Genomic DNA, 56470 nt, shown 5'->3' on the forward strand with positions numbered 1-56470 from the left:
CAGGCGAGCGGGTTGCCGCCGAGGCCGCCGGCCCCGGCGCCCGCCATCGCCGGCGCGCCCGGCATCGGACCCGGCATCGGACCGGGCCGGGCCGGCATCGGGCGCGGCTGCGGCTGCGCCGAGCGGCGCGGCAGGCTCCACACCTGCCGCTTCTCCAGCGGCTGCTGCAGGGCGAAGGGGTGCAGCCCGAGCCGGCCGATGCGCTGCCGGTCGTTGCGCGCCCGGATCATCGAGAAGATGACCACGGCGAACACGCACGTCCAGATGACGTTCAGCGGCGTCAGGTACCGCTGGACCTTCATCCACAGCGACGCGGTGTCGTGCCAGCCGTCGTCGTTGTTGTCCTCCTTGGTCACCTTCCCGTGCGAGCGGGAGGTGCTGACCGCGCTGGTGCCGGACCCGCTGAGGGTGTTGTCGCGGATCTCCGAGCCGCCCGCCGGCCCGAGCAGCGAGATGCCGTGCGCGGTCGCGCCCTTGACCGTGTTGCCGAGCAGGGTGGCGGACGAGCCGCGCAGGTAGATGCCGGTGCGGGCGCCGTCCACGGTGTTGCCGGCGAGGTTCGCGCCCTTCACCCCGTCGCGCAGCGAGATGCCCTGCCGGACCTGCCCGGTCAGCTGGTTCCCGGAGATCTGCACGTTGGTCGCGGCGTCCCGGACGACGATGCCCATGTCGCCGCCGATGACCTTGCTGTTCTGCACCGACAGCTTGTCGCCGCCGAGCAGCTCGATGCCGTAGTGGCCGTTGTCCTTGGCCAGGCTGTTGTTGATCGAGCTGTCGCCGAAGCTCTCCAGCGACTCGCCGGACGCGGACGGGCCCTCCGCGAGCGCCTTGCCGTTCAGGGTGAAGCCGTCGTGGCCGTTCTTCTCGGCCGTGCAGTTGGAGACGCGGATCTTCTCGGTGGCCCGCGACAGCACGAACCCGTCGCCCCTGCTGCCGCGCACCGTCGTGTTGGAGATCGTGGCGTTCTTGGCGAACCGGTGCATGACCAGCCCGTTCACCAGGCTGTTCTGGATCGCGTTGCCGGTGATCTGGGTCTGGTTGGAGCCGGACACGAACAGCCCGAACGCGTCGCCGGCGATCGTGGAGTTGCTGATCGAGCCGGTGACCAGGTCGGCGGCCGGGACGTGCGTCGCGGTGCCGCCGGGAGCCTCGGTCTCGATGTCGCCGGGGCCGCCGCCGGTGTTGCCGCCGTTCTGCTGCTGCTGTTGGCGCTTCTTCTTCGCCGCGTGCCGCTGGTCCTTGTTCAGGTGCTTGGTGGCGCTGGACGGCCGGTCGGTGCCGGTCAGCGCGATGCCGCCCGTCCGGCCGCTCCAGAAGCCGAGGTCGCTGACCTTGGCGTAGTCCATCTTGAACTCGCCGCCGACGGCGCGGATGTAGGCGCGGCCGTCCGCGACCTGCCGGTCCGGGGCGTTGAGGCGCGGGTTCCAGCTGGTGATCTGCACCGGGGCGCGCTGGGTGCCCTTGATCTGGATGGTGCCGCCGAAGCTGACGATGGAGCTGAACGCCCCCGGCAGGCTGCCCATCCGGAGGACCAGCGGGCTGGATCCGCCCGACAGCAGGAGCTTGGCGCCGTCGGCCACGAACACGTGGATGCCGAGCAGGTAGGAGCCGTCGCCCTGGCGCTTGAAGTACTGCCCGCCGAACTTGGCCAGGTCGGCCACCGTGTAGGCGCGTCCCGTGGTCGTCGCCGGCAGGACCAGCGTCTTGCCCTGCGCGGAGCCGAAGATCTGCGGGCGCTTCCACTGCGCGGTCGCCTGCCCGCCGATCATCAGGGTCGCCGCGAGCACGGACCGCGTCTGCATGATCCGCTGGTCCTCCCGGTCGACCAGCGCGGCCTGCCTGTTGGCGTCGGCGACGGGGTCGGCGTGCGCGCGCGCCGCCGGCGTCCCGGGCAGCAGCCCCAGCGGCACGAGCCCGAGGCCGAGCGCGGCCACGGCCGTGACGAGGCCCCGCCCCGAGGCGCCGGGAAGGCGCGGGCGGAGGTTGGGGTGCGGCACCTCAGCCCACTCCCTGGAGCGAGCTCGCGCTCTGCCCGGCGCCGCCGACCTGGTCGGAGGTGCGGGTCAGCCAGCCCTGCTTGTTCATCGTGATGAACGCGTACAGCTTGATCGGCAGCGAGATGCCGATGACGACGAAGACGGTCAGGGGCAGCAGCAGGATCTCTCCGGGGTGCCGCTTGAGGTGCGACCAGCCGCGGACGCCGCGGCCGAGCAGGACCCAGCCGAGCGCCAGCGTGATGCCGATCGGGTTGAAGTTGTCGGCGATCCGGCTGAAGATCAGGTAGCCGAGGGTGACCGCCATCGTGACCGGGGTCAGCAGGATCTGCAGCACGGTGACCTTGGTGACGAACGGCGTCTTCCAGAGCCAGCCCTTCCACAGGGCGGTGAGGTAGCAGCGGTAGGAGTTGCGGCTCCACCGGATGCGCTGCTTGAAGAAGGCCCGGAACGAGTCGGGGAACATCGAGATCGCGCGCGCCGACGACTGGTGCACGGTCTTGTAGCCCTGCGACAGGGTGAGCCAGGTGAGCCGGCCGTCGTCGCCGGCGATGCAGCGGCGGCCGAGGAAGAACTCGTTCTCCAGGTTCTCCACCACCGGCAGGATCACCGAGCGGCGGTAGGCCGCGGTGCGGCCGGACAGGCAGGCGACGCCGCCCTTGGAGCCCATCGCCGGGACGTAGTCGTAGTAGCGCAGGTTGACCAGCCAGTCGGCGACGCGGCGCCAGACGCTGGTGGTGCGCTGGTAGACGTTCTGCTGGGTGCCGACGCCGCCGACCTGCGGGTCCTCGAAGGGCATCTGCACGGCGTCCAGCAGGCCGGGCTGCCACCAGGTGTCGGAGTCGGCGAACACGATGACCTCGCCGCGGGCGGCGCGGATGCCGACGCCGAGCGCGGAGCGCTTGCCGGAGTGCTCGTAGACGAGCACGTGCAGCCGCGGGTCGGTGACCTGCGCGAGCCGCCGGTGCCCCTCGGTGTCGGCGACGTCGATCACGATGATGATCTCGCTGGGGTTCTGGGCGAGCCAGCTCTCCAGGCAGCGGACGAGGATCTCGGGGTCCTCGCGGTAGGAGGGGACCACGACCGAGACGGTCGTCCGGAAGTTGTTGACCACCGGCTTGTCCATGCGGGACAGGATCACCCGGTAGAGCCAGAGCCCCCAGACGAGCAAGCCGGCGAAGCCCAGCGGAACGAACTTCCGCCAGTCGCCCCCGGCCGTCGCCCCCGCGACCGAACTCCAGGCGTCACTCAGCCACCCCGTGACAGACGACAAAACAGGTCCTCTCTCTCCCGTGGCGACGGGAGCTTGCCGACCCTTGCGACCCCGTGCCACCTCAAGTAAGAGTGAGCAGACCAGCAAATGGTTCACCTTTGCCAGATTCGGCCACACACGCCCCATTGGCGGGGCTCTTTATCGGTCGGCCGGATTCTCGTCAAGGGATGTCCGGGAATCGTGCGCCAACCGATGTGTTCGTAAGGTCCCGGACGCACGGACGCCGTGATTCGGAAACACCCAACTGGGAGTTAGTGGCCGTGTATAGGGCTAGAAGTCCGAAAGATGGCTGTTTGTCCGGATTTCTCTACGTCTCGGTAACCGGCGTGTGATTCGCATCACGTTTAGCGACCGTCCGGGGCGCGGATGTGGCCTGCGTCCCGTGAAGCGTCCGGTTTTGGGTGGTTGCCACTGGTTACCAGCGGGTAGCATGATGTCGAGTTACTGACCAGTAGACGTGTGCGGGGCCGTCCTGGCGCCGCCGGACCGGACGGAGTCTCGAATGGGGCACTACAAGAGCAACCTCCGGGACCTGGAGTTCAACCTCTTCGAGGTGTTCAAGCGCCAGGACCTGCTCGGCAGCGGACCGTACGCGGACCTGGACGAGGACACGGTGCGCAGCATCCTCGACGAGGTGAACCGGCTCGCCGAGGGCCCGCTGGCCGACTCCTTCGAGGACGCGGACCGCAACCCGCCGAAGTTCGACCCCGCCACCGGCGACGTCGCCATGCCGGAGAGCTTCAAGAAGTCGTTCAAGGCGTGGATGGACGCCGAGTGGTACCGCCTGGACCTCGCCCCCGAGTTCGGCGGCAGCGGCGCCCCCCGCTCGCTGACCTGGGCCGTCGCCGAGCAGGTGCTGGGCGCCAACCCGGCGGTCTACATGTTCGCCTCGGGCCCCGGCTTCGCCCAGATCCTCTGGCACATCGGCACCGAGGAGCAGAAGAAGTTCGCCGAGCTCGCCCTCGAGCGGCAGTGGGGCGCCACGATGGTGCTGACCGAGCCGGACGCCGGCTCCGACGTCGGCGCGGGCCGCACCAAGGCCGTCCAGCAGGCCGACGGCACCTGGCACATCGAGGGCGTCAAGCGCTTCATCACCTCGGCCGAGCACGACATGTCCGAGAACATCTTCCACCTGGTGCTGGCCCGCCCCGAGGGCGCCGGCCCCGGCACCAAGGGCCTGTCGATGTTCCTCGTCCCCAAGTACCTGGTGGACGTCGAGACCGGTGAGCTGGGCGAGCGCAACGGCGCCTACGTCACCAACGTCGAGAAGAAGATGGGCCTCAAGGTCTCCACGACCTGCGAGCTCACCCTGGGCGAGAAGCAGCCCGCGGTCGGCTACCTCGTCGGCGACGTGCACCAGGGCATCAAGCAGATGTTCCTCGTCATCGAGTACGCCCGGATGATGGTCGGCACCAAGGCGATCGCCACCCTGTCCACCGGCTACCTGAACGCGCTGGAGTACGCCAAGGAGCGCGTCCAGGGCGCCGACATGACGCAGATGACCGACAAGGCCGCCCCGCGCGTCACGATCACCCACCACCCGGACGTCCGCCGCAGCCTGATGACCCAGAAGGCCTACGCCGAGGGCATGCGGGCGCTGGTGCTGCTCACCGCGTCCTACCAGGACGCCGTGCAGGTCGCCGAGCACGAGGGCCGCAAGGACGAGCAGGCCGAGAAGGTCAACGACCTGCTGCTGCCGATCGTCAAGGGCTTCGGCTCCGAGCGGGCGTACGCGCTGCTCGGCGCGGAGTCGCTGCAGACCTTCGGCGGCTCCGGCTTCCTGCAGGAGTACCCGGTCGAGCAGTACATCCGCGACTCCAAGATCGACACCCTGTACGAGGGCACCACCGCGATCCAGGGCCAGGACCTGTTCTTCCGCAAGATCCTGCGGGACAACGGCGAGGCGCTGAAGGTGCTCGCCGGCGAGATCAAGGCGTTCGCCGAGTCCGAGGCCGGCAACGGCCGGCTCAAGAACGAGCGGGCGCTGCTCGGCCGGGCCCTCGACGACGTGCAGGGCATCCTGAACCCGATGATCGGGTGGGCGCTCGGCTCGATGGAGAACCCGAAGGAGCTGTACCGGGTCGGGCTCAACACCTCCCGGCTGCTGCTCGCCCTCGGCGACCTGATCGTCGCGTGGCTGCTGTGCCGGCAGGCCGAGGTCGCCCTCACCGCCCTCGGCGGCGACGTCTCGGACTCCGACCAGGCCTTCTACACCGGCAAGGTCGCCGCCGCGCAGTTCTTCTGCCAGACCGTGCTGCCCCGCCTCGCGTCCGACCGCGCCGTCACCGAGGCCACCACCCTGGACGTGATGGAGCTGCCCGAAGAGGCGTTCTGATCCGTCCCGTCCACTGACGGACCGGAATCAGCGGCCCCCGCCACCCTCGGTGTGGCGGGGGCCGCTGCCGTTCCCGCGCCCCGGTCACTACTCTGGGCGCGTCCCCCCCGCCTCCCCCCACCGAACCGGAGAAGCCGATGCCGGACATCCGACACCGCGTCTCTATGCGCCTCCCCTTGGCCGTGTCCCTCGCCGGGGTGCTGGTCGCCGCAGGCTGCTCCGACTCCGGCAAGGCGGGCAAGAGCGACCCGCCGACGGCCAAGGCCGGCGGCTCCACCACGCCCACGGCGACCGCCGCGGCGGCCGGGTTCACCAGGGAGGGCTGGTTCGGCGGCGCGGACGGCCTGCACGCCCGGCTGCAGATCACCGGCGTCGAGCGGCAGGGCGCCAAGTCCGTCCTCAAGTACAGCGTGACCTCGCTCGACCAGGCCCCGAAGTCGGTGCCGCTCGAGATCGCCCTGGTCGACCCCGTGGGCGGGAAGCTGTACAAGCCGACCGCCACCACCAGCGGCGAGCAGTTCGCGCCCGGCGCCACCCGGCAGATGGAGGCCGAGTACCCGGCCGTCCCGCAGACCGTCCAGAAGCTCACCGCGATCACGCCCGGGACGGCCGGCGAGTACACCGGCATCCCCGTGACGGGCACCGGCGACGCCCCCGCCGCCGGCTCCGGGACGTCCGGCGGGAACCCGGTCGAGCTGTACGACATCACCGAGGGCGAGATCAAGGACGTCACGTCCAGCGGCACCGACGTGACGATGAACCTGCGCACCGACGTGCTGTTCGCGTTCAACTCCGCCAAGCTCTCCGGCCGCGCCAAGTCCGTCCTCGACGAGGCGGCGCAGGAGATCAAGGCCAAGGCCGACCCGGACAAGCGCCCGCTGACCTTCGACGGCCACACCGACAGCAAGGGCAGCGACTCCTACAACCTCAAGCTGTCCCGCCAGCGCGCCGAAGCCGTCATGAACGAGATGAAGAAGCGGCTCGGCAACGCGTTCAAGTACTCCGCGCACGGCAAGGGCGAATCCGAACTGATCGCCAAGGAGGGCGGCAAGGACGACGCGCAGGCCCGCGCCCGCAACCGCCGCGTCGAGATCTCCTACGTCGTCCGGCAGCAGGCCGACGGCACCACCGGCTCCTCCACCGCCGCCGCCAACGGGCGCGGCGGCACCGTGGCGCCCGCCGCCTTCCACGCCCAGGACGGCAACACCGTCGCCAGCCGCTACGGCCGCTTCGGCGCCGACAAGCGCCGCCTCGACGTCAAGCCGTTCTACCGCGACGGCGCCTACCTCGTCTGCGTCTTCACCATCACCGACGAAGGCCCCGGAACCACCCCGCCCAACGCGAACTACGCGCACAAGGACTACCCGGGCGGCGCGTTCACCTCGTTCTCCGTCCTCGCACAGGGCGGCAAGGACGTCTACCGGGCCGTCCGCGTCGGCCCCGGCGACCCCGGCAAGCCCGCCGCCTACGTCGACCCGGGCCGCGCCACCTTCCTCACCGCCGCGAACCAGCCGCAGCGCGGCTTCGTCTACGTCCCGGCCCCGCCCGGCAACATCACGTCGGTCGTCTTCGACGGCGGCCCGTTCGGCAAGGTCCTCAACGTCCCGGTCCAGTAGCCCCGCGCCCTCTGACGAGGGGCAGGAACACCTCGTCCACGATCTCGGTCAGCACCGCGCCGGGGACGGAGGGCAGCCCGCGCACCGCGTACTCGCCGCGCAGCATCGTCATCGGCAGTGACGCCACGCGGGGATGCACCGCCTCCGGCGGCGCCTCACCCCGCGCCACCGCGCGCCCGAGCAGTGTCAACCACGCGTTGTCCATGGTGGTGTCGCCGGCCTGCTCGCGCAGCAGGCCGAGCAGCTGCGGGTCGTCACCGGCGGCGGCGAGCAGGTCCCGCAGGACGGCCCCCTGCGGCGACGACCACGTCGCGTTCGCCTTGGCGAGCAACTCCAACGCGTCAGCGCGCAGCGTCCCGGTGTCCGGCACGGTCATCTGCGCGCGCGCGAGTTGCCGGTACGCGGCGACGCCCAGCGCCGCCCGGTTCGGCCACCGGCGGTAGATCGCGTTCTTGTTCGTGCCGGCGCGCCGGGCGACCTTGTCCATGGTCATCCCCGCGTAACCGGCCTCGCGCATCTCGTCCGCCGCCGCCCGCAGGATCGCGTCCTCCAGGGCCGCCCCCCGCCGCCTGCCCGTCCCGTCCACACACCCAGGGTACGCACAGTACGCCGAGTCATCTATCTACCCACCCCAGAGCGCGAAACCCTCCAACCCATAGGGTACTTTACGTACCCTAATTGCGATCGGAGGACCATGCGCGCTCTCGGCATCACCTACGACACCGGCTTCACGTCCGCCGGAACCACCACCCACGAACCCTTCGACCCCGACCTCGTGCGCCGCGAGATGCGCGTCATCCACGACGAACTGCACTGCGACGCCGTCCGCGTCACCGGCGGGATCCAGGACCGCCTCGAGACCGCCGCCCGCCACGCCGCCGACGCGGGCCTGGAGGTCTGGTACTCGCCGTTCACCAACGGCCTCACCCAGGACGAGCTGATGGCGTTCCTCCTCGACGGCGCCGAACGCGCCGAGCGCATCCGCCGTTCCGGCGCGTCCGTCGTCTTCCTCACCGGCTCCGAGATCACCCTGTTCACGCACGGTTTCCTACCGGGCGACGACCTCCAGGCACGGACGGCCCTGATGGCAGACCCCGCCCGCTTCCGCGCGCTGCTCCCCGAACTCCACACCCGCATCAACGCCTTCCTCGGCCGGGCCGTCACCGCCGTCCGCGAACGCTTCGCCGGCCCCGTCGGCTACGCGTCCCTGCCCTTCGAGGGCGTCGACTGGACGCCGTTCGACCTGATCGCCACCGACGCCGGATACCGCGACGCGAACACCGCGCCCGACTTCGCCGAGCGCCTCGCCGGGCGGACCGCGCAGGGCAAGCCGTTCGCCGTCACCGAGTTCGGCTGCACCACGCACCGCGGCTCCGCCGACCTCGGCGGCCACGGCGAATCCGTCATCGAGTACGACGACCGCGCCCGACCCGTCCGCATGACCGAGCCCCTCGTCCGCGACGAGCAGGAACAGGCGACCTACATCCGCGAACTCCTCGACGTCTACGACAAGGCCGGCGTCGACGCCGCCTTCGTCAACACCTTCGCCCGCCGAGACCTCCCCACGTCGTCCGACCCGTCGCGCGACTTCGACAAGGCCGGCTACGGCATCGTGAAAATCCTCGCCCCCGGCACCGAACGCCCCCGCCCCGACGTCCCCTGGGCCCCCAAAGCCGCCTTCCAAACCCTCGCCACCCACCCCCGCACCGTCAACCACGATTCCGACGTGATCACGGGGCCCGACCGCGCAGACCCACAGCATCGGTAGGCGGACGGGAAACTCCTGCGCCCGATAGAGCCGGACGGTGCGCCACCCACGCGGTGACAGTGCGGCGGCGAGCAGGTCGAGATGCCTTTCCGCTGTGCTCGGCCGCACTCGCCACCGCGGGCCGGTCAGCATGCGACGAACGACCAGACCCATTTGCCGGACGGCTCTGTCCGGTCGACTCCGCAGCGCGCCGACAAGGCCCGGACGATCGGGAGGCCCCAGCCGCCCGTCCCGTCGTCGTGCCCCGGATCCAGTGCCTGAGCGTCCGGCCTGACGTCGTCCAGCGTCAGTTCGACGACCGGCTTGACAACCGGCATCGCGTCCGAGGCGTCCCACACCCTCAGCAGCACGCCGCCGCGCTCCCGGGTGAAGTGCACCCGGATCTCGGCGCTGGGCGTGCTGCGCATCGCGTTCGTGACCAGTTCGTCCGCGATCAGGAACACGTCCGGCGCGCCGCTGGGAAGGCCCCACTCGGTGAGCCGGAACCCCAGGAGCGTTCGGACCTGCCCCGGAACGGTCGCCGCCGGCATGAACGCCTCGTCCAGGCCCCCGGCGGCCGTCATCTCATTAGCCGGTGGAGGGGATATGGAGATCACCTCGAACGACTCGTCGCGTGGCGAGTGGCGCAAGAGCAGTCGGAGCAGTGGCAACGGTCAGTGCGTCGAGGTCGCCGCGTTGGAGGACGCCGTCGCCGTCCGTGACAGCAAGCTCCCGGCGGGGGCCAGGTTGACCGTCGGCGCGCGGCAATGGGACGCGTTCCTCCAGGACGTCAAAGCGGGCCGGCACGACATGAGTTGAGGTCTGCTGAGCAGCATGACGAGGGCGCGCGCCGGTCGGCGCGCGCCCTCGGTTTGTTGGGGCCTACGGCTGGGACGGCAGGGTCTTGCAGGTGGAGGTGGTCGGCTTGCCGGTGAGGCGGTCGGTCAGCCAGGTGACCGCGTCGCCCTGGTCGAGGAGGAGCGGCGCGAAGTGGTTCAGGAGGGTCTTGTCGCCGAGGTTCGGCAGGTCGACGGGGACGTAGCTGACGTTGCCGCCCTTGCGGCACCAGTCGACGGCGAGTTGGCGTGCCTGCGCGTGGGGGACGATGTCGTCCTTGACGCCGGTCGTCAGCCGGACGGGGCCGGCGGGCTTGAGCGTGCCGATGCGCTGCTTGTCCAGGACGGCCTGCGCATCGGGGAAGGCCGGGAGGATGTCGGCGATGGGCTTGCCGCTGACGCTCCACTTGGTGCTCGAGGTGAAGCCGTACTTGAGGAGCACGTCGCCCACGCACATGGTGGACATGTCCTTGAGCGCGGCCTTGCCCGCCGTGTTGATGTTGGCGTCGACGAGGCGGCGCAGCGCGGGGTCGGACTGGGCGAAGCCGTTGATCGACCAGCCGAGTGCTCCGACGAGCGCGCTGCCGTCGATGCCCTTCATGACGGCGGTCAGGTCGGCGGGCGGCGCGCCGGCGTAGGTGCCGGCCAGGTGGACGTCGGGCGCGTAGGTCGGCTGGAGTTCGGCGGCCGCGGCGCTGGCGCCGCCGCCCTGGCTGTAGCCGTAGAGCCCGACCTTCGAGCGCGCCGTGATGGACGCTCCCGGTACGGCGTGCGCGGCGCGGGCGGCGTCCAGCAGGGCGTGCCCCTCGTCGAGGCGGTTGACGTAGGTGTGGAGTCGGTCGGTGGCGCCGAGGCCGACGTAGTCGGTGACGACGACGGCCGCGCCGGTGGCCAGCACCCGGTAGACCGCCAGGTCCTCGTACGAGACGGACATGGTGTCGCCGGTCAGCGTCAGCGGGTTCTGCAGGGCGTAGGACGGGGCGCACTGGTCGCCCTGGCCCATCGTCCCGGAGGCCAGCGCGACCAGGGGCCGGGGGCCGGTGCCCTTCCAGGCGGCGGACGGTTCGATGTAGGCGCCGGTCACCGCGACGGGCTTGCCGTTGGAGTCGGTGGACTTGTACATCAGCCGCGTCGCCTTGCCGGGCAGCGGACGGCCGTCCAGGCCCGGCAGGCTCAGCCCGAGCGGCAGCGGCTCGGTCCGGACGAGGGTGCCGTTGGACGGTGGCAGCGTGGCGGGCGGGTTGTAGAAGACCGGGATCGTGACTCCCCGGGACACCACGGGCGCCGGGCCCGGGGTCGCCGCCAGGCTCGGTCCGGCCTGAACGGTCGCCGCGAGGACGCCGGCCGTCGACACGGCCAGCGTCCTGCGCACCAGGGATCCGGTTCTCCGCATGCTCGCTCCAGGTAAGGCTGATAAGAACCCACTTACTCTGTCACCTGTTGACGTTCGGTCCTATAAGCGGGGCGAGCATTCGGAGCGCTCCAATCCACCTCCAGATGACATGCCGAAGGCGCGCACCCCGGCCGGGGTGCGCGCCTTCGGGTCGGGATCAGCCCCAGGCGAGCATGCGCAGGGGGTCTTCGAGCATGTCGCCGACGTCGCGCAGGACGCGGGACCCGAGTTCGCCGTCGACGATCCGGTGGTCGAAGGACAGCGCGAGCGTGGTGACCTTGCGGATCGCCAGCTCGCCCTCGTGCACCCAGGGCATGTCGCGGATCTGGCCGAAGGCCAGGATCGCGGCCTCGCCGGGGGTGAGGATCGGCGTCCCGGTGTCCACGCCGAACACGCCGACGTTGGTGATCGTGATGGTGCCGTCGGACAGGTCCGCGGGCGACGCCTTGCCCGCCCGGGCCTTGTCGGTCAGTTCGGTCAGCGCGCGCGCCAGGCCGGGCAGGGACAGGTCCTGCGCGCCCTTGACCTTCGGGACGATCAGGCCGCGGTCAGTGGCGGCCGCGATGCCGAGGTTGACGTAGGGCTTGACGACGATCTCCGCGCCGGACGGTCCGTCCGCCCAGGTGGAGTTCACCATCGGGTGGCGCGCGACGGCGGTGAGCAGCGCGCGCGCGACGAGCAGGAGCGGCGAGACCTTGACCCCGGCGAAGTCGGGGAGTTCGCGGAGCCGGCTCACCGCCTCCATGGTGCGGGTCACGTCGACCTGGAGGAACTCGGTGACGTGCGGCGCGGTGAACGCCGAGCCCGACATCGCGGCGGCGGTCGCCTTGCGGACGCCCTTGACCGGGATCCGCTCCTCGCGCCCGGTCGCGCGGGGAGCCGGGGTGACCGGGCCGGCCTGCGCGGCGCGGACGTCGTCGCGGGTGATCGAGCCGTCCGGGCCCGAGCCGGTGATCGCCGTCAGGTCGACGCCGAGGTCCTTGGCCATCTTGCGGACGGGCGGCTTCGCCAGCGGCCGCCCGTTTTCCACAGGCTGTGGACGAGCGGGCGCCTGTGGTGCCGGTGCCGGCGCCGGCACCGGCGCGGCGCCGTTGGACGCCTTGCGCGGGCGGCGCTTGGTCGTCCCCTCCTTGACCCCGTAACCGACCAGGACCGGCTGCCGTTTCGGTTGGTCAGGGGCGGTCATGCCGGGTTCGGCGGCGGACGGGACGCCCTCCTCGCGCATCGCCGCCGCCTGCGCCGGGGGCTCGGAGACGGGGGTGGCGACGCCGCCCTCGGCCCCGGTGTCCACCGAGATGATCGGCACGCCGACGTCCACGGTCTGGCCCTCGGTGACCAGCAGCTCGGCGACCACGCCCTCGAACGGGCAGGGCAGCTCGACGATCGCCTTCGCCGTCTCGATCTCCACGATCGTCTGGTTGATCTCGACGGTGTCGCCCGGCTGGACGTGCCACTTGACGATCTCCGCCTCGGTCAGCCCCTCGCCGACGTCCGGCAGCTTGAACAGTTTCGGGCTCACGGGCGTCACCACGCGAAGGTCCGGTCGACCGCGTCCAGGATGCGGTCCAGGTCGGGCAGGTAATGGTCCTCGAGGCGGGACGGCGGGTACGGGGTGGAGAACCCGCCGACCCGCAGCACCGGCGCCTCCAGCCGGTAGAAGCACGTCTCGGTGATGCGGGCGGCCAGTTCGGCGCCGAACCCGCTGAACACCGGGGCCTCGTGCACGACGACGCAGCGTCCGGTGCGGTTCACCGAGTCGGTGACCGCCCGGATGTCGAGGGGGGTGAGCGAGCGCAGGTCGATGACCTCCAGCGAGCGTCCCTCCTCGGCGGCGGCCGAGGCGGCCTCCAGGCATGTCTTCACCGACGGCCCGTAGGCCAGCACCGTGGCGTGCTCGCCCGGACGGACGACCTTCGCCTCGTGCAGCGGCGCCCAGCCGGCGGAGGGGGAGTCGGTGTCGACCTCGGCCTTGTCCCAGTACCGGCGCTTCGGCTCGAAGAAGATCACCGGGTCGGGGGAGGAGATCGACTGCTGGATCATCGAGAACGCGTCGGCCGGGTTGGAGCAGGCGACGACGCGCAGGCCGGCGGTGTGGGTGAAGTACGCCTCCGGCGACTCCGAGTGGTGCTCGACGGCGCCGATGCCGCCGCCGCACGGGATGCGGATCACGACCGGCAGCGACAGCTTGCCGAGCGAGCGCATGCCCATCTTGGCGAGCTGGGTGATGATCTGGTCGGCCGCCGGGAACACGAACCCGTCGAACTGGATCTCGCACACCGGACGGTACCCGCGCAGCGCGAGCCCGATCGCGGTGCCGACGATGCCGGACTCGGCCAGCGGGGTGTCGATCACCCGCTCCTCGCCGAAGTCCTTCTGCAGCCCGTCGGTGATCCGGAAGACGCCGCCGAGCTTGCCGACGTCCTCGCCCATGACCAGGACCTTCGGGTCGTCCTCCATGGCCTTGCGCAGGCCGGCGTTCAGCGCCTTGCCGAGCGTCAGGGTCTGCGCGGTCACGACGCCGCCCCTTCCTCGAACGACGCGAGGTAGGCGGCGAACCGCTCCTGCTCCTCGGTCATCAGCGGATGGTCCTCGGCGTAGACGTGCTCGAACATCGACAGCGGCGCCGGGTCCGGCATGGCCAGGCAGCCCTCCCGCAGGTCCTTGGCGACCTGCTTGGCCTCGGCCTCCACCTCGTCGATGAAGGCGGTGCCGGCGAGGTCGTTGCGGATCAGGTACGCCTTGACCCGCTCGATCGGGTCCTTGAGCTTCCACGCCTCCTCTTCGGCCTTCAGCCGGTAGCGCGTGGGGTCGTCGGTGGTGGTGTGGGCGCCCATCCGGTACGTGTACGCCTCGATCAGCGTGGGGCCCTGGCCCGTCCGCGCGTTCTCCAGTGCCCTCCTGGTGACGGCCAGGCACGCGAACACGTCGTTGCCGTCCACCCGCAACCCGGGGAACCCGTAGCCCTGCGCGCGCTTGTACAGCGGGATGCGCGACTGCTTCTCCAGCGGCTCGGAGATGGCCCACTGGTTGTTCTGGCAGAAGAACACGACCGGCGCGTTGAACACCGACGCGAACACGAACGCCTCGTTCACGTCGCCCTGGGACGTCGCGCCGTCGCCGAAGTAGGCGATCGTCGCGCCGGCGGACGGCGTGCCCAGCACCCCGTCGCGCTGGACGCCCATGGCGTAGCCGGTCGCGTGCAGCGTCTGGCTGCCGATCACGACGGTGTAGAGGTGGAAGCCGTGCTCTGCGGGGTCCCAGCCGCCGTGGCTGACGCCGCGGAACAGGCCGAGCAGCCGCAGCGGGTCCACGTCGCGGCACCACGCCACGCCGTGCTCGCGGTAGGTCGGGAAGACCATGTCGTGCTCGGACAGCGCCCGTCCCGAGCCGACCTGCGCGGCCTCCTGGCCGAGCAGCGACGCCCAGAGGCCGAGCTCGCCCTGCCGGGTCAGCGCGACGGCCTCCCGGTCGATCCGGCGGACGATCACGAGGTCGCGGTACAGGCCGCGGATCTCCTCGGTGCTCAGGTCCAGCGGGTAGTCCGGATGCTCGACGCGCTCCCCCTCGGGGGTGAGCAGCCTGACGAGCTCGGGTTCGGCGAGCTCGGAGGCGTCGGGCGCGCCGCGGACGGAGTCGATCGTCATTGATGGCACTCCTCGTTCGGGGCCGGTACGCGGGATCGCCGCACATCCGGCCGATGTCAGCGGCCTTGCCCCCGGTAAGGGACAAAAGCCACCAAAGACATCGTGGCAGACATCACACCCGGAGATGCAAGGGCCGCCGCCTATCCCTTACCCCGCTCCGCCGCGCCGATCCGCTGTGACGCGCGCCACCCCGCATTCCCGGGGCCCCGCGCCGGGCCTCACTCGCGGGAGAGCGCCCGCGTCGCTCCGGCCGCGACGGTCAGGCCGAGGACCAGCCCGCCCGCGACGATGAAGTTCGCCACCCACTGGTAGACGCCGCTCGGCGCGAACTCGACCTCCTGGCCGAGGCTGCCGATCGGCAGCAGCAGGTCGAGCGTGTAGAAGAAGGCGTTGAAGTGCGGCTTGTGCCCGGTGTCCAGGACGTCCGGCCGGTGGACGGAGAAGACGATCGTCCCGAAGGCGAGCAGCCCGATCAGCCAGCTCGCGGCCCGGAACGGCCGGTAGCCGTAACCGACCAGGCCGTCCTGCATGAAGCCGACGATCTTCAGCGGGATGCCCTGCGTGCGGCGCCGGTCGCGGGCCTTGGCGAGCAGGACGGAGCGCCCGTCGGCGTCCAGGCCGAGGGAGCGGTAGGTGGCGGCGAGCCGCTCGTACGGCTGCGGTGCGTAGCCGTCGCTGTCGCGGCGCAGCCAGGCCAGGCGCTCGCGCGCGCCGAGCGGCGGTTCGAGCGTCTCGTACTGCAGGCCGTCGAGCTGGAGCCGGTCCGGCCAGGTCGCCGCCTCGTCCCGCAGCAGGTTGATCCGCGCGTACGACAGGTCCGTGGTTCCGGCCACCTTGTCCGCCGGGCGCAGCAGGACCTCCTCCGCCTGGACGCGCTGGAGGCTCAGCGCCGTCCCCTGCTCGTGCCGCAGGTGCGCGCCGCGCAGGCTGAGCTGGCCGGTGACGTGCGCGCCGGAGAAGCTGACGGCGCCGTGGGCGGTGAAGCCGTCGGAGCAGTAGACGTCGGTCTCGACGGTGAGGTCGTCGGCGTTCAGCGCGGTGCGGTCGGGCGCCGACAGCTGCGCGCCGACGAACGACAGGTAGCCGCCGACGCGGGCGCCGCGCAGCCGGACCTCGCCCTCCGCGACGAACCCGCCGTCGCAGAACACGTTCGCGGCGACGTCCAGCCGGCTCGCGTACAGCGCCGCGCCGGACGGGTTGTGCAGCCGCGCCTTCCGGAAGATCAGCTGGCCGCCGACGCGGGCGCCGGGCAGCCGCACCTCCCCGTTGGCGGCGAACCCCTGGTCGCAGTAGACGTTCGCCTCGACCGTCAGCCGGTCGGCGAGCAGCGCGTCCCCGCCCGGATTGGACAGCTGGACGCCCGACATGTTCAGGATCCCGGTGATGTTCGCGCCGTCCAGCCAGAGCCCGCCGGTGATCCAGCTGCCCTCCAGCCACAGATGGCCGTCCACCCGCGTGCCGGACGCGACCAGCCCGGGCAGCCGGCAGCCCATCAGGTGGACGCTGTTCATGCTCGCCCAGTACAGGTGCGGCGCCTCGTCGAACGAGCAGGCCGTCAGCGCGAGCGGGACGTGCACCTCGGCGTGCCCGAGGTTCAGCGACCCGGTGATCCGGGCGCCGCTGAGCCGGACGGCGGCGACCCGGCCCGGCTCCGCCTCCACCGCCCCCACCAGCAGCGCGACCAGGACCTCCGCCCTGACCATCCGGTCATGCCCCCAGTGCGGGGCGTACGCGGGATCGTCGCGGACCGGATCCCCGGCCGACAGGTCCACGGATTCGCCGCTCGGGAACGCCTCCCACAGGCGTCGCTCCGTGGGGGTCAGGTCGTCGATGTTCATCGGACGGCTCCGGGGGATGCGGGCGGGGTGCGGACGGGGGTGCGAGTGGGTCGCGTGGGCCAATGGTGCCGTACGCTTCAGGATCGTAAGGAAAAGCGCAGATCAGTGAGGGGGCGACCGTGGCGCGTGTCGTCGTCGACGTCATGCTCAAGCCGGAGATCCTCGACCCGCAGGGCCAGGCGATCGCCCGGAAGCTGCCGCAGATGGGGTTCGACGGCGTCGTGGCCGTCCGGCAGGGCAAGCGGTTCGAGGTCGAGCTCGAGGGGCCGGCCGACGAGGCGGCGCTGGAGCGGGTGCACCGGATCGCCGAGACGCTGCTCGCCAACCCGGTGATCGAGAACTTCGAGGTCCGGGTGCTGCCGTCCGAGGACGTCCCGTCCGACGACCTCCAGCAGGGCCTCCAGGGGGAGTCTCCGCAGGTGGAGGGGGTTCAGGCGGACGCACCGCAGGGCGGGGCGACGCAGGCCGAAGGGACCGGCCTGCCGTCCGAGGGCCTGCCGGGAGAAATGAAAGACCGGACAGTATAGCGGTTACGGAAGATTCCGGCGGGGAAGTCTTAGCTGCGTCGAGTCGTCGAGCACGCTCCGGGTCCGGGGGCCCTGCCGGGAGGCCCGGGGCATGACACGAGGTGTCCGGGGTGGATATGGAGTTCGCGCTCGCGCTGCCACGGGAGGCCCCGAGCATCCCGGTCGTACGCCGGGTGGTGGGGGACGCGCTGCGGGGGCTGGGCGTCGCCGAGGACTGCGTCGCCGACATCCTCGTCGCCGCCTCCGAGGCGTGCACCAACGTCGTCCAGCACGCCCGCGCCACCGGTGACTACCGCATCGCCGGCCGCGTCGACGACGGCACCTGCCTGCTGGAGATCGAGGACGGCGGCCACGGGCCCCGTCCCGTCCCGCGCGACCCGGGCGTTTTGAGCGAATCCGGGCGCGGGATTAAAATCATGCGGGCGCTGGTGGACGATCTGGACATCGACCGTACGCCCGACCGGGGCACCATCGTTCACCTGCGGAAGCGCCTGACCTGGCGGGACGGGGCACTGGTCGGCCGCCTCGACCGCCGGCTCATGCACAGCGCCGGGTAGATTGGTACGCGCGCGGGGGGATTGTGCGACGCGCGCAGCGGTGATCGGCGGATGAGACCCGACCGTCCCGGCCGCACCTCATTTCGGAGGAACAGAACAGATGGACGCTGCCCGGGTTGGGGTCATCACCTTCCCAGGTTCCCTGGACGACAAGGACGCCGCGCGTGCCGTGCGGCTGGCCGGCGCCGAGCCGGTCGCGCTCTGGCACGCCGACCGCGACCTGCAGGGAGTCGACGCCGTCGTGCTGCCCGGCGGGTTCTCCTACGGGGACTACCTGCGGGCGGGCGCGATCGCCAGGTTCGCACCGCTGATGTCCGAACTGGTCGCCGCCGCCAAGGCGGGGCTGCCGGTCCTCGGCATCTGCAACGGCTTCCAGGTGCTCTGCGAGTCGCACCTGCTCCCGGGCGCGCTGCTGCCCAACGCCGGGCTGCACTTCGTCTGCCGCGACCAGCGGCTGCGCGTCGAGAACGCCGGCACCGCCTGGACCTCGGAGTACACCGAGGGGCAGGAGCTGGTGATCCCGGTCAAGAACCGGGACGGCCGCTACACCGCCGACCGCGAGACGCTGGCCGAACTGGCCGACTCCGGCCGGATCGTGGCCCGCTACCTCGACCTGAACCCCAACGGCTCCCTCGACGACATCGCCGGGATCTGCAACGAGGCCGGCAACGTGGTCGGGCTCATGCCGCACCCCGAGCACGCCGCGGAGTCGCTGACCGGCCCGTCCACCGACGGGCTCGGCTTCTTCACCTCGATCGTCAAGAGACTGGTCAACGCATGAGCGAGCAACGGCCCAACGCTTCCGGCCGCGCGGGGCGCGACGCCGCGCACGACGAGCCGTCGCTGGACTGGCTGGACGAGCTGAAGTCCGACGCCGACGACCCCGAGCTGGCACCGGTCGACCCGGCGGTCACCCAGGCCTTCGAGAAGATCCTGGAGGAGAACCGCCCGGCCGGTTCCGGCCCCGAGCCCGCCGCTCCGGCTCCTGCTCCTACGCCTGCTCCGCCGGCGCTGCCTGCTCCGCCTGCTCCGCCGGCGCCGCAGGGCCCGTTCACGGGGCCGCTGCCGGTGCTGAACGACGAGCCGGCCGCCCCCGGCCCCGCCGTCGGCCCCGCCTCCGACGCCGGCGTCACCTCCGAGGACTTCGCGCGTGCGCTCGCCGAGGAGGGTGCCCCCGCCTCGCCGTACGCCGACCCCACGCACACCGCCCCCGACCTGGGGGAGTACGCCGCGTTCCCGCCGCCGCCCGACTCGGGCAGCGGCCCGCAGCGCGTCGCCGGCCCCGGAACGGGCCCGCAGCCCGCCATCGGCTCCGGGACCGGCCCGCAGGGGCCGCCGTCCGGCGCCTGGACGAGCCCGGGCCCGGGCACGGGCCCGCAGCCCGCCGTGAACCCGAACACCGGCCCGCTGCCTGCCGTTAACCCGAACACCGGCCCGCTTCCGCCCGTCGGTACGGGTCCGCTGCCCGCGATCGGCTCGGGGACGGGCCCGCAGCCCGCGGTCAACCCGAACACCGGCCCGCTCCCGCCTGTAGGCGCGGGCCCGCTGCCCGCGATCGGTTCCGGGACGGGCCCGCAGCCTGCCGTGAACCCGAACACCGGCCCGCTCCCGCGCGTCGTTCCGTCCGGCACCGGCCCGTTCCCCGCGATCGGCTCCAGCACCGGCCCGCCGCCGCCCGTCGGACGCGGCACCGGCCCGCAGCCGGCGATCGGTTCCGGCACGGGCCCGCAGCCCGCCGTTGGGCGCGGCACCGGTCCGCAGCCGGCGATCGGCTCGGGCACCGGCCCGCAGCCCGCCGTAGGGCGCGGCACCGGGCCGCAGCGCGCGGTCGGCGGGCCGAACACCGGCCCGCAGCACGCCATCGGGTCCGGGACGGGGCCGCAGCCCGCCGTCGGCGGCGGCGCCCGGCTCGCGATCGAGTCGTCCGTCCAAGCCGACCCCGGCACCGACACCGTGGCCGTCGCCGCCGCCTCGCCGGACCGCCCGCAGCCGTACGTCGAGCTGGGCATGAACGACGAGGAGTACCAGCGCGTCCGGCACATCCTCGGCCGCCGTCCCACCTCCGCCGAGCTGGCGATCTACTCGGTGATGTGGAGCGAGCACTGCTCCTACAAGAGCTCCAAGGTGCATCTGCGGCAGTTCGGCGAGAAGGCCCCCAAGACCGACAAGCTGCTGGTCGGGATGGGGGAGAACGCCGGGGTCGTGGACATCGGCCAGGGCTGGGCGGTCACCTTCAAGGTCGAGTCGCACAACCACCCGTCCTACGTGGAGCCGTACCAGGGCGCCGCGACGGGCGTCGGCGGGATCGTCCGCGACATCATGTCGATGGGCGCCCGGCCGATCGCCGTCATGGACTCCCTGCGGTTCGGCCCGGCGGACGCCCCCGACACCCAGCGCGTCCTGCCCGGCGTCGTCGCCGGCGTGGGCGGCTACGGCAACTCCCTCGGCCTGCCCAACATCGGCGGCGAGACCGTCTTCGACGCCTGCTACGAGGGCAACCCGCTGGTCAACGCTCTGTGCGTGGGCGTGATGAAGCACGAGGACATCAAGCGCGCCGTGGCCCCCGGCCCCGGCAACCGGGTGATCCTCTTCGGCGCCCTCACCGGCCCGGACGGCATCGGCGGCGCGTCCGTCCTGGCGTCGGCGACCTTCGACGAGGAGTCGCACCAGAAGCGGCCGTCGGTCCAGGTCGGCGACCCGTTCATGGAGAAGCTGCTCATCGAGTGCTGCCTGGAGCTGTTCCGCGAGGACCTCGTGGTCGGCATCCAGGACCTCGGCGCCGCCGGCGTCTCGTGCGCGACGACGGAGCTGGCCGCGGCCGGCACCGGCGGCATGCACGTCGACCTCGACGCCGTCCCGCTGCGCGACGCGACGCTGCGCCCTGAGGAGATCCTCATGAGCGAGTCGCAGGAGCGCATGATGGCGGTCGTGTCGCCCGACAAGGTCGACCGCTTCATGGAGATCTGCCGCCGCTGGGAGATCCCCGCCACCGTGATCGGGCAGGTCACCGACACCCGCCGGCTCGTGATGACCTGGCGCGGCGAGACGATCGTCGATATCCCGCCGGTCACCGCCGCCGACGAGGGCCCCGTCTACGAGCGGCCCTTCGCGCCCCCGGCCGACCTCGGCTCCCTCCAGTCCGACACTCCGGGCCGGCTGACCCGCCCGTCCAACGGCGACGAGCTGCGCCGCACCGTCCTGTGGCTCGCCGGCTCGCCGAACCTGGCGAGCAAGACGTGGGTGACCTCGCAGTACGACCGGTACGTGCTGGGCAACACCGTCCTCGCGATGCCGGAGAACGCCGGTCTCGTCCGGATCGACGACGAGTCGGGGCTCGGCATCTCCCTTGCGCTGGACGGCAACGGCCGCTACGCCCGGCTCGACCCGTACGCGGGCGCGCAGCTCGCCCTCTCCGAGGCGTACCGCAACGTGTCCGCCACCGGCGCCCGCCCCCTCGCCGTGACGAACTGCCTGAACTTCGGTTCCCCGGAGGACCCGGGCGTCATGTGGCAGTTCGCCCGCGCGGTCGAGGGCCTCGCCGACGCCTGCCAGTACCTCGGCATCCCCGTCACCGGCGGCAACGTCAGCTTCTACAACCAGACCGGCACCACCCCGATCAACCCGACCCCGGTCATCGGCGTCCTCGGCGTCCACGACGACGTCCGCCGCCGCGTGAACATGGCGCTCACCTCCGACGGCGCCACGATCGCGCTGCTCGGCGAGACCCGCGAGGAGTTCGGCGGCTCCGAATGGGCGCACGTCGTCTACGGCCACCTGGGTGGCCTGCCGCCGCTGGTGGACCTGAAGGCGGAGGCGGCCCTGGCCTCGGTCATGGTCACCGCGATCCGCGAGGGCCTGCTGACGGCCGTCCACGACCTGTCGGACGGCGGCCTGTCACAGACCCTGGTGGAGTCCTGCCTGCGCGGCGGGCTCGGCGCCCGGATCACCCTGCCCGGCGACCCGTTCGTGACGCTGTTCAGCGAGTCGGTGGCCCGCGCGGTGGTCGCGATCCGTCCCGGCGGCGAAGCCCGCGTGGCGGCTCTGTGCGAGTCGGCGGGCGTCCCGGTCACCCAGATCGGCGTCGCCGGCGGCGACTCGCTCAACGTCACCGGGCGCGGCCCCGAGGGCGACCAGCAGGAACTCTTCACCATCCCGCTGGCCGAACTCCGTGAGGCCCATGAGCGCATGCTGCCCAGCTACACCAGTTGAGCCCGGAGGGCGCCTCCATCGCGGGGGCGCCCTCTAATGGACGCATGCCCTATGCGATCCGAACCGCCACCGAGGCCGACGCTCCCACGATCGCCCGCCTCCACCTGGCCTCCTACCGCGCCGCCTACCGCGGCCTCCTCCCGGACGCCTTCCTCGCCGCCTACGACGTTTCCGAACGCGAGCGCCGCTGGCGCGAAAGCCTCCACGACCCGACCCGCACTACCTTCGTCGCCGAATCCGGATCGGCGATAGCAGCGTTCGCGGAAATCTCCTCCACCGGAGAACTGAAGGCCCTGCACGTCGCCGAAACGCACTGGCGGCAAGGAATCGGCGGCGCACTCCACGCTCGCGCCGTCCACGCCCTCAAAGCCGCCGGCCTGCAAAGCGCCGTCCTCTGGGTGCTCAATGGCAACCGGCGAGCCTGCACCTTCTACGAAGCCGTCGGCTGGCTGCCCACCGGCGAAACCCGTCACCGGATCCTCCGCGGCACCGAAGTCACCGAACTCCGCTACCGCCTCCAATGGCCGTAACCTGAACGCGTGCAGGAGACCGTGACCTATGTGGAAATGACCGCCCGTGACCAGCTGATCGCCGCCACTCCAGTGCCGGGCCTGGCTCTCGAGCCCCTCGACCGGACCTCGCCGATGGTTCCCGACATCCTGGCGAGGGTCGGCACGCCCTACGGCTGGAAAAGCTCCCGCCGCACCCCCGACGAATGGCAGGCCTGGTTCGCCGAGAACCCGCGCCGGACGTTCGCACTGGTGACCTTCGAAGGCGAACCCGCCGGCATCGTCGCCTACGACCCCCACGACCACGAGGTCGAGATCAAGAGCTTCGGCCTGCTCCCCGACTTCGTCGGCAAAGGCCTCGGCGGCTACGCGCTGACGCTGGGAATCCAACGGGCATGGGAGCTGTCCTCCACGGCGCGCAGAGTCTGGCTGCACACCTCCTCGTTCGACCACCCCAACGCCCTGCCGAACTACCACCGCCGCGGTTTCCACACCTTCAAAACCGAAAAAGCCACCCGCCCCTAACCAAAGCCCACCCTTCCCACCCCCGTTCGAGGCTTGGGATACTCCCGATCTATGGTGCTCCTGCTGTCCAACTCCATCGCGCAAACAAGAACCGTCCGCCTTCGCGACCTCGAGAACGCCCCGAACGTCCTCGACGGCTACACGCACAAATACGTGGTCATCACGCACAAGGCACGCTGGAGGCCCGACCGCGAGATCCCGCAGTTCTGTTCGGTGGTCGAGCGCTTGGAGCCGAAGGGCTGGGAGCCGGTGTCCTGGAACCTGGGCGCCCGCCGCTCCACGGTCGTCCTCCGCCGCCACGCCCCAGCCCCGGACACGGAGTAAGCCCGACGAAACCGGGCTATTGGGATGGGGTGTTGGGGGTTGGGATGACGCCGAGTTGTTGGAGCATGCCGAGGACGTCCTTGTCCGACCACTTCTCGGCGAGCTTGCCGTTCTCGATGCGGTGAATCACCGTCGCGGTCACCGTCATCGGCTTTCCCGTGGCGGGGATTCCCGGGAGATCCCGCTCGTGCACGCCGCGTGCCGTGAGGCGCGTCACGACCTTGTCGCCCTCGGCGATCTGGTCCTCGATGTGGTGGGTGCCGGGTGTGGCGTCCCAGAACATCTGGAACTCCTGTTTGAGCCCCTCGAGGCCGGACGCGAACCCCGGGAATGGCGGCGGTGAGTGATCCAGGTAGTCCTCGGCGACCAGCTCGTCCATCGCGTCCAGGTTGCCCGCGTCGATCTCCTGGTAGAAGCGGCGAACCAGCTTCTTGTTCTCCTCGGTGGACATCCGACCTCTCCGCGCTCACGCCATGTCTCCGGACGTCCCGAATGGAACCAGGAGGCTCGCGCTTCCACGCCGGCGCCGCGCCAGACCACCCCGGGCCTTTACCCGGAACCGGAGACGTCTAGAAGACCGAGTTCTGACCTGCCCAAGATCGCGACCAGCGAAGATGCCCCGCATGACCGCGCTGAGCTGGCATGAGTCCCTCGGTGACTCTCAACGTCTCGCACATGATCGCGTCCCCATGTGCCCTCGATGTGCCCTGCGCCTGAAATGGCATGACGGTGGCTGACCGGCCGGAAGGAGGGTGGGGTCATGGGATTCTGCCTACTCCGAGACGTATCCGGGAGTGGTTCCATACCCACCCTCCCTGAGCCGCGGACCCTGAAGGGTGCTCAGACCGGTCTCCAACGGAGGCAGCGTACTGACAATCTGCATGAGCGGCCAGTTTGGAAGATTTCGGGCCGCGATCTTGAAACCAGCGAAGATGCAGCTCAGCGGCCACATCCCATGGCCCGCAAACGACCGTAGCACCCCGCTGCCGACCACCCCAACGGGCATGATCAAGGCACGGCGTTCCGGCTCCGCGCCGGGCGTCGGACTCCTCATCTAGCATGGCAGCCATGACCGAACTCCCGGTAGGTGACGATCATCAGGTGATCCGCCTCGGCGACGAGGCCGCGGTGGTCGTCCCTCTCGACGAGTACCGCCGGCTGCGTGAACTCGAACGCCGCGCGCAGCTCGCCGAGCAAGCCGACGCGGAAGAGGCGGAGGCCCTGGCCGAGTACCGCGCACAGCAGGACGCGGGGACGGTGACGGCGATCCCGCAGGACGAGGTACGGCGCCGGTTCGGGCTCACCAACTGATGACCTACAGCGTCACATGGAGCGAACGGGCTGTCTCCTCCGGCTCCCGCTACCTCTCGGACGATGCCGAGGGCTTGGCCCAGGTCATGACCGCTACCGATCTGCTCGCCGACAAACCCCGCCCCGATGGTTCCTTCCCCTACGGGAGCGAGGATCTCCGGCGCATCCGCGTCGGCCGGTACCGGGTCCTCTACGAGATCTATCCGGAAGACCAGGCCATCATGGTTCTGCACGTCGGCCGGGTCGCCTAGCTCCCGCACCGCTGGGCCGTGCGGCATAGCCGCTGTTCTTCCCCCACCTTTCTCCCCCCGGCCCCGACAAGACCTGCACTTAGCGGCGGACGGGTTCTGTCAAGGGTGGCGAAGCCATCACGTAGTGACGCCCGAAGGGCGCCCTTGACAGGTTCCGTCCGCCGCCATCCTTGACGGCTCGGGGGCGGGGGAGCCCCGCACCCTTCCAGGCCAGCTTGTGATGCCCTGTCGGTGGGGCCTGGTGGGATGCGGGGATGGACGAATCCCCTCGACTGGTCACGCAGTTGCTCAAGGCAGTGGTCGCGTACACGTGGTTCTTCGAGACCTGTGACGAGACCGTGTTGGAAGATCGCGCGGCGCTCAAGCAGTTGGAGTACGTCGGTTACCTCCTCAACCAGCTCTCCGACGCGGACAAGCAGCGGGTTGCTGACGAGCTGGCAGCCTTGGCAGCCGGTGAAGCGGACCCGGCGTACCGGGAGTTCGTGGAGACGTTCGCCTTTGGCATGGGCCTGGTGGAGCCGGAGGACAGCTGAGGCGGCGGCGCGACCCCGCGGCGAGCGGTCGGGGCGGGGCCGGCGGACGCGTCGCGATGCGCGGCCCGGCGCGGCCGCCCGGTGACCGGCGCCCACGCCGCACGCTCCGGGCGGCCAGGCGCGGGGCCGCGCAGCGGCCCAAGCGCCGCCGCCCCTTGAGCGCGGTGTGGACATCCGGGCCTTGGCCGAGTTCCTCGGGCACGCTGACCCCGGCTTCACGCTCCGGACGTACACGCATCTGATGCCGTCCAGCCGGGACCGGATGCGCAAGGCGATCGACGACACGTGGGGAACGATTCCGGGGACGAGTGCCCTGGATGTGCCCTCTCGGGAGATCTCGTGAGCTGCGGCCCTGGTCAGAGGGGGATACGGCTAGAAGACGGAGATGTGGACGTGGTCGAAGTGGTTGGCGGTTACGCCGCCGCGGTTCTCCATCATGCGCCAGCCGGGGCTGCGGAGGTCGTAGATGCGCTGGCGCCAGATGATGTACTTGATGCCGAGGGCGCTCGCGTGGGCGATGGCGTAGGCGGCGGTGGCGTCGCCGTGGGACTTGGCGGAGCCGGTGGCCATGACGCCGCCGGTGGTGACCATGAAGTCGCAGGCGTGGCCGGTGCCGTGGTCCTGCGGGTCGCCGGTGGTGCGGACGCAGCCGATCGTCGGGAAGGGGCCCTCTTCCTGGTCGATGACGGTCTTGACGTTCATCATGCGCGGGGTGACGCCGCCCATGCCGACGCTCGGTGACTGCGGCTTGTACTTCTTGACCAGGGCCTCGATGCGCTTCTTCTGGGCGGAGAGGTCCTTGATCTCCTTCTGCAGTTCGGTGATCTTCTGCTGGGCCTGCCGGCGGGCCGTGGCCTGCTCGTCGACGAGCTTGCCGATCTGCGCGACCTTCGCGGACTTGTTCTGCGAGATGTGCTCGATCAGGGTGTAGCCGCTCAGCATGTCGGACGGGTCGCTGCTGGACAGCATCGAGATGGCGGGGCCCTGGCCGTCCGTCATGTACTGGGTGGCGGCCATCTGCGCGACGAGGGAGCGGGCGTCGTTGAGGTCGCCCTGCAGGCTCGAGGACTTCTGCAGCGCCTTCTTGGCGGCGTACTGGGCGTCCCGCAGCTTGGCGAGGTCGCCGCCGTAGGCCTTGTCGAGCTTGCTGATCTGGGCGTTGAGCTTGGCGAACTTGCCGCTGTCGCCGGGGTCGGACGGCAGGGCGGGCGCGGTGGGGGCGGCGGGCTGCGCGGCGGCGGAGTGGGCGGTGGCGCCGGTCAGCGGCAGGGCGACGGCCAGGACCGCCACGGCGGCGCGCCGGGCTCGTCTCCGGAGGGTGGAGGTGGGGGACTCCACGTCTGCTCCTCTCCGGCCGGACCCGGGGGCGTCCGGCCGAACGCCAACGGACGGCAAAGGGCCGTCCTAGTCCTCGCCAAGGTTAAACGGCTGTGACCCGTGGGACGGTTCAACACCCGAGAAAGCCCGGCTCCCCGTTGGGGAGCCGGGCCATCCTATGGGAGGTTCACAGGTTGCTCTTGTAGAGCAGCCGGTTGGCCTGGCTGCGCATGCGGCCGAGGACGTTCTTGGTGGAGGTGTCGTTCAGCCACGTCTGCACCGTCGGGAACGAGGCCTTGGGGTGCATCTGCAGGTAGAGGGCGGCGGTGCCGGCGACGAACGGGGACGCCATGGACGTCCCGCTCTCGAGGCCGGTCGTGTTGCCGGGCAGCGTCGAGCGGATGTCGTAGCCGGGGGCGTTGATGTCCACGCACTTGCCCCAGTTGGAGAAGGTGGCGCGGTTGTCGTAGGACGTGGTGGCGCCGACGGTCATGACCCAGCTCGCCGAGGACGGCGAGAAGTTGCAGGCGTCCTTGTTGTCGTTGCCCGCGGCGACGGAGACGAAGACGCCGGACTTCGACAGGTTCATGACGGCGGTGTTGAGCGCCGCGGACTTCGGGCCGCCGATCGACAGGTTCGCGACGGACGGCTTGGCGGCGTGGGTGCGTAGCCAGTTCGCGGCGGCGACGATGTCGGACACGTAGCCCGTGCCGTCGCAGTCGAGGACGCGCAGGGCCCGCAGCTTGACGCCCTTGGCGACACCGTAGGTCTTGGAGCCGATGATGCCGGCGACGTGCGTGCCGTGGCCGTTGCAGTCGGCGCCGCTGCCGTTGTAGCGGGGCGCGACCCACGAGACGGCGGCGCGTCCGCCGAACTCGGTGTTGTTGACGGCGAGGCCGGTGTCGATCACGTAGGCGGTGACGTTCTTGGCGAGCGCGTTGTAGCTGTAGGTCTTCGACAGCGGGCGCTTGCGCTGGTCGATGCGGTCCAGGCCCCAGGGCGCCGACTTCTCGGTGCTCGTCTGGGCCTTGACGATCTGGTCCTGCTCGATGGCGGCGACGCGGCTGTCGTGGCGCAGCTTGTTCAGCTGGTCGCCGGTCAGCCGCGCGGCGAAGCCGTTGAGCGCGCCGTCGAAGCGCTGGGCGCCGGCGGCCTTGACCTTCTCGGCGGCCGCGGCGGCGGACGCGCCGTTCTTCATGGTGACGATGTACTGGCCGGGCACGGGGGTGCCCTCGGCGGCGGTCACCTTGACGAGGGAGGGGGAAGAGGAGTCCGCAAGGACGGGGAAAGCGGCCGCGCCGCCGACACTCGCCGCGACGACGCCTGCCAGCAACAGCCTCCGGTGGACAGCCCGCAAGGCTTGGCTCCTTTTTGCCGGGGGGCCGCGCGCAGGGCGGCCCGTCAGAAGATCGAGGAATTCGATCGAGGGGAAACCATAGCGGAACTATGCCGATATTTGCCGTCAAAGCGGACGTGTCGGTCGCGCCGATAAACGGCCGGAGTCGGCCGTCAACCGGAAGCAGCCGTCAGGAGACGGTTCCGATACCGTCGCGGGCCCGGCTCAGCCGCGCGACAGCTTCCCCGAGTAGGCGAGGGCGGTGCCCGGCTTACTCCAGGAGTACTTGAGCGTCCCGTCCGACTGCCGCTCGATCTTGACCGTCCCCGACGTGCAGGGCGCCGGGATGGCCAGGTCCATGGTCAGGGTGCTCTGCGTGCTCTGCGAGCCCTTCCTGAGCGTCAGCGTTCCGGTGCACTTCTCCCGCGGGTACACCGCGCGGGCGGTGGTGGCGCCGGTCTGGAACGTGACCTCGACGGGGAAGGACGCGTGCTGCGCGGAATTCACCGCCGTGCCCTTCCACGTGCCCGCGAACGGCCCCGGGACCGTGCTCACCGGCTGGTCGGCGGCCGTGTTGTTCTGGGTCGCGGGCGGGCCGCCGTCGTCGTCCTTCAACTGCGGCCACAGCACCAGCACGATGATGGCGATGCCGACGCCGACGCCGATGACCAGGGACAGCGCGACGCCCAGCACGTGGTTGCTGGGACGGCGCATCCTGCCGAAGGCCTGGAGCGACGGCCCCTTCCGCGCGCCGCCGCCCTGGTCCGCCCGGAGCCCGGGGATGAAGTTCGACGCCGTGGTCTCGTCCGGCCGCTGCGGCATGTCGAGGGCGTCGAACGCGGCGGTCGGCGTGGGGTCGGGGTGGTCGGCCTGCTCGGGGACGGCGCTCAGGGTGGCGGTCGCGTCCGCCGACGGCGCGACCACGTTGAAAGTGGTGGTCGCCTCGAAGGCGGACGGGTCGAGCTCCGGCGCGGACGGTGCCGGAGCGCTCGGCTCCGGGCTCGGCTTCTCCTTTCCCAGGGGAGAGGAGGGCAGGAACCGCGAGAGCTTCCGGAAGGGACGCGACGGCGGCGGAGTGAACGCGTGCCGCGCCGGCGAGGGGGAAGGCGGCATGTTGCCGGGAGGCGGCGGCACGAACGGCGGCTGCTGCTGCGGTACGTGCGGAGGCCCTCCCGTAGGCCCTCCCATGGGCGGACCCATAGGCGGCCCCATAAGAGGAGGCGCCGACGGTGGCGGTCCGGGCGGGGCGCCGGGAGGCGGCCCTTGCGCCGGAGGCGGCGCAGGCTGACCCATGGGCGGGCCGGTCGGCGGGGAAGCGGGCCGAGGCGGCGCGGCGGGCGTGGCACTGGTGGCCAGTGCACGGCCTTCGACCACCATGGACGCGGGCATGCGGCTCGCGAGCGGGTTGCCCTCGTCCAGGAGCCGTGCGAGCACCTGCTTGGCGGTGGGCCGTGCGGCGGGGTCCTTGGCGAACGCGTCCCGCATCACCTCGTGCAGGGCTGCGGGCATTTCAGACAGGTCCGGGTCCTCGTAGATGATGCGCTGCATCACCTCGGAGGGAGAGCCGTCGCCGAAGGGTGCTTTGCCCGTTGCCGCGAACATCATGGTGGCGGCCCAGGCGAACACGTCTGCGGCAGGCCCGATGCCGCTGCCGCCGAGCTGTTCCGGCGCCTTGTAGGCGGGGTCTTCGGTGATACGTCCGGTGGGTGCGGCGTTAACGGCTTCGAGAGCGCGCGCTATGCCGAAGTCCGCCATCCGGGGCCCGTCCCTGCCCAGCAGGACGTTCCCGGGCTTCAGGCCATGGTGGACGGCGCCCGCCCGGTGCACGGCGGCGAGCGCGACGGCCGTACCGACGGCCAGACGCTCCACTACGGCGCCGCCGCGCTTCCCCTCCTCGTCCACGAGCTGCTGCAGGGACGGGCCGTCCACCCATTCGCTCACCACGTACGGGCGGTCGCCCTCGACGTCGGCGCTCACGATCCCGGCCGTGCAGAAGCCGGACACCTTCTGCGCGGACGCGAAGGCGTTGGCGAACCGGGAACGGGCCACGGGCTCGCCGCTCAGCCGGACGTGCAGCAGCTTCACCGCGACGAGGCCGCCGGCCGGGTCCCTGCCGAGGAAGACGGCGCCCTGCTCGCCGACGCCCAGCCGGCCCGTGACCTCGTACGAGCCGAGCCGTCGCGGGTCACCGGGCTGCAGGGGCAGCGCCTCGGGCATCTGACGAACCTCCGTGTCCTCCGGGGACCGCGTCCCCGGCCTCCCCGTTCCCTTCACTCCCCCATGCCTGCACCGGGGTCCATTTTTACCGCCTGTGCGGCGTTCGGGCGTCATCGGCGGCCGAGCGCCCCCGCCCGAACGGGGCCCGACCGAGGCCCGCGCTCCCACCGGCGGCCACCCGGTAGCGTCTGGGACGATGCCGCGAACACCGCTTTCCACCGCCGTGCTGGACGAGCAGCGCGCCGCCGTGGGCCTGCCGCCCTACACCGGCCCGGACGAGCCCGCCGCGCTGCGCCGGGCCGCCCTGCAGACCGTGCTGGCGGCCCTGGACGCGGGCCGGGCCGCGGACGGGGCCGGCGGTGTGGCCCGGCCGGTCGTCCGGGGCGCCGTCCGGTTCCTGCTGGACCGGCTCGCGGAACTGGCGCCCGGCCGGTCGGTGGAGGTGCGCGTCCCTCCGCACGCCGCCGTGCAGTGCATCGACGGCCCGCACCATACCCGGGGAACACCGCCGAATGTGGTGGAGATGGACGCCGAGGCCTGGATCGAGCTGGCGACCGGACGGCTGAGCTGGACGGACGCCCTGGCCGGCGGGCGGGTCCGGGCCAGCGGCTCCCGTGCGGATATTTCCGGTCATCTCCCGATCCCGCTTGATTGATCCGGTTTCCGGGCGCTGACCTGCGGTATTGGGCGCAGAGTCCAATTCGAGGCCGATCCGTGCCGGCCGGGGACTTGCCTGGGACGCCGGGCGCTGCGAGCGTGGAGGCCGGCCATCGGGGCACCGCATGGGCGTGACGCCGTGCAGGAGGGTGGACCCGTGCTCGTTGCGCATTGGACGTTCGACGTCGAGACCGTGGACGGCCGCCGGGTGGCGGACGCCGCCGGAGGCGGGCCGGTCGCCGAACTCAACGAGACCGCCCAGATCGTCCCGGGACGGGACGGGGAGGCGCTGAGCCTGGACGGGCGCGGCCGGGCGCTGATCCCCGCGATGCCCCAGCTCGTCCTGAGCCAGGTGTTCGGGTTCAGCGTGGCGTTCTTCGTCCAGGTGGTGGAGGGGCCGACGGGGGAGTGGCGCAGCCTGCTCTACAAGCCGGTCGCCGAGCACGACGCGCGCGCGCTCGGCATGTGGCTCTATCCGGACGCGATGCGCATGCGCGTGCAGCTGTTCACCGTCAAGGGCCCGGAGTACGTGGACAGTCACGCCAGACTGGCCCTTGGGGAGTGGACCCACGTCGCCTTCGTCGTGGACCCCGAGGGGATGTTCCTCTACATCAACGGCCGTCTCGACGTCGGCATGTCACTGGAGCACGCCGTCGTGACGCCCGCCGGCCCGATCTTCCTGGGCAGCGAACCCACCAAGCCCGGCTTCGGCGGCCTGATGGACGATTTCCGCGTCTACGCGTCCGCGCTCAACGCCGAGGCCGTGGTCGAACTGGCCGGCCAAGAGGAGCCGGGTTAGCCAAGAGGAGCCGGGTTAGAAGCCCGTTGAGGCGCCCGAGGTCTCACGGACGAACGGGAACTCGTGCTCCACGCACCCTTGGCGCGCCTCGTCGTTCGGGTAGCGGGAGGTGTCCCCGCACGTGGCCGCTTTGCTCAGCAGCCAGAACAGGGCCAGGGAGCCCAGCACGACGGCGACGCTGCAGCAGATGATTCCCACCACAGCGGGCCGGCGCTCGGAGTGGCCCCGGACGAGCGCGACCGTCCCCAGGACGAGCCCTACGAGCGCCGGTATGAGCCCGAGAAGGCACAGCGCCAGCCCCGGTAGCCCGACGATGCCGAGCACCAGGGAGGCCCGTGCCAGCCCGCTCCGCCGGGGCGGAGCCGGAGGCGAATAGGTCTGGTACCCAGGCAGCGTCATACGTTCCTCCAGGTGTCGGTCACCAGATTTGCGTGCGGACCCTGAAGCCCGTGCTCGCGGGGAGTAAAGGTCGGTTAAGGAGATCCACCGATCCGAGCAGGTGAAGGGGGCATCTAGACTGACGGGTGTGCCTCTCCGTGATGGACGTCTGAGCCACGAAATCGATCCCTCCGACCGCCCCCCGCAGGACGCCTGCGGTGTGTTCGGCGTCTGGGTCCCCGCGGACCAGGCGCCGAAGGCGGAAGTGAGCAAGCTCACCTACTACGGCCTGTACGCGCTCCAGCACCGCGGGCAGGAGTCGGCGGGCATCGCCGTAAGCGACGGCTCCCGGATCGTCGTCTACAAGGACATGGGGCTGGTCGCCCAGGTCTTCGACGAGTCGGTGCTGAACACCCTGCGGGGCCACATCGCCGTGGGCCACTGCCGCTACTCCACGACCGGCTCGCCGACGTGGGAGAACGCGCAGCCCACGTTCCGCTCGACCGACCACGGCGGGCTGGCCCTGGTGCACAACGGCAACCTGATCAACACCCCGGACCTGGCCGCCCGGCTGGAACCGGGCGTGCTGACCGCCACGACCGACACCGAGGTCCTGACCGCGCTGCTGGCCACCCGCGAGGGCGGCCCGCTCGCGGCGGCGCGGGAGGTCCTCCCGGTGACGCGCGGCGCGTACTGCCTCGTCTTCATGGACGAGGGGGTCCTGTACGCGGCCCGCGACCCCGAGGGCATCCACCCGCTGGTGCTCGGCTCGCTGGAGGACGGCGGCTGGGTGGTCGCGTCCGAGAGCGCCGGTCTCGACATCGTCGGCGCCCGGTTCGTCCGGGAGATCGAGCCCGGCGAGCTGGTCGCGATCGACGGCGACGGCGTCCGCTCCGAGCGGTTCGCCGAGAGCCGGCCGAAGGGCTGCCTGTTCGAGTACGTGTACCTGGCCAGGCCCGACACCGCGATCGCCGGGCGCAGCGTCCAGGCGACCCGGGTGGAGGTCGGCCGCCGGCTGGCCCGCGAGCACCCCGTCGAGGCCGACATGGTCATCCCGACGCCGGAGTCGGGCACCCCGGCCGCGATCGGCTACGCCGAGGCGTCCGGCATCCCCTACGGCCAGGGCCTGGTGAAGAACTCCTACGTCGGCCGGACGTTCATCCAGCCGTCGCAGACCATCCGCCAGCTCGGCATCCGGCTGAAGCTGAACCCCCTTCGCGAGGCGATCGAGGGCAAGCGGCTGGTGGTGGTGGACGACTCGATCGTGCGCGGCAACACGCAGCGGGCGATCGTGGCGATGCTGCGGGACGCGGGCGCCAAGGAGATCCACGTGCGCATCTCCAGCCCGCCCGTGTCGTGGCCGTGCTTCTACGGCATCGACTTCGCCACCCGGGCCGAGCTGATCGCCGGGAACCTCTCGGTGGAGGAGATCCGCGACTCCATCGGGGCCGACTCCCTCGGCTACATCTCGCTGGACGAGCTCATCTCCGCGTCGCGGGTCCCCAAGGACAACCTGTGCCGGGCGTGCTTCGACGGCGTCTACCCCATCCCGGTGGAGGACGCCGCCCGCGGCAAGCACCTCCTGGAGGTCATCCGATGACCTCCTATGAGGCCGCCGGTGTGGACATCGCGGCGGGCGAGCGTGCCGTGGAGCTGATGAAGTCACGTGTGGCGCGCGCACGGCGTCCCGAGGTCGTGGACGACGCCAGCGGCTTCGCGGGCCTTTTCGACGCGTCCGCCCTGCTGCGCTACAAGCGGCCCCTGCTGGCGACGTCCACGGACGGTGTCGGCACCAAGGTCGACCTGGCGCGGCGCCTCGGCGTCTACGACACGGTGGGGCACGACCTCGTCGGCATGGTCATCGACGACCTCGCCGTATGCGGCGCCGAACCGCTGTTCATGACGGACTACATCGCCTGCGGCAAGGTCGTGCCGGAGCGCATCGCCGACATCGTCGGCGGCATCGCGGACGGCTGCGCGCTGGCCGGCTGCGCCCTGGTGGGCGGCGAGACCGCCGAGCACCCGGGACTGCTGGAGGCCGACGAGTTCGACATCGCCGGCGCCGGGACGGGCGTGGTGGAGGCCGGCGAGCTGCTGGGGCCCGAGCGCGTCCGGCCCGGGGACGCCGTCATCGCCATGGCGTCGTCCGGCATCCACTCCAACGGGTACTCGCTCGTCCGCCACATCCTGGCCACGAGCGATCTCACGCTGGAGTCGCAGCCGGCGGAGCTGGGCCGTCCGCTCGGTGAGGAACTCCTCACACCGACCCGCATCTACGCGCAGGACTGCCTGGCCCTGACGCGGACCGGGGACGTCCGTGCGTTCGCCCACATCACCGGCGGAGGGCTCGCGGCGAACCTGGCGCGGTCCCTGCCGCCGACCGTGGACGCCGTGCTGCGCCGCTCGTCGTGGGAGGTCCCGGCGGTGTTCCGGGTCCTGCAGGGCCATGGGGACGTGCCGCAGGCGGAGATGGACAAGACGTTCAACCTGGGCGTGGGCATGGCCGCCATCGTCGCCCCGGAGGCCGCCGACGAGGCGCTGCGGCTGCTGGCGTCGCGCGGCGTGCCCGCCTGGAACCTCGGCGAGATCACCGAAGGCACCGGCCGGGCCGTACTCGCCTGATCTGATGCTCGCCTGATCAGGCGAGCACGACCTGATGTTGCCCTGACCGCTTGATCGCCGCGCGCCGGCCGGACGTCCCTGGAGCCGGCCGGCCGGCGCGCGGCGGGAAGCGCTGAGCGCGGCGCCGGCACGTTCAGGGGACCGGTGGGTCCACTGATGCGGCCGGGATGCCGGACGAGGCCTCAGGGCGCCCTGAGGGGCGCCGGGAAGCGGGAATCCGGCGGTGGACGGGTGCCTACCGAACGAACGCCACCGCCCGCGCGAGCGGGCAGTGGCGTCTCGTCAGCCGGTCAACCGGAGGTGCCGTCCTTGCGCTCCTCGGTCCCGTACTCGTCGGCGAAGTCGGCGTACTTCTCGGCGAGCTCATCGTAGGAGTCGTCACCGGAGTCGTTGACCCCGAGTTCGTGCTTCAGGCGGTCGAGGTCTGTACCGCCGCTGTTGTACTTGAGCTGGCGGGCAACCTTCACCTGCTTGGCCTTGGCTCGGCCGCGACCCATTGGCTCGACCCCCTCGATGGTCAGGGCTTTCGTGGGCCCATCAACGCGCGCGTGTACCACACGAACCGGTGCCTGATGAGCCATGCGTCAGTCACGGATACAACCGTACCCGTTTTGCGCCCGGCTCGGTACATCGACGGTACGTGGCGGCGCTCCTGTTCGGAGAACCACAGTGTATCGGGTGGTCAGGAGTGCGTCGCAGGGTCGCACCGGGAGGCCGTCCCGCGCGTTTCGGCGACGCAGCGCGACGATGCGAACACGCGGGAGCCGCCGCGGGCCGGTCGTGCCGGCCCGCGGCGGCCGGGGTGAGCGTTCGCTCAGAGGAGGATGCCGCGCAGCCGGCCGATCTCCGACATCCGCCGCTCGGCGAGCCGGTCGGCCGCCACCGCCGGCGGGACGCCCTCGTCGGCGGCGAGCGCGAAGATCTTCCGGGTCGTCTCGTAGATCCCCGTGGCGCGCGCCTTGGCGCGGTCGAAGTTGAAGCCCTCGATCTCGTCCGCGACCTGGATCACGCCGCCGGAGTTGACCACGTAGTCCGGCGCGTACAGCACGTCGCGGTCGGCGAGGCGCTTCTCTATGCCGGAGTGGGCGAGCTGGTTGTTGGCCGCGCCGCAGACGACCTTCGCCGTCAGCACCGGCACCGTGTCGTCGTTGAGGGAGCCGCCGAGCGCACACGGCGCGTACACGTCCAGCTCGGTGCGGACCATCTCGTCCTTGTCCGAGACGACGTCGACCTCCGGGTGCAGTGCCTGGACGCGTTCGACGGCCGCCTCGCTGACGTCGCAGATGACCACGTCCGCGCCGTCCTCGCGCAGGTGCTCCACCAGCCTGTGGCCCACCTTCCCGACGCCCTCCACACCCACCCTCTTGCCGCGCAGCGAAGGCGTGCCCCACAAGGTCTCGGCAGCGGCGCGCATGCCCTGGAACACACCGAACGCGGTGAGGATGGACGAGTCGCCCGCGCCGCCGTGCGCGACCGTCCGTCCGGTGACGAACCGGCACTCCCGTGCCACCACGTCCATGTCCTCGCTGTACGTACCGACGTCGCACGCCGTGTAGTACCGGCCGTTCAGCGACTGGACGAACCGTCCGTACGCGCGCAGGAGCGCCTCGGACTTGTCCCGGGCGGGGTCGCCGATGATGACGGCCTTGCCGCCGCCGAGGTCCAGCCCCGCCATGGCGTTCTTGTACGCCATGCCCCGGGACAGGTTCAGCACGTCGGTGAGCGCCTCCTCCTCCGACCCGTAGGGGTAGAAGCGGGTGCCGCCCAGCGAGGGGCCGAGCGCGGTGGAGTAGATCGCGATGATCGCGCGCAGGCCGCTCGCCTCGTCCTGGCAGAAGACGACCTGCTCGTGTCGGGGCTCTGTGCCCTTGTGGGGCGACCCGAAGACATTAGGCACGGTAGTGCCCTCCTCTCTGTCTGCAGATCAGACTAAGGGTCGCCGGTATGGCGTGTTCGCGGCATCTTTCCGTCCGGTCTCGTGTCACGATGCGGTGGTGTTTCCGTACGCGGCGTACCTACGGGTATATGAACCGGTGACCGCCTTCCCGGAGCCCGCGCGGACCCTGTGGACGGCCTACGCCGACTCCAGGCGGCGGCCCCGGCGGATCCACGCGCTCGGCGCCGAGCACCGCGACGCGGCACGCCGCCTCGTCGGCGCGCCGCCGGAGCTCGCGCCGGACCGGGAGAGCCGGGACGCCTATGTCCGGCGCGTCGACGACACGATCTACGTCTGCCCGTGGGAGACGCGGCTGCGGTCCTGGCTGGCGTTCGAGCGGTTCCGCGGCGAGTACGCGGCGGGGATCGCGGCCGCGTTCGTCCCGCCGCCGCTGGCCGAGCGCGTCGTCCGCGAGTTCGAGCAGTGGAAGCGGGCCGGGCGCGCGCTGCGGCCGCACATCCTGACCAGTACGTGGCACGTCCCGCTGGACTGGTTCGTGCCGTTCGCGCGCGGGGAGCGGTGCCTGATGCTGGGCGCGCCGGGCACCGGATACGGCGCGCCGGAGGATCCGTCGCGGGACCCGTCCCGGGACGCGTCGCAGGAACATGCAGGTCATGGCCCGGCTACGGCGGCTCCTGCGCGTACCCTCATCTACGTCACCTCGATGGGGGAGGCGCTCCGCCGGGTCGCCGCCGCGTCACCGGTGGTGCGCGAGAACCTCGGCGACGGGTCGGGCGAGGTGTACCTGCTGTCGGCGGGCCGGCTGGAGACGCTCGCCCGGTGGCTCGGGGAGTTCCATCCCCGGGCGCTGGTGGAGCTCGACTACGGCGGCCTCGTCCACCTGCTGGACGACCGGACGCTGCAGGCGGACGAGTCGGTGGCGGAGATGGCGGTCGCCCTCACCGGGATGGAGCGCGGTGAGGTGGAGCTGACCGTCGCGATGTACAAGCGTCTCCTGGCGCGCTGGAGGCCCGTGCGGGCCCTCGAATCGGCGAACTAAAACAAATTTCCCGAATCCGCGCGCGATACGACTATACGTGTCGCTAGAATCACGCAGCGTGACCCAGGCATCACCGGACACGCGCAGCTCCCAGCCCCGGCGGGGATGTTTGCACGCAACTACCGCCAGGAACTTGCTTGTTGCGCTGAGTGGTGGCAAGGTTACACGTTGTGATGTCATAGTGGCTCTTTCGGGCCATAGGGGACATCAGTGACCGCGCGAGGATCAATCGCAGGATCGCTGTCATCGGTCCACGGAGGAGAGGCCGCAAACATGTCAGCACGTACGCCAGAGGCCGAGCCCCTGCTGACGCCGGCGGAGGTGGCGACGATGTTCCGCGTCGACCCGAAGACCGTCACGCGGTGGGCGAAGGCGGGAAAGCTCACGTCCATCCGCACGCTCGGCGGGCACCGGCGCTACCGCGAGGCGGAGGTGCGCGCGCTGCTGGCGGGCATCCCGCAGCAGCGGTCGGAGTAGCCGCTCCGGCCGGCCGGGCTCGAGCCGAGCCCTGCCGCAAGCACCCGGCCGAACAACTGGGGGGGCGGTCAGGAGGCCTCTGGACGACCTCGCGCGTGGGATTTTCGCGCGGGGACGGTGCGGCGGCCTCCTGGACGAACGGGCCGGGACCACGGTCATCCGAGAATCGCGGTCCCGGGCCGATCACCGTCCGGTCCGGATGTCCCGCTCGCGCACGCGGGCGGGACATCCTTCTGTTACAGGGTGTCCCGTGGCTCAGGCGGCCCGAGATGCTCAGGTGGCCCGAGATGATGCCGTGACTCATGTGACCGGATGAGGCCACCGGTTCTTCCCGGCACGGAAGAACAGGCCTGCGGTCAGGCGCTCATCTCTTCCTGGGCGAGGCGGTCGAACAGCGCACCCGTCGACGGGTCGTGCCGGCCCGCCACGTTCAGCATCACCACGAGCTGGTCGACCACGAGCCGTTCCAGCTCGGGGCGGGACACGTCGCGGTTGTCCAGCCAGTCCAGGCCCGCGGTCTCGACGGCCGCCATCCATGAGCGCAGCGTGATGCGCAGGATCGGCGGCGGCGTCTCCATCTCCAGCGAGTGCAGGATCCGGTCCAGCAGCAGCTGCCGGATGCCGTCGACGATCTCCCCGACCTCCCCCGACCGGTCCGCCGGCCCGCCGCGCAGCAGCGCCGTGTAGCCGGCCGCGTGGCTCTCCACGAAGTCGAAGTAGCGTTCCAGCGACAGCCGCAGCCGCTCCAGCGGCTTGCCCTCGGTAGGCGGCTCCAGCAGCACCGACAGCTGCTTGGCGGCGCTGCCGAGCGCCGCGAGGTACAGCTCGTACTTGCCGCCGAAGTAGTGGTAGACCAGCGCGCGCGAGGCGCCCGCGGCGGCCGCGACGTCGTCGATCGAGATGTCCTCGGGCGAGCGGGTGCTGAACAGCTGCAGCGCCGCCTGGATCAGTTCCTCTCGCCGTTCGTCCACGCTGAGCCTGCGGCGGCCTTGCCCGCCGCCCTGCCGGCTCCGCGCCTTACCGCCGGCCACCGCACGTTCTGCCACCTGGGCAGCGTATCCGAGCGCGGCGGGGGCGAACCGCCGCCGCACGCGCCCGGACGGCCTTTTCACCGGGTCGTGATCGCCCGCCGACACCGCTGTGATCCGGAACACCACAGGCCGCAACTGGCATTGTCGTATGCCCGTTACTCACTGTTGCGACGATTCGGGGCGAAGGAGGGGCATCATGGCATCTCCTCCGCGGCGCAGGAGGCGCGCCGGCCCCCCGCGGCGCGCCGCCGCGGCAGGTCCCGCGAAGACCCTTTGAGGCATGCCTAGGCCCCCCTGGACGGAGTGCCATGTCAGCTGGTGAAGCAAGCCCCCCGCACGAGACGCCGGTGGCGGGAGAGGACGCGGTGCCCCCGCCGCGCGCCCCCGCTCCCGCGGCGCGCAGCGACGAGGGGAGGCCGGTGCCCGCGCCGAAACCGACCATCCGCAACGTCGCCGAGCGCGCCGGCGTCTCCAAGTCGCTCGTCTCGCTGGTGATGCGGGGGTCACCGCACGTGAGCGAACGGCGCCGGCAGGCGGTGCTGCAGGCGGCCCGGGAACTCGGCTACCGGCCGAACGCGGTGGCCCGCAGTCTGGTCGAGGGCCGCACCCGGCTGATCGGCGCGATCGTCGCCGACCTGCACAACCCGTTCTTCGCCGAGTTCCTGGACGGCCTGCAGGAGAGCCTGCACGGCGCCGGGCTGCGGATGCTGGTCGGCAGCGGCCGCTGGGACCCGCTGTTCGAGGCGGAGGCCGTCGAGGCGTTCCTGGAGATGCGGGTGGACGGGCTGGTGCTGCTCAGCGTCGTCCCGGAGTCGCTGAAGGAGGCCGCGGCGAGCGTCCCGGTGGTGGTCGTCGGCGAGCGCGACGTCGTCGGGGTCGACATCGTGGTGGACGACGACGAGCTGGGCGCGAGCCTCGCCGTCGACCACCTGGTCGGCCTGGGGCACCGGCGGATCGCGCACATCGAGGGGGCGCGCTCGACGACCGCGCGGTACCGGCGGGCCGGCTACGAGAAGGCGATGCACCGGCACGGGCTGAGCGAGGAGATCGTGGTCGAGCCCGGCGACTTCACCGAGGACGGCGGCTACCGCGCGGCCCGCGAGCTGCTGCGCCGCGGGCACCGGCCCACCGCGATCTTCGCGCCGAACGACCTGGTCGCGACCGGCGCCCTGTCGGCGGCCGACGAGCTGGACATGTCGGTGCCCGGGCAGCTGTCGATCGTCGGCTACGACAACACGCATCTCGCCGCGATCCGGCACATCTCGCTGACCAGCGTCGACCAGCCGCGCCGGGACATGGGGAGGGTGGCCGCGGAACTGCTGACCGCGCGGATCGGCGACCCGTCCCGCGCCGCCAAGCAGAACCTCGTCGTCCCGCATCTGGTGATCCGTTCGACGACCGGCCCCGCTCCCGCCGTCTAGCGCGGCCCCTCGCGCCGCTTCGGCTCCCACGCGCGCCCGGGCCTCCTGAGGGCCGCGCGTTCCTAGAAGTGGTGTTGCGCGGGTAAGGGGCCGGCCAAGCCTGCCGCATTCGCGGGCCCGCGCTCCCCTCCCGGCGCGTTAATGGACTCACGCCCGGCGTGGCGGGCGGGCGGCTCCGGTATGGGGCCGCCCGTCCCGCCGCCCGTCCCCGCCGGGCGGACAGGGGGTAAGGGTCGTGTCCACCCAAGGGGGTTCAGCTCGTGCGTGATCCGGAACTGGTGTCGTGCGCGCAGCGCGCGGCGAGCGAACTGGAGCAGGCGTGGTCGCAGTGGCGGCACGCGCGCGGCCTGGCCGAGCAGGTCTCGGAGTCGGTCGCCAGTTACGTCGCCCATTCGATCGACCATCCCTGGGGGCGCCCCCGCGTGGTCCTCGGCCTGGACGCCGACGAGGCGCGCGCCCTCGCGGCGCTGCTGGGCAAGGAGGACCCGCTCCTCTGACCCGCGCCCGACCGGCGCCGCGGTGGTCTCCGCCGGCCCTTCCGGAGCGGCCCGGTACGGTCGTCCTCGTTGCCCGGGTACGGCCGGAACTCGCCGCACCCGTTTCGCCGACTTCGTTTGACGAACTCCCCTCGGTGTGCAGACTGTCAGGGTCGGTAACGAAGTCATCACGGAGGACGCCTGTGCGCATCCAACGAGGCGGCCCCGCGGTCGCCGGTCTCGCGCTGTGCTTCGGCGCCCTGGTCGCGTGCGGCGGGTCGTCCGGGGGCAAGGCGTCGCCGGCCGGTGACACCGCGGCGCCGCCGACCGCGGGCGCGACGACGGGCACCTCGGCGGGCGGTCCCGCCTCGCCCAAGACGTCCGGCGGGCGTCCGCTGGCCGGCAAGGTCATCGTGATCGACCCGGGCCACAACGGCGGCAACGCGTCCCACCCGCGCGAGATCGCCAAGCAGGTCTACGTCGGCAACGGGACCAAGGAGTGCGACACCACCGGCACCGACACCGTCGCCGGCTACTCCGAGCATGCCTTCACCTGGGACGTGTCGAACCGGCTGGCGAAGGTGCTGCGGTCCGAGGGCGCGAAGGTGACGCTGACCCGCAAGAACGACACGGGCGTCGGCCCGTGCGTGACCCAGCGGGCGGCGGCCGGCAACGACGCGCACGCCGACGCCGCGATCTCCATCCACGGCGACGGCGCGTCCGCGTCCGGGCACGGGTTCCACATCATCGAGCCGCTGGCGGTCGGCAAGAACGCCAAGATCGTCGCGCCGTCCGCCAAGCTCGGCACGGCGCTGCGCGACGCCTACCATTCGGGCACCGGCATCTCGTACTCCACGTACCTGGGCACGAAGGCCATCGACAAGCGCAGCGACCTCGGCGGGCTGAACATGTCGACCGTCCCGAAGGTCTTCATCGAGTGCGGCAACATGCGGAACAAGGGCGACGCCGCCAAGATGTCCAGCGCCTCCTTCCGCCAGCGCATGGCCGACTCCTTGGCGAAGGGCTTCGAGAACTACCTGAAGTGACGGCGGTGCCCCGGCCGCGCTGTCACGGGTCGAGGTGGCGGCGGGCGGTGACGACGACGAGGCCGCCGGTCACGGCGAGGGCGGCGAGGGCCGCGGCGAAGAGGGTGGCGCCGGTGGTCAGGCCGACGGCGTCGCTGAGGTAGCCGGCGGTGACCGGCAGGAGGCCGGCGGGGACGTAGCCGCCGATGTTGAAGGCGGCGTTGGCCTCGGCGAGGCGGCGCGGCGGGACGGCCGCGTTCAGCAGCGACAGGCCGCCGAGCTGCCCCATCCCCTGGCCGGCCCCGGCGAGGACGGCGGCCGCGGCGAGCGCCGAGACGGACGCGCCGTGGACGGCGACGACCAGCGCGGCCATCGCTGCGGTCGTGCTCACCGCGCCGGCCACCAGGATCACGCGCCGCCGCAGCCCTTGGACGGCGAACTGCACGCCGGTGGCGGCGACGAACATGAGGAACGCCATGCCTCCGGCGACGATCCGGTTGCCGGTGCCCAGCAGCCCCGCCAGCAGCGACGGGCCGAGCGACAGCACGAACGACGTCGCGGTGATGCCGGGCGCGAACACCGCGATCCCCAGCACGAGCCGCATCGCGCTCTCGCGCGGCACGCCCGGCACCCGGATCCAGGTCCGCGACGCGGGCCCGGACGGGCGCGGCACCGGCATCCGCAGCACGACCAGGGCGGCCGTGACCAGCAGGACGGCCTCGACGGCGAACACGGTGACGGTCGGCGCGGGCAGCGTCTCGGACAGCAGGCCCGCGAGGAACGGGCCGAGCCCGGCGCCGAAGACCATCGCGGACGAGGCGAGCAGGGCCGCCAGGCGGCGGCGTTGCGGGCCGGCGACGTCGGTGACGGCGGCCATGCCCGCGGACACGACGGCGCCGACCGCGATGCCGGTCAGCAGCCGCGCGACGATGAGCGCGGCCACCGTGTCGGCGGTCGCGAAGACGCCGCAGGCGACGAGGGCGAGGGCCAGCGCGGGCAGCAGCACGGGGCGGCGGCCCAGCCGGTCGGACAGCACACCGGACACCAGCAGCGAGCCGAGCAGCCCGACGATGTAGAACGCGAAGACCACCGTGAGCGTGCCCTTGGAGAAGCAGATGTCGCGCTGCCAGAGCACGTAGAGCGGCGTGGCCGCGTTCGACAGCACGAAGACGGCGGTGACGGGCCAGGCCGCGAGCCAGACCCAGCGGGCACCGGTCTCGGCCTGTGGGGCTCTGGCTTCCGCGTGTGAGGAGTCGCGTGGGGCGCGGCGGCCGTGCCGGGTGCGGATGGTTCGGGCGTGCGGCATGGGGGTCCCTTCGCCGGAGCAGTACGACTTTTTTCGAACTTAGCATGCAGTACGATGAAACTCGTACAAGCGGGAGAGGGGACGTGACCATGTCATCGACCACGCGGCCGGCGATCCGGGTGCTGCCGGAGCCACCCGGCCTGCCCGCGCCGCTGCCGGAGCCGGCCGTCGAGGACCTCCGGCTGGAGACGGTGCTGGGCGCGCTGAGCGGGCCGCTGCGGCTGAGCATCGTCCGCAGGCTGCTGCTGGAGCGCGAGGAGTTCGACCACCCCTGCGGCTGGTTCGGCTTCGACCGGCCGAAGTCGTCGCTCACCCACCACTTCAAGGCGCTGCGCGAGGCCGGCGTGCTGCGGCAGCGCCAGTACGGCCTGGAGCGCCGCAGCGAGGTGCGCGTCGACGACCTCAACGCCCGGTTCCCCGGCCTTCTCGACCTCGTCGCGGACTGGGACGAGCGTCCGGCCTGATCCGGCGGGACTCGCCGCCGCGAGTGGGACGCGGCGGGCGGGCCCAGCGGGCAGGATGGGCGGATGCGTGATCTTCGGGAGGCACTCCGCCGCGTCCGTGCCCTGTTCGAGGAGGAGGGCTACACCGTCGGCGGGGTGCGGGGGCTGCTCGGGCCGGTCGCCGGGGGCGCGCTGGCGCGGGACGAGATCGTCCCGGCGGTGCGCGCGACCCGGGGCGGGTCGCCGCTGGAGATCCTGACCCGGCTGTTCTGGTTGCAGGTGCCGGTGGACGCGTCCGCCGTCGACGCGGGCGACCTGCTCGCGGCGGGGCTCGTCGAGCGGTCCGGCGGGGAGGTGCGGGCGCTGCTGCACGTCGAGCCGCTGGAGTCGGTGAGCGGCGACGGGCACGCCGGGTACGCGGTGTCGGATCTCAAGGTGCGGCCCGGCTCCGGCACGGTGCCGGCGGACGATCACGTGGTGGGTGCGGGCGGCGCGTCGGGGAATCTCGCCCGGCTCGTTGTCCACAAGCCTGTGGATAACGTTCTCGATCTCGGTACGGGGTGCGGGGTTCAAGCTGTGCATCTGCACGACCGGTCGCGCCCCGGCCGTATCACGGCGACGGACGTGAACTGCCGCGCGCTGGAGCTGGCCGCGATGAGTTTCGAGCTGTCCGGAATGGACGGCGTCGAACTGCTGGAGGGCTCGCTCCTGGAGCCGGTGCGGGGGCGGCGCTTCGACCTCATCGTGTCGAATCCGCCGTTCGTGGTGGCGCCGTCCGGTGACCGCCGGTTCACCTACCGGGAGTCCGGGATGCCGGGCGACGACTTCTGCCGGCGGCTGGTCGGCGCGGCGCCGGAGATGCTCGAAGACGGCGGATACTGCCAGCTCCTGGCCAATTGGCTGCACATCGACGGCGTCCCGTGGGAGGAGCGCGTCGGAGCGTGGGTGGACGGCTGCGACGCGTGGATCGTCCAGCGGGACGTCCAGGATCCCGCCGAGTACGCCGAGTTGTGGCTCCGCGATTCCTGCGAGGCGGGCACGCCCGAATACCGGGCGCGCTACGACGCGTGGCTCGATCACTTCGAGCGGCAGCGCGTCACCGGCGTCGGGTTCGGGTGGATCACGTTGCGGCGCAGTGAGCGTCCTGCCGTCCGGATCGAGGAGCTGCGGCAGCCCGTGGAGCAGCCCGTCGGCTCCTATGTGGAAAGCGTTCTGGACGGGTTCGGGAACGCCGAAAAGTTTTCCACAGGCTGTGGACAGGTGCTGCGGGCCGCGCCCGGTCTCGTCCAGGAACAGGTCGGCGCGCCGGGGGCCGAGGACCCGGAGCGGATCGTGCTGCGGCAGACCGAAAAGCTGGGCCGCGCCGCCGGCGTCGGGACGGTCGAGGCCGCCCTCGCGGGCGTCTGTGACGGCAGCCTCCCGCTCGACCGGCTCCTGGACGCGATCGCCCAGCTCACCGGCAGGGACGCCGCCCAGGTCCGGGCGCACGCCGGCACCGTCCTGCCCGAGTTGATCGCCGACGGCTTCTTCGAGGTGCCCTAGCGATCTCCTAGCGGATTCCTAGCGCCGGATGACGGCCTCCATCGCGCGGCCGAGATCGCGGTACCGGTTGATCAGGACGGTGAAGCCGATCGCCAGGTAGATGCCCGACAGCACCAGCCGCGCCTGCTCGGCCGGCAGCGCGAACTGGACCGCGAACAGCGCGAACAGCAGCGCCGCCTCCCAGCGCTTCAAGATCAGGTCGATGAGCAGGCCGAGGCCGAGGACGGTCTGCGCGGCGGTCAGCAGCACCTCCTCCAGCTGCCGCGAGTCCAGCGGCAGCGACCAGCCGCCGCCGCCCGCCCGGTAGGCCAGCGGGAGGCTGGCGATCAGCAGCGTCCACTGGTTGACCTTGCTGGACAGCAGCGCGCCGATCGCGTCGGCGTCCCGCAGCCGCCAGGCGAACATCACCGCGACGATCAGCTCGGGCGCCTCGGAGGCGAGCGGCGCGAGCCACTGCACCAGCAGGAACTCGTCGATGCCGAGCGCGGACCCGGCGTCCACCAGCGAGTTCGCGAACGGTTCGGCGGAGATGAACACCAGGACCGCGCCGATCGCGAACCCGGCCCAACTGGCGGTCCGGCGCCGCCGGCGCGGCAGCGTGACGAGCCGGGCGGGCACCCCCACGAGGTTCTCCACGTCCTCGCCGCCGCCCCGGGCGATCCGGGCGAGGTAGATCGCGTACACGGCGATCAGGACGATCGCGATGTACCACCCGATCTCGGCGGTCAGCGCCGGGATGAAGCCGAGCACGGTCGCGAGCGCGAGGAAGCCCAGTTCGGTGCGGTGGTGCGGGGCCAGCCGGACGTCCCGCCGCTCCCCGCCGGCCGGCCGCGCCCGCCGCCTGCCGTGCCGGCCGCCGCGCCGCGTCGCCCGCCGGGCGCCGACCGCGAACGCCAGCACGACCAGCGCCCAGCCGACCCCGACCAGGAGCCGGTTCGCGCCCGTCATGTTGGCCGCGGCGTAGCCGGCGTAGTGCGGCTTCGAGCCCGCCGCGTACGCGTAGTACACGTCCACCGCGTACTCGGGCAGCACCGCGATCAGGGCGAGCAGCGCCAGCGCGAGCGCCCCGGACATGTCGGCGCGCGCCGTCTCGGCCGCCCACATCAGCAGGACGGCCGCCGCGAGCACCCCGGCGCCGTAGATCACCGCGGCGGCCTCCGCGGGCGGGTGCAGCCCGGCGGCCCGCGTCACCACCGCCGGCAGCGCGATGACCAGCGCGGCCCCGACGCGGACGAGCAGCGTCTCGCGGGACACCAGGTCGCCGGGCATACCTGCACCGTGCCCGGCGTCCTACGGCCGATGCCCACCCCGCGGCAAAGCACCGATCTTCGTTGAGTTGCGGCGGGTGGACGTGTTCAGCGGCGGGCGGCGGCGATATCGGGGAACGTGCCGGCCTTCAGGCGGCGGGACAGGTCGCGCTGGACGCGGTGCGCCCACAACGGCCCGCCGTAGATCATCCCGGTGTAGCCCTGGACGAGGGTGGCGCCCGCGCGGACGCGTTCCCACACGTCGTCGGCGTTCTCGACGCCGCCGACGGAGACCAGGACGAGTCGGTCGCCGACCCGGGCGCGCAGTCGGCGCAGCACGTCGAGGGACCGGTCCTTCAGCGGCGCGCCGGACAGCCCGCCGGTCTCCTTGGCCGGCGCGGCGTCGCCGCGCAGGCCGGAGCGCTCGATGGTGGTGTTGGTCGCGATGATGCCGTCCAGGCCGAGGTCGAGCGCGAGGTCGGCGACCGCGTCGACGTCGTCGTCGGCGAGGTCGGGCGCGATCTTGACCAGCAGCGGGACGCGGCGCGGCGCGGACCGGTCGGCGGCCTCCCGGACGGCGGCGAGCAGCGGCCGCAGGTGCTCCACGGCCTGCAGGTTCCGCAGGCCGGGCGTGTTCGGTGAGCTGACGTTCACCACGAGGTAGTCGGCGTACGGGGCGAGCCGCTCGGTGCTCGCGACGTAGTCGGCGGCGGCCTCGGCCTCCGGGACGACCTTGGTCTTGCCGATGTTGACCCCGACGATCGTGCCGGGACGGCGGTTCCGGAGCCGCGCCGCCGCGGCCTCCGAGCCGGCGTTGTTGAACCCCATCCGGTTGATGACCGCCCGGTCGCGGGGGAGCCGGAACATCCGGGGCCGCGGGTTGCCGGGCTGGGGCCGTCCGGTCACGGTACCGATCTCGACATGGCCGAACCCGAACGCGCCGAGCGCCGCGTAGGCGACGGCGTCCTTGTCGAACCCGGCGGCGAGCCCGAGCGGGCTCGGGAAGTCCAGGCCGAGCGCGTGCACGGCGAGCGCCGGGTCGCGCGGCGCGAGGAGCCGCCGCAGCAGCGGCGCCGCGCCGGGCACCGCCTGGATCGCGCGCAGCGCCCGCATCGTCAGATGGTGCGCGGTCTCCGCGGAGATCCGGGAGATGACCAGTGAGAACAGGAGTCGGTACATCGCCGCTAGTATCTCAGCCCGGCCGTACGCGCCGCGCGGCGGCCGGGCGCGGCGGTCAGCGGCCGAGGAAGGTGCGGCGGAGCGTCCGGCGGACCTCGCGGCTCGTCTCGCGCATCGTCCGGCGGACGGCGCGCAGCGGGTCGCGGACGGTGACGCGCCAGGCCGCGCCGATGCCGCGCCAGATGGGGGCCAGGACGTTCGTCCCGAACCAGCGGAGCGGGATGACGACCAGCACGCGGACGGGCGCGACGATCAGGGTGCGCCACAGCCAGGACAGGATGCGGGCGGCGAGCCGCCACGTCCCGGCGATGGCCGCGCCGATCGGCGCCAGGACGTACCGCCACAGGGCGCGGGCCGGGACGACGACGAAGACGCGCAGCAGCCAGCCGAAGAAGCGCCCGGTCTGCCGCCACGACCACGCGACGCCCGCCGCGAACACCCGCCACGCCGCGGCGATGCAGCGTCCGATCGCCCGGGCGAGCCAGGCGAGGCCGAGCAGCGGCGGCAGCAGGACGTACCGCCAGAGCAGGACGAGGGGCAGCACGAAGATGACGGCGAGAACGCGTCCGATGCCCCGGAACAGCCACGCGAACCCGCGCCCGATCCACATCCCCAGCCAGGCGAGACCCCGTGCGAGAGCCCACAGCGGCCGGAGCAGGACGAACCCGAGGAACCGCCCGATCGGTGTCAGCACGTACCGGTAGAGCCACCGGGCGGCGATCGCGATCCCGAGGCCGAGCATCCGCAGCGGCCACCACAGGACGAGGCCGAGCGGCCGCAGCAGCCACCGGTACAGCGCGACGGCCACCGCCACCGGGATCCGGACGAGGACGCGCCAGCAGGCCGCGATGCCCCGCCCGATCACTCTGAGCAGGTCGTACAGGAGCCGGAACGGCACCACGACGATCAGCGCGATCACCCGCGCCGGGACGACCAGCCACGCGGGACCGGCCGGCACCGGGCGCTCGGGCTCGGGCGGCGGCAGCTTGGCGAAGAGGCCGGGGGAGCCGGGGGTTTCGGGGGAGGGCTGGCCGAGACGGTCGGGGGTCGTCACTCCGTACCTCGTTCGTGGTGTTCGTGGGCTTCTGCTGGGACGCGCCCGAGGTTGAACCCGTTCCGTGCCGTTCACCGTACTGCTCCTCGATCAGGACACTCTGGAGGACACGAGATGCGTTTCCCACGTTGGGCGATCCCTTCCGCGGCCGCCCTCATCGCGTCCGGGATGGTGCTGTCGGCGTGCGGCCAGGAGAACGGGAGCAAGCGAGGGAACGCGGCCTCGGGGAGCAAGATCGCCGCGGATCCCTCGAAACCCGCTTCGCCGGCGCCGTCCGCCGCGCCGACGACCCTGGAGGTCGCCAGCGTCACCAAACTCGGCAAGGTCGTCACCGACGGCCAGGGCAGGACGCTTTACCGCTTCGACAACGACACCGCGAAGCCGTCCGCGTCGAGGTGCGCGGGCGCGTGCGCGAAGGCGTGGCCGCCGGTGTGGGCCACGACGTCCGCCACCCGGGTCAACGGGGTCGAGCAGACGCTGGTCGGGAAGGTCCAGCGGCCGGACGGCAAGTGGCAGGTCACGCTGAACGGCTGGCCGCTGTACCGCTACGCCAAGGACCAGAGCCCCGGCGACGTCACCGGGCAGGGCGTCGGCAAGAAGTGGTACGCGGCGGCGCCGACCGGCAAGAAGGCGGTGGCGCTCGCCCCGGCGAAGAAGAAGACGGGCAAGTGGAAGGGCTGGACGGTCGTCAAGGCGAAGAACGACCCGAAGTTCGGCATGATCCTCACCGACGGGGACGGCCGCACGCTCTACCGCTACGACAAGGACACCAGCAAGCCGCCGAACTCGACGTGCTTCGGCGCCTGCAAGAAGGCGTGGCCGCCGGCGGTGTTCAACGGCTGGAAGCACCTCAAGCTCGAGGGCGTCAGCAAGAAGGTCGTCAACTTCATCGAGCGCAAGGACGACGGCAAGTGCCAGCTCACGATCAACGGCTGGCCCATGTACTACTACGAGAAGGACACCCGGCCCGGTGACACCAAGGGCCAGGGCGTCGGCGGGATCTGGTGGCTGACCAGGCCGAGCGGCGCGAAGGTGATGACCGGCGCGGGCGGCGGCTCCGGTGGCGGCACCGGCTCCGGCGGCGGTTCGGGTTACGGGACGGGCGGCGGCTACTGAGCCGCGAGGCGTCCCCTTCAGGCGAAGGCGCGGGAGGAACGCGGGTCGGTCGGGGTCCGCGAGCCTTCCGCGCCTTCCTCATGCGCCCTGTTGCTCAGCCGCCCCGGCTCGTCACGCTCCCTGCTCCTGGCGCGTGGACATCCCGAGCGCCGCGTTGCCGGCGAGCTTGGCGAGCGGGTTCGCGTGGCCGTGGACGCCGTGCTCGTAGGCCGTCTCGGCGTGCAGCGCCAGGTCGACGCCGCTGGTCTCGTGCTCGGCGGACACCCGGAAGCCCATCAGCTTGTCGATCACCTTGCCGACCGCGAACGTCACGGTGAAGGCGAACAGCCCGACGACCGGCACCGCGATGGCCTGCTTGCCGAGCTGGACGGCGCCGCCGCCGGTGAGCAGCCCGGACGCGCCGCCGGTCATCGAGTGCACCGCGAGCAGCCCGATGAGCAGCGTCCCGATGATCCCGCCGACGAGGTGGACGCCGACGACGTCGAGCGAGTCGTCGTAGCCGAGCCGGTGCTTCCAGCCGACCGCGTAGGAGCAGACGACGCCCGCGACGAGCCCGACGGCGAGCGCGCCGAGCACGTCCACCGACCCGCAGGACGGGGTGATCGCGACGAGCCCGGCGACCACGCCGGACGCGGCGCCGAACGTGGTGGGCCGGCCGTCGCGGCGCTGCTCGACCAGCAGCCAGCCGAGCAGCCCGGTGCAGCCGGCGGCGAGGGTGTTGAGGAAGACGGCGGCGGCGGTCCCGTTCGCGGCGAGCGCGGAGCCGGCGTTGAAGCCGAACCAGCCGAACCACAGCAGGCCGACGCCGAGCAGCACCATCGGCAGGTTGTGCGGCCGCATCGCCTCCTTGCGGAACCCGATGCGGGGGCCGAGGACGAGCGCCATCGCGAGCCCGGACGCGCCGGAGGCGATCTCGACGACGAGGCCGCCCGCGTAGTCCAGGGCGCCGAGGTCGGAGATCCAGCCGCCGCCCCACACCCAGTGCGCGATCGGCGCGTAGACGACCAGGGCCCAGACCGGGACGAACACCATCCAGGCCGAGAACTTGGCGCGGTCGGCGATGGCGCCGCTGATGAGCGCGGTGGTGAGGATCGCGAAGGTCAGCTGGAAGGTGACGAACAGCAGCGCCGGGACGTGACCATGGGGTGTCGTCGGGGTGATGCCTTTGAGGCCCGCGTGCTCGAGTCCGCCGAGCAGGCCGAGCCCGCCGAGATCGTGGCCGAAGGCGAGGCTGTAGCCGGCCGCGAGCCACGCGACGGTGACCAGCGCGACCGAGACCAGGCTCATCATGATCATGTTCAGGGTGCTCTTGGCGCGCACCATCCCGCCGTAGAACAGCGCGAGTCCGGGCGTCATCAGCAGGACGAGCGCGGTGCTGGCGAGCAGCCACGCGGTGTCGCCCGTGTCGATCCCCTTGGGCACGGCGTCTCCCCCTTCGCGGGTCCGGTGTCCGCCATCGAGAATCACCTGTGTCCGTTTCGTGTCTTATGCCGCTTTGTTTCGGCTGTGTTTCGTGTTGCCGTTGCGTTGCCTTCTGCTCACCGCTCACTCTTCGCGTCTCGACAGTTACGCAATCCGGTGTTCTCATGAAATCGGACCCGCCATGGATGCGTTCCGGCGAAGCGCCCGCACCTGGTGGGTGGCTTCGGGAGGCCTGATGGTCGAGGGAGTCGGACGAGCGGAACGAACCGAACGGAACGGTCCACGGGGGCACCGCAGGACCACCGCCGCACCGCGCGGGAGGGCGGCGGAGCGCAGGAGGGCGGCACTGCGCGCGGCGGTCGCGCTGGGGCTGGCGGGAAGCGGCCTCGCGGCCTGCGGGGGCGGCGGCACCCCCACCCTGAACTGGTACATCAACCCCGACAACGGCGGACAGGTCAAGCTCGCCGCGGCCTGCTCGAAGGCGTCCGGCGGCAAGTACCGGATCAAGACCTCGCTGATGCCGGACGACGCCACGCAGCAGCGCGAGCAGCTCGTCCGGCGCCTCGCCGCCAAGGACGACGGGCTCGACCTGATGAGCCTCGACCCGGTGTTCGTCGCGGAGGCCGCCAACGCCGGGTTCCTGCGCGCGTTCCCGGCGGCGCAGGCGGCGCAGTTCACGCAGGGGGTGTTCCCGGCGGCGGTGCAGAGCTCCACATGGGACGGGAAGCTGTACGCCGCGCCGTTCTGGGCGAACACGCAGCTGCTCTGGTACCGCAAGTCCGCCGTGCGGAAGGCCGGCGTCGATCCGAACGCGCCCGACTTCACCTGGGACAAGATGATCGACGCGGCGCTGCGCACCGGCGGCACCATCGGCGTGCAGGGCAACAAGTACGAGGGCTACATGGTGTGGATCAACGCCCTCGTCGCGTCCGCCGGCGGCCGGATCCTCAGCGACGCCGGCAAGGGCGACGACGCCAGGATCGACATCGACTCGCCGGCCGGCCGCGCCGCGGCGGCGATCGTCCACCGGCTGGCGAGCTCGCGGGCGGCGAGCCCGACGCTGTCCACCGACATCGAGGAGCAGTCCCGCGCCCTGTTCAACGGGGCGCGCGGCGAGTTCATGGTCAACTGGCCCTACATCTGGGCCGCCGACGAGAGCGACGCCAAGGACGGCGTGATCGACAAGGCGGTCCCGTCGGACATCGGCTGGGCGAGGTACCCGAAGGTCGCGCCGGGGCAGGACAGCAAGCCCCCGTTCGGGGGCATCGAGGTCGCGATCGGCGCGTACGGCAAGTACAGGAACACCTTCGCGGTGGACGCGGTCACCTGCATCACCTCGACCGAGCACCAGAAGGAGTACATGCTCGCCGAGGGCAACCCGGCGGCGCGTCCCGCGGTCTACGACGACCCGGAGATCAGGAAGCAGTTCCCGATGGCGGGGCTGATCCGCGACTCGATCAACGCGGCGGCGCCGCGCCCGATCACGCCGTACTACACCGACGTGTCCGGCGCGATCCAGAGCCGCTGGCACCCGCCGGCGTCCGTCGACCCGAACTCGACGCCGCGCGAGTCCGCGACGTTCGTCCACCAGGTCCTGCGCGACCAGCGCCTGCTCTGAAGGGACCGACGATGACCGCAGTGCACACCGCCCCGGCGGCCGGCGGCAGGTCCGCGGCCCGGCGGGCGGAGATCTCCGACCGCGGCCGCGCCGAACGCCGGCTCGGCCTGATGCTGTCCGCCCCGGCCGTGATCGTCATGCTGGTGGTGACCGCGTACCCGCTGGTCAACGCGGTGTACCTGTCGCTGTTCAGCTACCGGATCACCGCTCCGGAGGACCGCCGCTTCGTCGGCCTCGCCAACTACGGGACGGCGCTGTCCGACCCGCTGTTCTGGCAGGACGTCCTCACCACGTTCGTCATCACGTTCGTCACCGTCGCCGTGGAGCTGGTCATCGGGTTCGCGCTCGCGATGGTGATGCACCGGGCGATCTTCGCGCGGCGCACCGTCCGCACCGCGATCCTGCTGCCCTACGGGATCGTCACGGTGATCTCGGCGTTCGCCTGGAAGTACGCCTTCGACCTGCAGTCGGGGTTCGTCAACTCCTGGTTCGGGCTCGGCGACCACGCCTGGTTCTCCGGCCGCTGGTCCTCGCTGTTCGTGATCATCCTCTCGGAGATCTGGAAGACGACCCCGTTCGTGTCGCTGCTGCTGCTCGCCGGCCTGGCCCAGGTGCCGGGCGACCTCGGCGAGGCGGCGACCGTGGACGGCGCGACGGCGTGGCAGCGGCTGCGCCGCGTGACGATCCCCAACATGAAGGCCGCGATCCTGGTCGCGGTGCTGTTCCGCACGCTGGACGCGTGGCGGATCTTCGACAACGTCTTCGTCATGACGTCCGGCCAGCAGAAGACCGAGACGCTGTCGTTCCTCACCTACCGGCAGACGATCACCCGGACCGCGATCGGGCTCGGCGACGCCGTCGGGGTGCTGCTGTTCCTGTCGGTGGTGCTCATCGCGGTCGTGTTCATCAAGGGGTTCCGCGTCGATCTGGCGCAGGCGCGCGGCGAGCGCGGGGGAGGCGGCAAGTGATGGTGACCGCCCGTTCGAAATGGCTGTGGGCGCTGGCGTCCCTGCTGATCCTCGTCTGGACGGTGTTCCCGATCCTGTGGATCGTGATGCTGTCGTTCAAGCGGCCCGGCGAGATCGGCAACCAGAAGGGCTTCCTGCCGCACCACTGGACCTGGGAGAACTACCGGACGGTCTTCAAGACCGACCTGTTCACCTCCGCGCTGATCAACTCGATCGGCATCTCGGTGATCGCCACCGTCGTCGGCGTCGTGTTCGCGACGCTCGTCGCGTACGCGATCGCCCGGCTGGAGTTCCCCGGCAAGAAGGCGATCCTGTCGTTCGCGCTGGCCATCGCCATGTTCCCGGTCGTGTCGCTGGTCGGGCCGCTGTTCGACCTGTGGCGCGACGTCGGCCTGTACGACACCTGGCCGGGCCTGATCATCCCGTACATCTCGTTCGCGCTGCCGCTGGCGATCTGGACGCTGTCGGCGTTCTTCCGCGAGATCCCGTGGGAGATGGAGCAGGCGGCGCAGGTGGACGGCGCGACGACCTGGCAGGCGTTCCGCAAGGTGATCGTCCCGCTGGCGGCGCCCGGCGTGTTCACCGCCGCGATCCTCACCTTCTTCTTCTGCTGGAACGACTTCGTGTTCGGGATCTCGCTGACCTCGTCGGACCGCGCCCGGGTCGTCCCGGCCGCGCTGGCGTTCTTCACCGGCGCGTCGGAGTTCCAGCAGCCGACGACGGCCATCTGCGCGGCGGCGGTCGTGGTGACCGTCCCGATCGTCGTCATCGTCCTGGCGTTCCAGCGCCGCATCGTGGCCGGGCTGACGTCCGGCGCAGTCAAGGGCTGAGAGCCCGAGGGGGTTGAAGCATGGCCGCCATCACCATGAAGAACATCGTCAAGCGGTACGGCGACGGGTTCCCGGCCGTGAACGAGGTGTCCCTGGACGTACGGGACGGCGAGTTCATGATCCTGGTCGGGCCGTCCGGCTGCGGCAAGTCCACCCTGCTGCGGATGATCGTCGGGCTCGAGGACATCACCGCGGGGGAGATGCGGATCGGCGAGGAGGTCGTCAACAAGATCGCGCCGCGGCAGCGGAACCTGTCGATGGTGTTCCAGAACTACGCGCTCTACCCGCACCTCACGGTGTACGAGAACATCGCGTTCCCGCTCCGCCTGGCGAAGGTGTCCGGCGACGAGATCGACCGGCGCGTCCGGGACACGGCCGAGCTGCTGGAGCTGACCGAGCACCTGCAGCGCAAGCCCGCCAACCTGTCCGGCGGGCAGCGGCAGCGCGTCGCGATGGGCCGCGCGATCATCCGGCAGGCGAACGCGTTCCTGTTCGACGAGCCGCTGTCGAACCTCGACGCCAAGCTGCGCGGCCAGATGCGCACCGAGATCTCCCGGCTCCAGCGCCGGCTCGGCGTCACGACCGTGTACGTCACCCACGACCAGACGGAGGCGATGACCCTCGGCGACCGCGTCGCGGTGCTGCGCAAGGGCGTCCTGCAGCAGGTCGGCAGCCCGCGCGAGCTGTACGAGGAGCCCGTCAACCTGTTCGTCGCCGGGTTCATCGGCTCGCCGTCGATGAACTTCCTGCCCGCGTCGGTCGACGGCACGTCCCTCGACACCCCGCTCGGCCGCTTCGAGATCGGCGACGCCCGCAAGGCCGCCGCGATCGGCGACCGGGAGGTCGTGCTCGTCGGGATCCGTCCCGAGCACTTCGAGGACGCGGCGCTGGTCGGCCCGGACAAGAGGGCGCACGGCAGCGTGGTGCGCGCGCGCGTCGACGTGACCGAATGGCTCGGCAACGAGCTGTACGCCTACGTCCCCTACGAGGCGCCGGCCGACCTCGCCGCGCAGCTGCGCGACCTGTCCCGCGAGCTGGACAGCGACCAGCTGCGCACCCAGGCCGTCGTGGCGCTGGACGCGGCGAGCCGGATCACGGCGGGCGACGGCGCGGAGCTGTGGATCGACACCGCGAAGATCCACCTCTTCGACCCGGCGAGCGGCGAGAACCTCACCCGCGACGAGGAGCGGGTCGCCGAGCTCTCCCGCGTCGCCGAGCACGCCCGCGAGGCGCAGCGCCGCGCGCAGCGTCCGGGCGCGGGCGCGGGCGCGGCGGCCGACCCGGCGGGCGGTGAGCCGGTCACGAGCTGATCCTGCCTGGGACGATCGGAGCATGTACGAGCGCTTCGCCCACGAGTACGCCGCGCACGCCGAGGTGAGCCCCTACAACGCCCTCTACGACCGCCCGGCCGTGCTGGGCCTCGCCGGGGACGTGCGCGGCAGGACCGTGTTCGACGCCGCGTGCGGCCCCGGCCTGTACGCCGCCGAACTGCAGGAACGCGGCGCCCGCGTGATCGGCTGCGACGCGAGCCCGACGCTGGTCGCGCTGGCCCGCGAGCGCACCGGCGGGCGCGCGGACCTGCGCGTCCACGACCTGTCCGAGCCGCTCGCCTGGGTGCCGGACGGGTCGGC

The 56470-nt window shown here is 71.6% G+C and carries 52 protein-coding genes and 1 pseudogene (1 of these 53 cut by a window edge); 31 read left to right on the plus strand and 22 right to left on the minus strand.

Going from position 1 to position 56470, the window contains the following annotated elements; all coding sequences use genetic code 11:
• Both ABD296_RS27745 and ABD296_RS27750 read right to left on the minus strand, forming a co-directional pair.
• The coding region (locus ABD296_RS27745) for a right-handed parallel beta-helix repeat-containing protein (protein ID WP_344273262.1) at positions 1–1997 on the minus strand (1997 nt) is incomplete at its 3' end.
• A 1-nt stretch (position 1998) separates the two neighbouring features.
• Positions 1999–3267, minus strand: a complete 1269-nt coding sequence (locus ABD296_RS27750) for a glycosyltransferase family 2 protein (RefSeq protein ID WP_344273265.1) — start codon at positions 3265–3267, stop codon at positions 1999–2001.
• A gap of 502 nt (positions 3268–3769) precedes the next feature.
• Here ABD296_RS27750 and ABD296_RS27755 point away from each other — a divergent pair.
• Both ABD296_RS27755 and ABD296_RS27760 read left to right on the plus strand, forming a co-directional pair.
• A complete protein-coding gene (locus ABD296_RS27755; protein WP_344273268.1) occupies positions 3770–5602 on the plus strand; it encodes an acyl-CoA dehydrogenase in 1833 nt (610 codons plus the stop codon).
• Positions 5603–5784: 182 nt separating this feature from the next.
• Entirely contained in the window at positions 5785–7218 is a 1434-nt protein-coding gene (locus tag ABD296_RS27760; RefSeq protein ID WP_344273450.1) for an OmpA family protein, read from the plus strand.
• Here the strand turns inward: ABD296_RS27760 and ABD296_RS27765 are convergent.
• Positions 7199–7804, minus strand: coding sequence for a TetR/AcrR family transcriptional regulator (locus tag ABD296_RS27765; protein WP_344273271.1), 606 nt, complete (start codon positions 7802–7804; stop codon positions 7199–7201). The two genes, ABD296_RS27760 and ABD296_RS27765, sit on opposite strands and share 20 nt — an antisense overlap.
• A 108-nt stretch (positions 7805–7912) precedes the next feature.
• Here ABD296_RS27765 and ABD296_RS27770 point away from each other — a divergent pair, with 108 nt between their 5' ends.
• A complete protein-coding gene (locus tag ABD296_RS27770; RefSeq protein ID WP_344273274.1) occupies positions 7913–8986 on the plus strand; it encodes a hypothetical protein in 1074 nt (357 codons plus the stop codon).
• Between the two features lie 125 nt (positions 8987–9111).
• Here the strand turns inward: ABD296_RS27770 and ABD296_RS27775 are convergent, their stop codons facing one another.
• The gene (locus ABD296_RS27775; RefSeq protein WP_344273277.1) at positions 9112–9549 is read right to left on the minus strand and encodes an ATP-binding protein; all 438 of its coding nucleotides are present in this window, start codon (positions 9547–9549) and stop codon (positions 9112–9114) included.
• Positions 9550–9571: 22 nt separating this feature from the next.
• Here ABD296_RS27775 and ABD296_RS27780 point away from each other — a divergent pair, with 22 nt between their 5' ends.
• A complete protein-coding gene (locus tag ABD296_RS27780) occupies positions 9572–9784 on the plus strand; it encodes a DUF397 domain-containing protein (protein ID WP_344273280.1) in 213 nt (70 codons plus the stop codon).
• Between the two features lie 63 nt (positions 9785–9847).
• On the opposite strand, the gene ABD296_RS27785 is transcribed toward ABD296_RS27780, so the two are convergent.
• The 5 genes from ABD296_RS27785 to ABD296_RS27805 form a co-directional block, all read right to left on the minus strand.
• Positions 9848–11194 (minus strand): lipase family protein, encoded by a 1347-nt coding sequence (locus tag ABD296_RS27785; protein WP_344273283.1) that lies wholly within the window; start codon positions 11192–11194, stop codon positions 9848–9850.
• Between the two features lie 157 nt (positions 11195–11351).
• Positions 11352–12713, minus strand: coding sequence for a dihydrolipoamide acetyltransferase family protein (locus tag ABD296_RS27790; protein ID WP_344273286.1), 1362 nt, complete (start codon positions 12711–12713; stop codon positions 11352–11354).
• Between the two features lie 5 nt (positions 12714–12718).
• Positions 12719–13708, minus strand: coding sequence for an alpha-ketoacid dehydrogenase subunit beta (locus tag ABD296_RS27795; protein ID WP_344273289.1), 990 nt, complete (start codon positions 13706–13708; stop codon positions 12719–12721).
• Positions 13705–14838: a pyruvate dehydrogenase (acetyl-transferring) E1 component subunit alpha gene (gene pdhA, locus ABD296_RS27800; RefSeq protein ID WP_344273292.1), complete on the minus strand. Its 1134-nt coding sequence runs from the start codon at positions 14836–14838 to the stop codon at positions 13705–13707. Before pdhA ends, ABD296_RS27795 begins: the two co-directional genes overlap by 4 nt.
• 218 nt (positions 14839–15056) lie before the next feature.
• Positions 15057–16676, minus strand: a complete 1620-nt coding sequence (locus ABD296_RS27805) for a hypothetical protein (protein WP_344273295.1) — start codon at positions 16674–16676, stop codon at positions 15057–15059.
• A gap of 119 nt (positions 16677–16795) precedes the next feature.
• Between ABD296_RS27805 and purS the strand changes: the two are divergent.
• The 7 genes and pseudogenes from purS to ABD296_RS27840 all read left to right on the plus strand — a co-directional run.
• Positions 16796–17032: pseudogene (gene purS, locus ABD296_RS27810) on the plus strand (phosphoribosylformylglycinamidine synthase subunit PurS); the annotation flags it as partial.
• Positions 17033–17319: 287 nt separating this feature from the next.
• Positions 17320–17760, plus strand: a complete 441-nt coding sequence (locus ABD296_RS27815; RefSeq protein WP_344273453.1) for an ATP-binding protein — start codon at positions 17320–17322, stop codon at positions 17758–17760.
• Between the two features lie 100 nt (positions 17761–17860).
• Positions 17861–18541 carry a phosphoribosylformylglycinamidine synthase subunit PurQ gene (gene purQ, locus ABD296_RS27820; RefSeq protein ID WP_344273298.1) on the plus strand — a complete coding sequence of 227 codons (681 nt, stop codon included), beginning with the start codon at positions 17861–17863 and terminating at the stop codon, positions 18539–18541.
• Positions 18538–21969, plus strand: a complete 3432-nt coding sequence (gene purL, locus ABD296_RS27825; RefSeq protein WP_344273301.1) for a phosphoribosylformylglycinamidine synthase subunit PurL — start codon at positions 18538–18540, stop codon at positions 21967–21969. The genes purQ and purL overlap by 4 nt, the downstream gene beginning before the upstream one ends.
• A 44-nt stretch (positions 21970–22013) precedes the next feature.
• Positions 22014–22499 carry a GNAT family N-acetyltransferase gene (locus ABD296_RS27830; RefSeq protein WP_344273304.1) on the plus strand — a complete coding sequence of 162 codons (486 nt, stop codon included), beginning with the start codon at positions 22014–22016 and terminating at the stop codon, positions 22497–22499.
• A 9-nt stretch (positions 22500–22508) separates the two neighbouring features.
• Positions 22509–23003, plus strand: a complete 495-nt coding sequence (locus tag ABD296_RS27835; protein WP_344273307.1) for a GNAT family N-acetyltransferase — start codon at positions 22509–22511, stop codon at positions 23001–23003.
• Positions 23004–23054: 51 nt separating this feature from the next.
• Positions 23055–23327 carry a hypothetical protein gene (locus tag ABD296_RS27840; protein WP_344273310.1) on the plus strand — a complete coding sequence of 91 codons (273 nt, stop codon included), beginning with the start codon at positions 23055–23057 and terminating at the stop codon, positions 23325–23327.
• 16 nt (positions 23328–23343) lie between these two features.
• Here ABD296_RS27840 and ABD296_RS27845 read toward each other — a convergent pair whose 3' ends face one another.
• Positions 23344–23778: an ester cyclase gene (locus tag ABD296_RS27845; protein WP_344273313.1), complete on the minus strand. Its 435-nt coding sequence runs from the start codon at positions 23776–23778 to the stop codon at positions 23344–23346.
• A gap of 617 nt (positions 23779–24395) precedes the next feature.
• Here ABD296_RS27845 and ABD296_RS27850 point away from each other — a divergent pair.
• From ABD296_RS27850 to ABD296_RS27860, 3 genes are all read left to right on the plus strand, one after another.
• Complete coding sequence (locus tag ABD296_RS27850) at positions 24396–24638, plus strand: hypothetical protein (RefSeq protein WP_202125344.1); 243 nt, start codon at positions 24396–24398, stop codon at positions 24636–24638.
• On the plus strand, positions 24638–24889 hold the full coding sequence (locus ABD296_RS27855; RefSeq protein ID WP_344273322.1) for a type II toxin-antitoxin system RelE family toxin: 252 nt from the start codon (positions 24638–24640) through the stop codon (positions 24887–24889). The genes ABD296_RS27850 and ABD296_RS27855 overlap by 1 nt, the downstream gene beginning before the upstream one ends.
• A 254-nt stretch (positions 24890–25143) precedes the next feature.
• A complete protein-coding gene (locus ABD296_RS27860; RefSeq protein ID WP_344273325.1) occupies positions 25144–25422 on the plus strand; it encodes a hypothetical protein in 279 nt (92 codons plus the stop codon).
• Between the two features lie 372 nt (positions 25423–25794).
• Here the strand turns inward: ABD296_RS27860 and ABD296_RS27865 are convergent, their stop codons facing one another.
• From ABD296_RS27865 to ABD296_RS27875, 3 genes are all read right to left on the minus strand, one after another.
• Entirely contained in the window at positions 25795–26760 is a 966-nt protein-coding gene (locus ABD296_RS27865; protein WP_344273328.1) for a coiled-coil domain-containing protein, read from the minus strand.
• A gap of 166 nt (positions 26761–26926) precedes the next feature.
• Positions 26927–28096, minus strand: coding sequence for a S8 family peptidase (locus tag ABD296_RS27870; protein ID WP_344273331.1), 1170 nt, complete (start codon positions 28094–28096; stop codon positions 26927–26929).
• A 204-nt stretch (positions 28097–28300) separates the two neighbouring features.
• The gene (locus ABD296_RS27875; protein ID WP_344273334.1) at positions 28301–30292 is read right to left on the minus strand and encodes a serine/threonine protein kinase; all 1992 of its coding nucleotides are present in this window, start codon (positions 30290–30292) and stop codon (positions 28301–28303) included.
• 196 nt (positions 30293–30488) lie between these two features.
• On the opposite strand from ABD296_RS27875, the gene ABD296_RS27880 reads away from it, so the two are divergent.
• Together ABD296_RS27880 and ABD296_RS27885 are read left to right on the plus strand one after the other, a co-directional pair.
• Positions 30489–30947 carry a sterol carrier family protein gene (locus tag ABD296_RS27880; protein WP_344273337.1) on the plus strand — a complete coding sequence of 153 codons (459 nt, stop codon included), beginning with the start codon at positions 30489–30491 and terminating at the stop codon, positions 30945–30947.
• A gap of 159 nt (positions 30948–31106) precedes the next feature.
• Positions 31107–31748, plus strand: coding sequence for a LamG domain-containing protein (locus ABD296_RS27885; protein ID WP_344273339.1), 642 nt, complete (start codon positions 31107–31109; stop codon positions 31746–31748).
• A 15-nt stretch (positions 31749–31763) separates the two neighbouring features.
• Here ABD296_RS27885 and ABD296_RS27890 read toward each other — a convergent pair whose 3' ends face one another.
• Positions 31764–32147, minus strand: a complete 384-nt coding sequence (locus tag ABD296_RS27890; RefSeq protein WP_344273342.1) for a DUF4190 domain-containing protein — start codon at positions 32145–32147, stop codon at positions 31764–31766.
• 127 nt (positions 32148–32274) lie between these two features.
• Between ABD296_RS27890 and purF the strand changes: the two genes are divergently transcribed.
• The gene (gene purF / locus ABD296_RS27895; RefSeq protein WP_344273345.1) at positions 32275–33726 is read left to right on the plus strand and encodes an amidophosphoribosyltransferase; all 1452 of its coding nucleotides are present in this window, start codon (positions 32275–32277) and stop codon (positions 33724–33726) included.
• Positions 33723–34748, plus strand: a complete 1026-nt coding sequence (gene purM / locus ABD296_RS27900; protein WP_344273348.1) for a phosphoribosylformylglycinamidine cyclo-ligase — start codon at positions 33723–33725, stop codon at positions 34746–34748. The genes purF and purM overlap by 4 nt, the downstream gene beginning before the upstream one ends.
• A gap of 290 nt (positions 34749–35038) precedes the next feature.
• On the opposite strand, the gene ABD296_RS27905 is transcribed toward purM, so the two are convergent.
• Both ABD296_RS27905 and ABD296_RS27910 read right to left on the minus strand, forming a co-directional pair.
• Complete coding sequence (locus ABD296_RS27905; protein WP_344273351.1) at positions 35039–35245, minus strand: DUF3073 domain-containing protein; 207 nt, start codon at positions 35243–35245, stop codon at positions 35039–35041.
• Positions 35246–35562: 317 nt separating this feature from the next.
• Complete coding sequence (locus ABD296_RS27910) at positions 35563–36645, minus strand: Leu/Phe/Val dehydrogenase (protein ID WP_344273354.1); 1083 nt, start codon at positions 36643–36645, stop codon at positions 35563–35565.
• A gap of 97 nt (positions 36646–36742) precedes the next feature.
• On the opposite strand from ABD296_RS27910, the gene ABD296_RS27915 reads away from it, so the two are divergent.
• Both ABD296_RS27915 and bldC read left to right on the plus strand, forming a co-directional pair.
• A complete protein-coding gene (locus ABD296_RS27915) occupies positions 36743–37684 on the plus strand; it encodes a hypothetical protein (RefSeq protein WP_344273357.1) in 942 nt (313 codons plus the stop codon).
• A gap of 273 nt (positions 37685–37957) precedes the next feature.
• Complete coding sequence (bldC, locus tag ABD296_RS27920) at positions 37958–38161, plus strand: developmental transcriptional regulator BldC (RefSeq protein WP_012850682.1); 204 nt, start codon at positions 37958–37960, stop codon at positions 38159–38161.
• A gap of 356 nt (positions 38162–38517) precedes the next feature.
• On the opposite strand, the gene ABD296_RS27925 is transcribed toward bldC, so the two are convergent.
• Positions 38518–39207 (minus strand): TetR/AcrR family transcriptional regulator, encoded by a 690-nt coding sequence (locus ABD296_RS27925; RefSeq protein ID WP_344273361.1) that lies wholly within the window; start codon positions 39205–39207, stop codon positions 38518–38520.
• 293 nt (positions 39208–39500) lie between these two features.
• Between ABD296_RS27925 and ABD296_RS27930 the strand changes: the two genes are divergently transcribed.
• The 3 genes from ABD296_RS27930 to ABD296_RS27940 all read left to right on the plus strand — a co-directional run bounded on the left by ABD296_RS27930 (position 39501) and on the right by ABD296_RS27940 (position 42135).
• Entirely contained in the window at positions 39501–40613 is a 1113-nt protein-coding gene (locus tag ABD296_RS27930; protein WP_344273364.1) for a LacI family DNA-binding transcriptional regulator, read from the plus strand.
• A gap of 260 nt (positions 40614–40873) precedes the next feature.
• Positions 40874–41110 (plus strand): hypothetical protein, encoded by a 237-nt coding sequence (locus ABD296_RS27935; RefSeq protein WP_151542608.1) that lies wholly within the window; start codon positions 40874–40876, stop codon positions 41108–41110.
• 182 nt (positions 41111–41292) lie between these two features.
• A complete protein-coding gene (locus ABD296_RS27940) occupies positions 41293–42135 on the plus strand; it encodes an N-acetylmuramoyl-L-alanine amidase (protein WP_344273369.1) in 843 nt (280 codons plus the stop codon).
• A gap of 22 nt (positions 42136–42157) precedes the next feature.
• Here ABD296_RS27940 and ABD296_RS27945 read toward each other — a convergent pair whose 3' ends face one another.
• Positions 42158–43420 carry an MFS transporter gene (locus ABD296_RS27945; RefSeq protein WP_344273372.1) on the minus strand — a complete coding sequence of 421 codons (1263 nt, stop codon included), beginning with the start codon at positions 43418–43420 and terminating at the stop codon, positions 42158–42160.
• Between the two features lie 89 nt (positions 43421–43509).
• Here ABD296_RS27945 and ABD296_RS27950 point away from each other — a divergent pair, with 89 nt between their 5' ends.
• Together ABD296_RS27950 and ABD296_RS27955 are read left to right on the plus strand one after the other, a co-directional pair.
• Complete coding sequence (locus ABD296_RS27950; protein WP_344273375.1) at positions 43510–43884, plus strand: ArsR/SmtB family transcription factor; 375 nt, start codon at positions 43510–43512, stop codon at positions 43882–43884.
• 63 nt (positions 43885–43947) lie between these two features.
• On the plus strand, positions 43948–45405 hold the full coding sequence (locus ABD296_RS27955) for a class I SAM-dependent methyltransferase (protein ID WP_344273377.1): 1458 nt from the start codon (positions 43948–43950) through the stop codon (positions 45403–45405).
• A gap of 18 nt (positions 45406–45423) precedes the next feature.
• Here ABD296_RS27955 and ABD296_RS27960 read toward each other — a convergent pair whose 3' ends face one another.
• The 3 genes from ABD296_RS27960 to ABD296_RS27970 form a co-directional block, all read right to left on the minus strand.
• Positions 45424–46674 (minus strand): sodium:proton exchanger, encoded by a 1251-nt coding sequence (locus tag ABD296_RS27960; protein WP_344273380.1) that lies wholly within the window; start codon positions 46672–46674, stop codon positions 45424–45426.
• A gap of 86 nt (positions 46675–46760) precedes the next feature.
• Positions 46761–47831 carry a quinone-dependent dihydroorotate dehydrogenase gene (locus ABD296_RS27965; RefSeq protein WP_344273383.1) on the minus strand — a complete coding sequence of 357 codons (1071 nt, stop codon included), beginning with the start codon at positions 47829–47831 and terminating at the stop codon, positions 46761–46763.
• A 55-nt stretch (positions 47832–47886) separates the two neighbouring features.
• Positions 47887–48885, minus strand: coding sequence for a hypothetical protein (locus ABD296_RS27970; RefSeq protein ID WP_344273386.1), 999 nt, complete (start codon positions 48883–48885; stop codon positions 47887–47889).
• Positions 48886–48999: 114 nt separating this feature from the next.
• Between ABD296_RS27970 and ABD296_RS27975 the strand changes: the two genes are divergently transcribed.
• Positions 49000–50001, plus strand: a complete 1002-nt coding sequence (locus tag ABD296_RS27975; protein ID WP_344273389.1) for a hypothetical protein — start codon at positions 49000–49002, stop codon at positions 49999–50001.
• Positions 50002–50112: 111 nt separating this feature from the next.
• On the opposite strand, the gene ABD296_RS27980 is transcribed toward ABD296_RS27975, so the two are convergent.
• Positions 50113–51423, minus strand: a complete 1311-nt coding sequence (locus ABD296_RS27980) for an ammonium transporter (protein ID WP_344273392.1) — start codon at positions 51421–51423, stop codon at positions 50113–50115.
• A gap of 235 nt (positions 51424–51658) precedes the next feature.
• On the opposite strand from ABD296_RS27980, the gene ABD296_RS27985 reads away from it, so the two are divergent.
• The 5 genes in view from ABD296_RS27985 to ABD296_RS28005 are tightly spaced (at most 22 nt apart) and all read left to right on the plus strand, a layout consistent with a single transcriptional unit that may run on beyond the window.
• Positions 51659–53041, plus strand: a complete 1383-nt coding sequence (locus ABD296_RS27985) for an extracellular solute-binding protein (protein WP_344273395.1) — start codon at positions 51659–51661, stop codon at positions 53039–53041.
• Positions 53042–53052: 11 nt separating this feature from the next.
• Positions 53053–54009: a carbohydrate ABC transporter permease gene (locus ABD296_RS27990; RefSeq protein ID WP_344273398.1), complete on the plus strand. Its 957-nt coding sequence runs from the start codon at positions 53053–53055 to the stop codon at positions 54007–54009.
• On the plus strand, positions 54009–54839 hold the full coding sequence (locus tag ABD296_RS27995; protein WP_344273401.1) for a carbohydrate ABC transporter permease: 831 nt from the start codon (positions 54009–54011) through the stop codon (positions 54837–54839). The genes ABD296_RS27990 and ABD296_RS27995 overlap by 1 nt, the downstream gene beginning before the upstream one ends.
• A 20-nt stretch (positions 54840–54859) precedes the next feature.
• Entirely contained in the window at positions 54860–56149 is a 1290-nt protein-coding gene (locus tag ABD296_RS28000; RefSeq protein ID WP_344273404.1) for an ABC transporter ATP-binding protein, read from the plus strand.
• A 22-nt stretch (positions 56150–56171) separates the two neighbouring features.
• A protein-coding gene (locus ABD296_RS28005) for a class I SAM-dependent methyltransferase (protein WP_344273406.1) crosses the window boundary here: on the plus strand, positions 56172–56470 show its 5' portion. It continues 388 nt past the right edge of the window; the window shows 299 of its 687 coding nt (coding positions 1–299); it begins with the start codon at positions 56172–56174; the stop codon falls past the right edge of the window.

The sequence above is a fragment of the Actinomadura napierensis genome (genome assembly GCF_039529375.1).
In the GTDB taxonomy this organism is placed as follows: Bacteria; Actinomycetota; Actinomycetes; order Streptosporangiales; family Streptosporangiaceae; genus Spirillospora; species Spirillospora napierensis.

Coding starts and splice junctions, on each gene's coding strand:
- ABD296_RS27755 (WP_344273268.1), top strand. CDS start 3,770: ATGGGGCACTACAAGAGCAACCTCCGGGACCTGGAGTTCAACCTCTTC.
- ABD296_RS27770 (WP_344273274.1), top strand. CDS start 7,913: ATGCGCGCTCTCGGCATCACCTACGACACCGGCTTCACGTCCGCCGGA.
- ABD296_RS27775 (WP_344273277.1), bottom strand. CDS start 9,549: ATGACGGCCGCCGGGGGCCTGGACGAGGCGTTCATGCCGGCGGCGACC.
- ABD296_RS27780 (WP_344273280.1), top strand. CDS start 9,572: ATGGAGATCACCTCGAACGACTCGTCGCGTGGCGAGTGGCGCAAGAGC.
- ABD296_RS27785 (WP_344273283.1), bottom strand. CDS start 11,194: ATGCGGAGAACCGGATCCCTGGTGCGCAGGACGCTGGCCGTGTCGACG.
- pdhA (WP_344273292.1), bottom strand. CDS start 14,838: ATGACGATCGACTCCGTCCGCGGCGCGCCCGACGCCTCCGAGCTCGCC.
- ABD296_RS27805 (WP_344273295.1), bottom strand. CDS start 16,676: ATGAACATCGACGACCTGACCCCCACGGAGCGACGCCTGTGGGAGGCG.
- ABD296_RS27815 (WP_344273453.1), top strand. CDS start 17,320: ATGGAGTTCGCGCTCGCGCTGCCACGGGAGGCCCCGAGCATCCCGGTC.
- purQ (WP_344273298.1), top strand. CDS start 17,861: ATGGACGCTGCCCGGGTTGGGGTCATCACCTTCCCAGGTTCCCTGGAC.
- purL (WP_344273301.1), top strand. CDS start 18,538: ATGAGCGAGCAACGGCCCAACGCTTCCGGCCGCGCGGGGCGCGACGCC.
- ABD296_RS27830 (WP_344273304.1), top strand. CDS start 22,014: ATGCCCTATGCGATCCGAACCGCCACCGAGGCCGACGCTCCCACGATC.
- ABD296_RS27840 (WP_344273310.1), top strand. CDS start 23,055: ATGGTGCTCCTGCTGTCCAACTCCATCGCGCAAACAAGAACCGTCCGC.
- ABD296_RS27845 (WP_344273313.1), bottom strand. CDS start 23,778: ATGTCCACCGAGGAGAACAAGAAGCTGGTTCGCCGCTTCTACCAGGAG.
- ABD296_RS27850 (WP_202125344.1), top strand. CDS start 24,396: ATGACCGAACTCCCGGTAGGTGACGATCATCAGGTGATCCGCCTCGGC.
- ABD296_RS27855 (WP_344273322.1), top strand. CDS start 24,638: ATGACCTACAGCGTCACATGGAGCGAACGGGCTGTCTCCTCCGGCTCC.
- ABD296_RS27860 (WP_344273325.1), top strand. CDS start 25,144: ATGGACGAATCCCCTCGACTGGTCACGCAGTTGCTCAAGGCAGTGGTC.
- ABD296_RS27875 (WP_344273334.1), bottom strand. CDS start 30,292: ATGCCCGAGGCGCTGCCCCTGCAGCCCGGTGACCCGCGACGGCTCGGC.
- ABD296_RS27880 (WP_344273337.1), top strand. CDS start 30,489: ATGCCGCGAACACCGCTTTCCACCGCCGTGCTGGACGAGCAGCGCGCC.
- ABD296_RS27890 (WP_344273342.1), bottom strand. CDS start 32,147: ATGACGCTGCCTGGGTACCAGACCTATTCGCCTCCGGCTCCGCCCCGG.
- purM (WP_344273348.1), top strand. CDS start 33,723: ATGACCTCCTATGAGGCCGCCGGTGTGGACATCGCGGCGGGCGAGCGT.
- ABD296_RS27905 (WP_344273351.1), bottom strand. CDS start 35,245: ATGGGTCGCGGCCGAGCCAAGGCCAAGCAGGTGAAGGTTGCCCGCCAG.
- bldC (WP_012850682.1), top strand. CDS start 37,958: ATGTCAGCACGTACGCCAGAGGCCGAGCCCCTGCTGACGCCGGCGGAG.
- ABD296_RS27930 (WP_344273364.1), top strand. CDS start 39,501: ATGTCAGCTGGTGAAGCAAGCCCCCCGCACGAGACGCCGGTGGCGGGA.
- ABD296_RS27945 (WP_344273372.1), bottom strand. CDS start 43,420: ATGCCGCACGCCCGAACCATCCGCACCCGGCACGGCCGCCGCGCCCCA.
- ABD296_RS27950 (WP_344273375.1), top strand. CDS start 43,510: ATGTCATCGACCACGCGGCCGGCGATCCGGGTGCTGCCGGAGCCACCC.
- ABD296_RS27955 (WP_344273377.1), top strand. CDS start 43,948: ATGCGTGATCTTCGGGAGGCACTCCGCCGCGTCCGTGCCCTGTTCGAG.
- ABD296_RS27960 (WP_344273380.1), bottom strand. CDS start 46,674: ATGCCCGGCGACCTGGTGTCCCGCGAGACGCTGCTCGTCCGCGTCGGG.
- ABD296_RS27965 (WP_344273383.1), bottom strand. CDS start 47,831: ATGTACCGACTCCTGTTCTCACTGGTCATCTCCCGGATCTCCGCGGAG.
- ABD296_RS27975 (WP_344273389.1), top strand. CDS start 49,000: ATGCGTTTCCCACGTTGGGCGATCCCTTCCGCGGCCGCCCTCATCGCG.
- ABD296_RS27985 (WP_344273395.1), top strand. CDS start 51,659: ATGGTCGAGGGAGTCGGACGAGCGGAACGAACCGAACGGAACGGTCCA.
- ABD296_RS27990 (WP_344273398.1), top strand. CDS start 53,053: ATGACCGCAGTGCACACCGCCCCGGCGGCCGGCGGCAGGTCCGCGGCC.
- ABD296_RS27995 (WP_344273401.1), top strand. CDS start 54,009: ATGGTGACCGCCCGTTCGAAATGGCTGTGGGCGCTGGCGTCCCTGCTG.
- ABD296_RS28000 (WP_344273404.1), top strand. CDS start 54,860: ATGGCCGCCATCACCATGAAGAACATCGTCAAGCGGTACGGCGACGGG.